57 protein-coding genes and 1 riboswitch are annotated in these 55402 nt (G+C 36.7%); of the genes, 41 read left to right on the forward strand and 16 right to left on the reverse strand.

The genetic code is table 11. The annotated features are described in order from the left end of the window. Positions 1–346: 346 nt before the first annotated feature. From MF646_RS19780 to MF646_RS19795, 4 genes are all read left to right on the forward strand, one after another. A complete protein-coding gene (locus tag MF646_RS19780; RefSeq protein WP_250098226.1) occupies positions 347–1291 on the forward strand; it encodes an AEC family transporter in 945 nt (314 codons plus the stop codon). Between the two features lie 350 nt (positions 1292–1641). Continuing rightward, positions 1642–2793 (forward strand): M20 peptidase aminoacylase family protein, encoded by a 1152-nt coding sequence (locus MF646_RS19785; protein ID WP_250098227.1) that lies wholly within the window; start codon positions 1642–1644, stop codon positions 2791–2793. A 251-nt stretch (positions 2794–3044) separates the two neighbouring features. Next, positions 3045–4100: a DmpA family aminopeptidase gene (locus tag MF646_RS19790; protein WP_250098228.1), complete on the forward strand. Its 1056-nt coding sequence runs from the start codon at positions 3045–3047 to the stop codon at positions 4098–4100. A 19-nt stretch (positions 4101–4119) separates the two neighbouring features. Next, positions 4120–5019, forward strand: coding sequence for a fumarylacetoacetate hydrolase family protein (locus MF646_RS19795; RefSeq protein WP_250098229.1), 900 nt, complete (start codon positions 4120–4122; stop codon positions 5017–5019). A 59-nt stretch (positions 5020–5078) separates the two neighbouring features. Here the strand turns inward: MF646_RS19795 and MF646_RS19800 are convergent, their stop codons facing one another. Then, positions 5079–5351 carry a DUF3006 domain-containing protein gene (locus MF646_RS19800; RefSeq protein ID WP_250098230.1) on the reverse strand — a complete coding sequence of 91 codons (273 nt, stop codon included), beginning with the start codon at positions 5349–5351 and terminating at the stop codon, positions 5079–5081. A gap of 3 nt (positions 5352–5354) precedes the next feature. Beyond that, positions 5355–6521, reverse strand: a complete 1167-nt coding sequence (locus MF646_RS19805; RefSeq protein WP_250098231.1) for an MBL fold metallo-hydrolase — start codon at positions 6519–6521, stop codon at positions 5355–5357. A gap of 232 nt (positions 6522–6753) precedes the next feature. Here MF646_RS19805 and MF646_RS19810 point away from each other — a divergent pair, with 232 nt between their 5' ends. From MF646_RS19810 to MF646_RS19820, 3 genes are all read left to right on the forward strand, one after another. Continuing rightward, positions 6754–7545 (forward strand): SDR family oxidoreductase, encoded by a 792-nt coding sequence (locus MF646_RS19810; protein ID WP_250098232.1) that lies wholly within the window; start codon positions 6754–6756, stop codon positions 7543–7545. A gap of 125 nt (positions 7546–7670) precedes the next feature. After that, positions 7671–8687: a low-specificity L-threonine aldolase gene (gene ltaE / locus MF646_RS19815; protein ID WP_250098233.1), complete on the forward strand. Its 1017-nt coding sequence runs from the start codon at positions 7671–7673 to the stop codon at positions 8685–8687. Between the two features lie 234 nt (positions 8688–8921). After that, on the forward strand, positions 8922–9641 hold the full coding sequence (locus tag MF646_RS19820; RefSeq protein WP_250098234.1) for a polysaccharide deacetylase family protein: 720 nt from the start codon (positions 8922–8924) through the stop codon (positions 9639–9641). 1193 nt (positions 9642–10834) lie between these two features. On the opposite strand, the gene MF646_RS19825 is transcribed toward MF646_RS19820, so the two are convergent. Further along, positions 10835–11602, reverse strand: a complete 768-nt coding sequence (locus tag MF646_RS19825) for a PRC-barrel domain-containing protein (RefSeq protein WP_250098235.1) — start codon at positions 11600–11602, stop codon at positions 10835–10837. A gap of 138 nt (positions 11603–11740) precedes the next feature. Between MF646_RS19825 and MF646_RS19830 the strand changes: the two genes are divergently transcribed. The 14 genes from MF646_RS19830 to MF646_RS19895 all read left to right on the forward strand — a co-directional run bounded on the left by MF646_RS19830 (position 11741) and on the right by MF646_RS19895 (position 23641). Then, positions 11741–12421, forward strand: a complete 681-nt coding sequence (locus MF646_RS19830) for an SIMPL domain-containing protein (protein WP_250098236.1) — start codon at positions 11741–11743, stop codon at positions 12419–12421. Positions 12422–12511: 90 nt separating this feature from the next. Further along, entirely contained in the window at positions 12512–13429 is a 918-nt protein-coding gene (locus MF646_RS19835) for a DMT family transporter (RefSeq protein ID WP_250098237.1), read from the forward strand. Positions 13430–13681: 252 nt separating this feature from the next. Then, a complete protein-coding gene (locus tag MF646_RS19840) occupies positions 13682–14296 on the forward strand; it encodes a hypothetical protein (RefSeq protein ID WP_250098238.1) in 615 nt (204 codons plus the stop codon). 189 nt (positions 14297–14485) lie between these two features. After that, entirely contained in the window at positions 14486–14953 is a 468-nt protein-coding gene (locus MF646_RS19845) for an SMI1/KNR4 family protein (RefSeq protein WP_250098239.1), read from the forward strand. A 348-nt stretch (positions 14954–15301) separates the two neighbouring features. Next, positions 15302–15799, forward strand: coding sequence for a hypothetical protein (locus MF646_RS19850; RefSeq protein ID WP_250098240.1), 498 nt, complete (start codon positions 15302–15304; stop codon positions 15797–15799). A 124-nt stretch (positions 15800–15923) separates the two neighbouring features. Further along, on the forward strand, positions 15924–16997 hold the full coding sequence (locus MF646_RS19855; RefSeq protein ID WP_250098241.1) for a branched-chain amino acid aminotransferase: 1074 nt from the start codon (positions 15924–15926) through the stop codon (positions 16995–16997). Positions 16998–17251: 254 nt separating this feature from the next. After that, on the forward strand, positions 17252–17503 hold the full coding sequence (locus MF646_RS19860; protein WP_250098242.1) for a sigma-G-dependent sporulation-specific acid-soluble spore protein CsgA: 252 nt from the start codon (positions 17252–17254) through the stop codon (positions 17501–17503). Positions 17504–17619: 116 nt separating this feature from the next. Further along, positions 17620–18054 carry a CBS domain-containing protein gene (locus tag MF646_RS19865; RefSeq protein ID WP_250098243.1) on the forward strand — a complete coding sequence of 145 codons (435 nt, stop codon included), beginning with the start codon at positions 17620–17622 and terminating at the stop codon, positions 18052–18054. Between the two features lie 18 nt (positions 18055–18072). Further along, positions 18073–18336 (forward strand): YciI family protein, encoded by a 264-nt coding sequence (locus MF646_RS19870; protein ID WP_250098244.1) that lies wholly within the window; start codon positions 18073–18075, stop codon positions 18334–18336. Between the two features lie 130 nt (positions 18337–18466). Beyond that, a complete protein-coding gene (locus MF646_RS19875) occupies positions 18467–20416 on the forward strand; it encodes an ATP-dependent DNA helicase (RefSeq protein ID WP_250098245.1) in 1950 nt (649 codons plus the stop codon). A 182-nt stretch (positions 20417–20598) separates the two neighbouring features. Next, entirely contained in the window at positions 20599–21387 is a 789-nt protein-coding gene (locus MF646_RS19880) for an HAD family hydrolase (protein WP_250098246.1), read from the forward strand. Between the two features lie 187 nt (positions 21388–21574). Further along, a complete protein-coding gene (locus MF646_RS19885; RefSeq protein WP_250098247.1) occupies positions 21575–22015 on the forward strand; it encodes a MarR family winged helix-turn-helix transcriptional regulator in 441 nt (146 codons plus the stop codon). 27 nt (positions 22016–22042) lie between these two features. Continuing rightward, positions 22043–23023 (forward strand): ring-cleaving dioxygenase, encoded by a 981-nt coding sequence (locus MF646_RS19890; RefSeq protein ID WP_250098248.1) that lies wholly within the window; start codon positions 22043–22045, stop codon positions 23021–23023. Between the two features lie 3 nt (positions 23024–23026). Then, on the forward strand, positions 23027–23641 hold the full coding sequence (locus tag MF646_RS19895; RefSeq protein WP_250098249.1) for an alpha/beta hydrolase: 615 nt from the start codon (positions 23027–23029) through the stop codon (positions 23639–23641). A gap of 75 nt (positions 23642–23716) precedes the next feature. On the opposite strand, the gene MF646_RS19900 is transcribed toward MF646_RS19895, so the two are convergent. Then, complete coding sequence (locus MF646_RS19900; protein ID WP_250098250.1) at positions 23717–23968, reverse strand: hypothetical protein; 252 nt, start codon at positions 23966–23968, stop codon at positions 23717–23719. A 152-nt stretch (positions 23969–24120) separates the two neighbouring features. On the opposite strand from MF646_RS19900, the gene helD reads away from it, so the two are divergent. The 5 genes from helD to MF646_RS19925 all read left to right on the forward strand — a co-directional run bounded on the left by helD (position 24121) and on the right by MF646_RS19925 (position 29942). Next, positions 24121–26412 carry an RNA polymerase recycling motor HelD gene (gene helD / locus MF646_RS19905; RefSeq protein ID WP_250098251.1) on the forward strand — a complete coding sequence of 764 codons (2292 nt, stop codon included), beginning with the start codon at positions 24121–24123 and terminating at the stop codon, positions 26410–26412. Between the two features lie 56 nt (positions 26413–26468). After that, positions 26469–27302 (forward strand): aldo/keto reductase, encoded by an 834-nt coding sequence (locus MF646_RS19910; protein ID WP_275980386.1) that lies wholly within the window; start codon positions 26469–26471, stop codon positions 27300–27302. 69 nt (positions 27303–27371) lie between these two features. Further along, complete coding sequence (locus MF646_RS19915) at positions 27372–28355, forward strand: aldo/keto reductase (RefSeq protein WP_250098253.1); 984 nt, start codon at positions 27372–27374, stop codon at positions 28353–28355. A 102-nt stretch (positions 28356–28457) separates the two neighbouring features. Then, positions 28458–29090 (forward strand): CAP domain-containing protein, encoded by a 633-nt coding sequence (locus tag MF646_RS19920; protein ID WP_250098254.1) that lies wholly within the window; start codon positions 28458–28460, stop codon positions 29088–29090. Between the two features lie 156 nt (positions 29091–29246). Then, the gene (locus MF646_RS19925; protein WP_250098255.1) at positions 29247–29942 is read left to right on the forward strand and encodes an MgtC/SapB family protein; all 696 of its coding nucleotides are present in this window, start codon (positions 29247–29249) and stop codon (positions 29940–29942) included. A 135-nt stretch (positions 29943–30077) separates the two neighbouring features. Here the strand turns inward: MF646_RS19925 and MF646_RS19930 are convergent, their stop codons facing one another. After that, complete coding sequence (locus tag MF646_RS19930) at positions 30078–30356, reverse strand: hypothetical protein (protein ID WP_250098256.1); 279 nt, start codon at positions 30354–30356, stop codon at positions 30078–30080. A 195-nt stretch (positions 30357–30551) separates the two neighbouring features. Here MF646_RS19930 and MF646_RS19935 point away from each other — a divergent pair, with 195 nt between their 5' ends. Next, positions 30552–30680 carry a YjcZ family sporulation protein gene (locus tag MF646_RS19935; RefSeq protein WP_250098257.1) on the forward strand — a complete coding sequence of 43 codons (129 nt, stop codon included), beginning with the start codon at positions 30552–30554 and terminating at the stop codon, positions 30678–30680. A gap of 82 nt (positions 30681–30762) precedes the next feature. Here MF646_RS19935 and MF646_RS19940 read toward each other — a convergent pair whose 3' ends face one another. Further along, complete coding sequence (locus MF646_RS19940) at positions 30763–31020, reverse strand: hypothetical protein (RefSeq protein ID WP_250098258.1); 258 nt, start codon at positions 31018–31020, stop codon at positions 30763–30765. A gap of 160 nt (positions 31021–31180) precedes the next feature. Between MF646_RS19940 and MF646_RS19945 the strand changes: the two genes are divergently transcribed. Next, entirely contained in the window at positions 31181–31885 is a 705-nt protein-coding gene (locus MF646_RS19945) for a class I SAM-dependent methyltransferase (protein ID WP_250098259.1), read from the forward strand. Between the two features lie 57 nt (positions 31886–31942). On the opposite strand, the gene MF646_RS19950 is transcribed toward MF646_RS19945, so the two are convergent. Beyond that, on the reverse strand, positions 31943–33370 hold the full coding sequence (locus MF646_RS19950; protein ID WP_250098260.1) for an LVIVD repeat-containing protein: 1428 nt from the start codon (positions 33368–33370) through the stop codon (positions 31943–31945). Between the two features lie 904 nt (positions 33371–34274). On the opposite strand from MF646_RS19950, the gene zwf reads away from it, so the two are divergent. Both zwf and MF646_RS19960 read left to right on the forward strand, forming a co-directional pair. Further along, entirely contained in the window at positions 34275–35759 is a 1485-nt protein-coding gene (zwf, locus tag MF646_RS19955; RefSeq protein ID WP_250098261.1) for a glucose-6-phosphate dehydrogenase, read from the forward strand. A 159-nt stretch (positions 35760–35918) separates the two neighbouring features. After that, the gene (locus MF646_RS19960) at positions 35919–36785 is read left to right on the forward strand and encodes a 5'-3' exonuclease (protein ID WP_250098262.1); all 867 of its coding nucleotides are present in this window, start codon (positions 35919–35921) and stop codon (positions 36783–36785) included. A 59-nt stretch (positions 36786–36844) separates the two neighbouring features. On the opposite strand, the gene MF646_RS19965 is transcribed toward MF646_RS19960, so the two are convergent. Then, complete coding sequence (locus MF646_RS19965; protein WP_250098263.1) at positions 36845–38080, reverse strand: MFS transporter; 1236 nt, start codon at positions 38078–38080, stop codon at positions 36845–36847. Between the two features lie 138 nt (positions 38081–38218). Further along, positions 38219–38623: a DUF4395 domain-containing protein gene (locus tag MF646_RS19970; protein WP_250098264.1), complete on the reverse strand. Its 405-nt coding sequence runs from the start codon at positions 38621–38623 to the stop codon at positions 38219–38221. A 159-nt stretch (positions 38624–38782) separates the two neighbouring features. Here MF646_RS19970 and MF646_RS23330 point away from each other — a divergent pair, with 159 nt between their 5' ends. Together MF646_RS23330 and MF646_RS19975 are read left to right on the forward strand one after the other, a co-directional pair. Continuing rightward, complete coding sequence (locus tag MF646_RS23330; protein WP_275980387.1) at positions 38783–38917, forward strand: hypothetical protein; 135 nt, start codon at positions 38783–38785, stop codon at positions 38915–38917. A gap of 159 nt (positions 38918–39076) precedes the next feature. Next, positions 39077–39277, forward strand: coding sequence for an alpha/beta-type small acid-soluble spore protein (locus MF646_RS19975; protein WP_250098265.1), 201 nt, complete (start codon positions 39077–39079; stop codon positions 39275–39277). Positions 39278–39387: 110 nt separating this feature from the next. Here MF646_RS19975 and MF646_RS19980 read toward each other — a convergent pair whose 3' ends face one another. Continuing rightward, positions 39388–39819, reverse strand: coding sequence for a CBS domain-containing protein (locus MF646_RS19980; protein WP_250098266.1), 432 nt, complete (start codon positions 39817–39819; stop codon positions 39388–39390). A gap of 114 nt (positions 39820–39933) precedes the next feature. On the opposite strand from MF646_RS19980, the gene MF646_RS19985 reads away from it, so the two are divergent. The 3 genes from MF646_RS19985 (at position 39934) to MF646_RS19995 (ending at position 43012) form a co-directional block, all read left to right on the forward strand. After that, complete coding sequence (locus MF646_RS19985) at positions 39934–41109, forward strand: alanyl-tRNA editing protein (RefSeq protein ID WP_250098267.1); 1176 nt, start codon at positions 39934–39936, stop codon at positions 41107–41109. 112 nt (positions 41110–41221) lie between these two features. Further along, positions 41222–41884, forward strand: coding sequence for a potassium channel family protein (locus MF646_RS19990; RefSeq protein WP_250098268.1), 663 nt, complete (start codon positions 41222–41224; stop codon positions 41882–41884). A 102-nt stretch (positions 41885–41986) separates the two neighbouring features. Next, positions 41987–43012 (forward strand): ion channel, encoded by a 1026-nt coding sequence (locus tag MF646_RS19995; protein ID WP_250098269.1) that lies wholly within the window; start codon positions 41987–41989, stop codon positions 43010–43012. Positions 43013–43093: 81 nt separating this feature from the next. On the opposite strand, the gene MF646_RS20000 is transcribed toward MF646_RS19995, so the two are convergent. Continuing rightward, positions 43094–44521: a hypothetical protein gene (locus MF646_RS20000; protein ID WP_250098270.1), complete on the reverse strand. Its 1428-nt coding sequence runs from the start codon at positions 44519–44521 to the stop codon at positions 43094–43096. A 181-nt stretch (positions 44522–44702) separates the two neighbouring features. Between MF646_RS20000 and MF646_RS20005 the strand changes: the two genes are divergently transcribed. Further along, positions 44703–45758, forward strand: a complete 1056-nt coding sequence (locus MF646_RS20005) for a DUF3900 domain-containing protein (RefSeq protein WP_250098271.1) — start codon at positions 44703–44705, stop codon at positions 45756–45758. A gap of 99 nt (positions 45759–45857) precedes the next feature. Here MF646_RS20005 and MF646_RS20010 read toward each other — a convergent pair whose 3' ends face one another. From MF646_RS20010 to proC, 3 genes are read right to left on the reverse strand one after another with little or no spacing between them, the layout of a single operon-like run. Further along, a complete protein-coding gene (locus MF646_RS20010; RefSeq protein ID WP_275980388.1) occupies positions 45858–47123 on the reverse strand; it encodes a glutamate-5-semialdehyde dehydrogenase in 1266 nt (421 codons plus the stop codon). Positions 47124–47144: 21 nt separating this feature from the next. Then, positions 47145–48284: a glutamate 5-kinase gene (gene proB / locus MF646_RS20015; RefSeq protein ID WP_250098272.1), complete on the reverse strand. Its 1140-nt coding sequence runs from the start codon at positions 48282–48284 to the stop codon at positions 47145–47147. 28 nt (positions 48285–48312) lie between these two features. After that, positions 48313–49161 carry a pyrroline-5-carboxylate reductase gene (gene proC, locus MF646_RS20020; RefSeq protein WP_338035519.1) on the reverse strand — a complete coding sequence of 283 codons (849 nt, stop codon included), beginning with the start codon at positions 49159–49161 and terminating at the stop codon, positions 48313–48315. Between the two features lie 656 nt (positions 49162–49817). Between proC and ssuE the strand changes: the two genes are divergently transcribed. Continuing rightward, positions 49818–50351, forward strand: a complete 534-nt coding sequence (gene ssuE / locus MF646_RS20025; RefSeq protein ID WP_250098273.1) for an NADPH-dependent FMN reductase — start codon at positions 49818–49820, stop codon at positions 50349–50351. Positions 50352–50484: 133 nt separating this feature from the next. Beyond that, complete coding sequence (locus MF646_RS20030) at positions 50485–50799, forward strand: hypothetical protein (RefSeq protein ID WP_250098274.1); 315 nt, start codon at positions 50485–50487, stop codon at positions 50797–50799. A gap of 74 nt (positions 50800–50873) precedes the next feature. Here MF646_RS20030 and MF646_RS20035 read toward each other — a convergent pair whose 3' ends face one another. Continuing rightward, complete coding sequence (locus MF646_RS20035; protein WP_250098275.1) at positions 50874–51854, reverse strand: 2-hydroxyacid dehydrogenase; 981 nt, start codon at positions 51852–51854, stop codon at positions 50874–50876. Between the two features lie 159 nt (positions 51855–52013). Next, a riboswitch (TPP riboswitch) is annotated at positions 52014–52128 on the forward strand. Between the two features lie 130 nt (positions 52129–52258). Between MF646_RS20035 and thiC the strand changes: the two genes are divergently transcribed. The 3 genes from thiC (at position 52259) to MF646_RS20050 (ending at position 54865) form a co-directional block, all read left to right on the forward strand. After that, the gene (gene thiC, locus MF646_RS20040; RefSeq protein ID WP_250098276.1) at positions 52259–54043 is read left to right on the forward strand and encodes a phosphomethylpyrimidine synthase ThiC; all 1785 of its coding nucleotides are present in this window, start codon (positions 52259–52261) and stop codon (positions 54041–54043) included. A 304-nt stretch (positions 54044–54347) separates the two neighbouring features. After that, the gene (locus MF646_RS20045; RefSeq protein ID WP_250098277.1) at positions 54348–54719 is read left to right on the forward strand and encodes a hypothetical protein; all 372 of its coding nucleotides are present in this window, start codon (positions 54348–54350) and stop codon (positions 54717–54719) included. A 5-nt stretch (positions 54720–54724) separates the two neighbouring features. Then, positions 54725–54865 carry a hypothetical protein gene (locus MF646_RS20050; RefSeq protein ID WP_250098278.1) on the forward strand — a complete coding sequence of 47 codons (141 nt, stop codon included), beginning with the start codon at positions 54725–54727 and terminating at the stop codon, positions 54863–54865. A gap of 72 nt (positions 54866–54937) precedes the next feature. Here the strand turns inward: MF646_RS20050 and MF646_RS20055 are convergent, their stop codons facing one another. Beyond that, a complete protein-coding gene (locus MF646_RS20055; protein WP_250098279.1) occupies positions 54938–55306 on the reverse strand; it encodes a DUF779 domain-containing protein in 369 nt (122 codons plus the stop codon). Positions 55307–55402 lie beyond the last annotated feature (96 nt).

Genomic DNA, 55402 nt, shown 5'->3' on the forward strand with positions numbered 1-55402 from the left:
ATATGCATAACAGAATGCTCAAGGAGCTGAAGAGCTCTGTTTAGGAGGAGCGATATCTTCCTGGAGTAGTTCGTGATTACTAAGCGAGTAACTTCTTGAAAGATCTCGTCCCTTAATGTCGTTTCGACAGAGAGATAGAGAATTTGGAGAGCAAATTTTTCACTTCGGACACTCTATCCAGGTAGTTGAACAATATTAACCATAAATTATATCTTCAAATTGGAGACTCCAGGTAAGAGGAAGTCTAAAAACATATTAGTAAATCAATCTAGTTTTCTTCCTATACATATTGCTGTTTTCCTGGTTATCGTTTACTATAGTTTGGTTGACTACATAGGAGGGCATTATGAATCTACAATCAGTAATTGCATCAGTTAGTGTTATGGCTATCATAATGATTATTGGATTTTTACTTGAGCGTAAAACAAAATCGGCCATTGAAGCTAAGCAACTAATTATTCAAATATTAGTTATTTTGGCTGTGCCAAGCGTGATATTAAATGCAATTTTTCAAACGGAGATAACAGATAAGGTTCTTTCTCAAATGGGTTTGATCTTTTTATTTTCTGTAACTATTAATTGTCTAGGTATTCTAATAGGGTTAGTAGTTGCTAAAATTGTTGGATTTACTTCATTAAAAGCAAGGCAGATTGCTGTCTTAGCTGGGTTAGGAAATACAGGCTTTATTGGCATCCCACTATGCGCAAGTATATTTGGACCAATGGGGGGATTGCTAGCTTCAATTTTTGATGCCGGAATGAGCTTGACTGCTTTCACGGTCGCTGTTTTATTATTACAAGAAAAAATGAAGTTTTCTTTAGCTAACTTTAAACCATTATTAAATCCACCTGTTATCGCTATTTCCTTTGGATTGCTTTTTGCGATTAGTGGGTTCGAAGCACCGAGTTTAATCAAACAGGTTTCAGCTACTTTAGCTGGAATAGCTGCACCATTGGCGATGTTATACGTAGGTCTTTTAATTCCATCTATTTTTCAAAAAAATAAAGATGTTGAGAAGTTACAGATAAAAAATGTTGCTCTACCTATTTTTCTAAAACTTCTATTGATGCCTGTTGTAACATTACTCATAATGAAAGGTATACCAATTGATTCTTTTATGAAAGAGTTAATTATTATCCAATCTGCGATGCCTACATTAACACTCGCAACGGTCTTATTTGTGCGTTATTCAAATGGCGATCGTTCTGGCTTGATTACTGTTGTGACATCTACAGCTCTTTCATTGCTAACCATTCCTGTCATAGCTTTCTTGATACAAAAGTTCTTGTAATTCCTGATCCGATTCAAACATAATTGATTTAAGGCTAAAGAATCGCACTGATATGCGATTCTTTTTAAATTTACCGTAAAATTGGAGTTTAACTTACTTTTCTAGCTGATTTATCCTTGCGCTCGATCGTTGTATTTTAAATTGAAGTCTTGGCAATTTAAGCTGTTTATTTACAATTAGAATTCCTACTATGACCAACATGAGTGATAAAAAACGATAGGAGCAACAGCAGACGATAGTTAGTTGAGCCCTTTTTTATTTCTATAGCTAGAAGCAATAGATTGTTATGGTTCAATTGAATACACTATAGTAGAGAGTCAAAAAAATGACCAATATGTCTAGAAAGAAAGGTGATTACAATTTTTGCTTATCGTGAGTGGCTGAAGAAGAATAAAGAACAATTCATAGAAACGTATCAACATCTCCACTCAATTGCAGAAATTAGTTGGGAAGAAAAAATGACAACTGAATTTATATGCCAGCAATTAAAGGAATTAGGAATCCCGTTCTCAACTTTTTCTGATCATACGGGAGTTGTGGCTACATGGACAGGCGATGAAGGTGGACCTGTAGTTGGAATAAGAGCAGATATTGATGCCTTATGGCAAAATGTAGATGGAACCTGGAAGGCTAATCATTCTTGTGGGCATGATGCTCATTCAACAATGGTGCTTTATGCAATCAAAATGTTAAAAGAACTTGGGTTTAGTCCTCCCGGAACAATTAAGATTATTTTTCAACCAGCTGAGGAAACAGGAAAAGGGGCTAAGGCATTAATTGAAAAAGGTGTCGTCGATGACATTACTTATCTTATTGGAATTCATGTTAGACCCATTCAAGAATTACGTGTAAGACAAGCGTCACCAGCGATTTATCACGGGGCTACGATGGTGTTTAAAGGAAAAGTAAAAGGAATACAATCACATGCGGCTAGACCGCACCTTGGAATTAATGTACTCGATTCGGTTGCAGCTATAATATACGCAATTAATTCCATTAAACTAGATCCGACAATCTCTAGTTCAGCTAAAGTTACAATGGTTCAGACAGAAGGAAAGAACATGAATATTATCCCTGATGAGGCGCTATTTGGTATTGATTTACGCGCCGAGACGAATGAAGCTATGAATGTGTTAGCTGAGAAAGTAAAGAAGGCTGTTAGTGCTGCTGCTAGTATTAATGGATCTGAGGTAGAACTGGAAACCATAGCATCTACTGTTGCGGCTGTTCCTAATCGTTTTATGGAAGATGTAGTAGCTGAGGCGATTGAAGAAGGGCTGGGGTGTGATGGTGTGACTTTGCCACTAGTGACACCAGGTGGAGAAGATTTTCACTTTTATGCAGTTTGTAGGCCTATACAGGCAACAATGGTTGGTCTTGGAGCAAATTTAGAACCAGGACTTCATCATCCTAAGATGTCGTTTGACTTATCAGCTTTAGAAGATGGGGTCGTTATCTTAGCAAAATCAATAGAAAAAGTCTTTGAGAAAGTCCGTTCGTAAATAACATACGAAAAAGAGCGTCATCAAAATGACGCTCTTTTCTAGAAAGGAGAGGAAAATGAATCAGCGTGATGCTTGTCTAGGTGATGCGAGCAAAACAACACCAAACCAATGCTGATCGAAAAAGCTTGCCTCATTGCTGAGGTTAGTACATCATATGTAAGCATGAGAGAAAAGGAATAAATATATGCGGAACTGTAGAAAGAACAAACGAATGTACTAATGCATTTGTGTAGGAGGAAAAACGAACTATGGAACATAGACGAAGACTTCGCGATATAGGAATCAAGATTGGTAGGTTTGAGACAGGTAATTTAAACTCAATAACGGACATTGAAGGTGTCAAAGTGGGCCATAAGACCATTATAGAAGACTTACATAACGGAAACTCAATAAGGACGGGTGTGACAGCCATATTGCCTCATTCGGACAATTTATTTAAAGAAAAAGTGATCGGTAGTTCCTATGTGATTAATGGCTTCGGAAAAACAACAGGGACGATACAGATTGAAGAATTAGGAGTAATTGAAAGTCCCATTATGCTTACAAATACCCTTTCTGTCCCTGCTGTAACAGAGGGAACAATTCGTTATTTATTAGACCATAATGATGATATTGGTAGTGTTACAGGAACCGTAAATGTTGTTGTCGGGGAATGTAATGATGGTTTTCTAAACGACATCCGTGGGATGCATGTGAGACCTAAGCATGCTATAGAAGCAATTATATCTGCAAGTAAGGGGGTGGTTGAAGGCTCTGTTGGCGCTGGAACGGGCATGTCTTGTCTTGGTTTTAAAGGGGGAATTGGAACAAGCTCGAGAGTGATAACTGTTGACGGAACAAAATATACCCTTGGCGTACTTGTTTTAAGTAATTATGGGAAAAAAGAGGATATTCTTATGCCAGAGTCTAATAAACGTGTATATAAGAGTTCTGAAGGAGTAGACCTTCCCGACGGATCCATTATGATCATCATTGGCACAGACGCTCCTTTTAATGAGCGCCAATTACAGCGGATTTCAAAAAGAGCTGCTTTCGGTCTTTCAAGAACAGGGTCTTCTGCTGCTCATGGAAGTGGGGATATTGTTATTTCCTTTTCAACGGCTCATCGAATACGGCACTACCCTAGTAAACTTAGGCAAACATACTCGTTTTTTGTAGAGGATGGTCCAATTATTTCTGATTTTTTCGAGATGGCTGTTGAGGCTGTTGAAGAGGCGATTTGGAATTCATTGTGTAAGGCAACGACGATAGTTGGTCAGAAAGGAAATAGACGAGATGAATTTCCTTATCATTTATTTAAATGAAGAAAGGGTGGAATGAAAAATGCGGTTTGTGACGTACGAAGCAGATGGTAACAAGTTATTTGGAGTGAAATTAGAAGATACAGTTTTTGATTTATATGAACTTTCAAAGGAGTTCCATAATGGAGTTGCTCCTGACTTCTTGAAGGATATGAAATCATTCATTCAAGCTGGGACTGATGCTTTCCATTATGTAACGGAGTTAGTAACTAAACTTGAAGAAGATGGTAATATGAATGCTCGCTTTTTAAGAAAAATAGAAGATATAAAATTGCTCCCCCCAATTGAGAACCCAGGGAAAGTTGTTTGTGTTGGTAACAATTATATGGATCATTGTCGTGAGCAAAATGTCGATCCTCCGAAACAACCACTTATATTTTCAAAATGGCCGACATGTATTATTGCAACTGGTGAGGAAATTGAATTACCAGAAGAATCAAAGCAAGTGGACTTTGAAGCAGAACTAGCTGTTGTAATCGGTAAAGGTGGCAAACATATATCTGAAGAAGAGGCAGAAGACTACATATTTGGCTATACGATTATGAATGATGTGAGTGCTAGAGATGTTCAATTTGGTGATGGACAGTGGGTAAGAGGAAAATCTTTTGATACTTTTGCTCCGCTGGGCCCTGTTCTTGTTAGCAAAGATGAGATAGCAAATCCTCAAGAATTACATATTAAGCTAGATGTGAATGGGCAAGTGTTGCAAGATTCGAATACAAAGCATATGATCTTTTCCATTCCCTACATCATTTCGTATTTATCAAAAGGTTTCACGTTTGAACCTGGTGATATAATTGCGACAGGAACACCTCATGGGGTAGGAGTGTTTCGAAATCCTCAGGTTTTCTTAAAGGGTGGAGATGTGTGCACAATTGAGATTGATCAAATTGGTACGCTCCAAAATAAAGTGACAGAATAAGGATTGTAAGCTCTGACGGTTAACATAATGCTATAAAAAAGGAGGGAAAGATGACCAGTTCATCTTTCCCTCCTTTTAAATCGACTGTTTGTTTTGGTAGCTCGTAACTGCTGCATTTTTTTAGCAATGCTTTGCTTTGATTTTGCTGTTTGTTCATGATCAATTTTAATGTCTTGGACTGTACTACCATCTAAATTAATTGTAAACCAAGTTCCTTCATTACTTGCTTTGGGCAATTGAGCAAGGTCAATGATAAATTCTTCACCTATACTTTCCACTAAAATCACTGCTTTCTGTCCATCAACAATACGATCTAACACACCTTTTACCATTTTTTATCCTCCCATACATGCTAGATTCTCTGTTTTAATTTCAGTTATTCTAGCTGGACCAATCCCGTTTATTCTTGCTAAATCTGAAATGTCTTCAAACGGCCGCAAGTCAATTAATTGAGAAGCTCGTTCCGTGCCAATATGGATAATATCTTCTAATTCAGATGCAGATGCACTGTTAATATCGATGCAATTTGATTCGCTGGCTATTTCTGTATCCTTTAGTGATTCGGTTGATTCAGAAAAGGAGTCCACTGATTGTTCGGTTTCATCGGTTGTTACGTTATAGTTTTTACCATCAGTTGAGACGATAATCGTTCCATGAACAAAGGTGGTGTATAAATCAATTTTGGCATTTTCAACTCTTGAGACGACCTCATCGTGAGGATGTCCATACTGATTGTCTATCCCTGCTGAAATAATGGCTACTTCAGGATTCACTGCCTCTAAGAACGCAGGAGTCGTTGATGTACTAGAACCGTGATGCCCAAGTTGTAGAACGGTAGAATCTAACTGATGGCCTCGATCAATCATAGCTTGCTCTGTTTGTTCCTCAGCGTCTCCGGTAAAAAGAAAGGAAACTTCACCATACGTTGCACGAAGAGAAATGGATCCTTCATGTATATCACCTGTTAATTGATCAGGGTTAATGACTTCAATAGCAAGTGGACCAATGTCATACACTTCACCAGCTCGTGGCTCGTGATAATCAACACCACTCTCAATAACGGCATTAAGTACTCTTTCAAAGGTTTGTGAGGTCGTTTCATCTCCAGACATCCAAACCTCTGTCACGTCAAATAGGTCTAGTATTTGATCCATTTGTCCTATGTGATCAGCATGAGGATGAGTACCTATTAAAATATCAATATGTGAGATTTCTTCTTTTTGCAAATAGGAAACGACATCACCCGAATTCCAATTCCCAGCATCAATTAAAATATAGTAGGATTCGGTTTCGTCTGAAAACTCAAGTAGCGTTGCATCGGCTTGACCAACATTTATATAATGAACAAGCAATTCGTTATTGAACTGGGCTTCTTCATTATTGATTGAACTTACCTCAGGTGCGGTATTAACTGTGCTTTGTTCCGTTGATGGTTGGGTTCCACAAGCAGTTACAAGTAATACAGTAATAAAACATAAAATGAATAATATCTTTCTCGGCATACGAAACCTCCTAGATGACTGACTCTTTCGCCCTTCTAAGTATATCGAACATTTCCTTATTATGCACTATCTCAGGCCGGTATTTTCCCGAGGGCACTGAAAAAAGCTGGTTTGTACCTTTTTCAATGCCCTCCATTTTCCCAGTAAATGAGATTAGATTCCTGCTATAAAGAATAACATTTGTCTTGTTGGATAAAGTAGGAATAATGCAAAAGGTAAGGAGTTTTACATTATGAGCGAACATAAACCATTGAAGGATAAAGTTGCTATTGTTACAGGTGGATCTTCAGGAATCGGAAGAGCAAGTGCCATTCAACTATCGAAAATGGGGGCGAAGATTGCGCTGGTTGACCTAAAGGAAAGGAATGCTAGAAAAGTGAAGGAGGAAATAGAGAGCTTTGGTGGGGAAGCCATTGTTACAGATACAGATGTCTCTGATGTATTGAGGATGGAAGAGAGTTATAATCAAGTTTTAAAGAAATGGGGACGATTAGATATCGTCTTTTCTAATGCTGGAATTAATGGAAAAGTAGAACCTATTGAAGATTTAAGTGCTGAAGATTGGGACCAAACGTTAACGACCAATTTAAAGAGTACGTTTCTCTCTGTTAAACTGGCTATTCCTTATATGAAAGAAAATGGTGGCAGTGTGATTATTACTAGTTCAATTAACGGAACGCGAACATTTAAAAATTTTGGAATGTCTGCTTACAGTACATCAAAAGCGGGACAAGTAGCATTTGGGAAAATGGCAGCATTGGAGTTAGCTAAGTATCGGATTCGTGTCAACATCATTTGTCCAGGTGCAATTGAGACAAATATTGGAAAAAATACATTTCCAGATAATGAAGAATTAAAAAAGATTAAAATTCCTATCGAATACCCTGAAGGTTCGCAACCATTGGAACATCACGCTGGGAAACCAGAACAGGTAGCGGACTTAGTCTATTTCTTAGCTTCTGATGCGTCTAGCCATATTACTGGAAGTCAAATTTTCATTGATGGAGCAGAATCTTTATTGTAAATGGTATATGTAAAATAGAATCATCGATTGAAATTTTCGGTGGTTCTTTTTGTTATTCATTTTTTCTATCAGACTATAATGATGTATAATGATGATAGATTAAACAGTAAGGAGTTTTACAAAAGATGATTGATTTACGAAGCGATACAGTAACAAAACCAACAGAAGCTATGAGAAAAGCGATGTACGAAGCAGAAGTTGGTGATGATGTATATAGGGAAGATCCAACAATAAGTAAACTAGAAGAGTTAGCCGCTGACTTGTTAGGGAAAGAGGATGCTTTGTTTGTCACAAGTGGAACCCAAGGAAATCAGATTTCAGTGCTGACTCATTGCGTTTCTGGGAACGAGGTGTTACTAGAAAAAGATTCTCATATTTTTTATTATGAAGGTGGGGCTATTTCTGCGTTTGCAGGAGTTCAAACAAGAACGCTTTCTAGTGATAAAGGGGCAATGGACCCTACGGATATTCAAGCTGCTATTCGAGGAAATGATATACATGAGCCAGAAACAGGCTTAATCTGTTTAGAGAATACACATAATCGTTGGGGGGGAGCGATTGTACCTTTAGCAAATATGAAAGCTATTTTTGAAGTGGCTTCACATGCCTATGTTCCAATTCATCTTGATGGAGCACGTCTCTTTAATGCGGCAGTAGCAGAACGTAAATCGGTTAGAGAATTTACGCAGTATACAAATACGGTTCAAATTTGTTTATCAAAAGGCCTTGGAGCGCCAGTTGGTTCAATCATTGCAGGAAGCAATGAGTTTATTGGAAGGGCAAGAAAATGGAGAAAACGATTAGGAGGAGGTCTCCGCCAAGCAGGGGTATTAGCTGCTCCAGGCATCATTGCATTAACAGAAATGGTTGATCGTTTGGCAATCGACAACGAGAATGCCAAACATTTAGGAGAAGGCATAAAAAACATACCAGGATTATCAGTTGCAAATTCTGTTGATACAAATATTGTTTTAGTTGATACATCAGAAAAAGGAATTCCTTCGAAAACATATGTAGAAAAATTGAAGGAGGCAGGAGTGTTAGCTGTTTCCTTTGGGCCGACAACGGTTAGAATGACTACACATTATGATGTAACAAAAGAGCAGATCGACGAAGCATTAGGAACGATACAAAAGATTTAGAAGAGACCACTGAAACAGGTAACAGGTTCAGTTTTGGGAGAGAAGATAGCGTACCAATTTGCAATTTGGTACGCTTGTTTTCGTTTGATATATTAACGAACTAAAATCAGCAGAGTTTTTAGCATAGCTTTTAGCGAGAGTTCATAAATTTTGGGGATTAATGTTAAAATGAGTGTAAGAAAGGCGTATTCAATATAGTATTATATTAGGAAAGATTATTTAATTGGGGGACAGATGAAAAAAATAATAAAAAAAGGTAGTATTGTAATCATATTAGTGATTACTATATGCTATTTATTAAACGAATTATCTCAATCAAGAACGTTTCAATTCTTTGGGGGTTTGGTTAATAGTGTAGAAACAAATGAAAAAGTAGTAGCCTTAACCTTTGATGATGGTCCTGGGATAAATACACATGAAATATTAGATATTCTAAGAGAACATGATGTAAAAGGTACTTTCTACTTAACAGGATTTGAAATTGAAAAATCTTTTGATTATGGGGTTAAAATCGTGCAAGAAGGACACGAAATTGGAAATCACTCCTATTCACATCAAAGAATGATTTTTAAATCTCTATCTTTTATTAAAGATGAAATAAATAAAACTGATGAGTTAATACGCCAAATCGGTTATGAAGGAGAAATTACGTTTCGTCCTCCTTTTGGACGAAGGTTGGTGTTGTTGCCATATTATTTATCCAAGCAAGATACGAATACGATTTATATGAATATAGAGCCTGATTCTTATCCAGAAATTGCTGTTGATTCAGATAAAATTGTAAATCATGTTGTAGAGAATATAAAACCTGGTTCAATCATTTTATTGCATGTTATGTATGAAAGTAGAAGAGAATCACTCAATTCAGTAGAAGGTATAATTACTTCGTTAAAAGAGGAAGGGTATACATTTGTAACAATTTCGGAGCTATTAGAATATGGAAATCAAGAATGATATTGTATAAGTCAACTAATAGATGCTTTAAAGAAAATATCAGTAAAAAAACACACAGGTAATTCAATCATAACGGGTTCGGTTGAAAGGGAGAAACTGCAATTCAACATGACAAATAAGCTATAAATTAACATAGGCTTTAGTGGAAAAACCAACAATACAAATATCAAAACAAAAGGATCAGATTTTAGAATCTGATCCTTTTTGGTCTAAAAACCTAACCTTGTTAGACTAACGCTCCCGGTAGTTTAACAAACCAGAGTAAAATGTCTTTTACAAAAGTTCCATAATGTACTGTTCAACAATCAATGTTTAATTTTTTAACTAATTTTAGAATAATGCCGATCGCTTAAGAAGATTGAATTCTTCAATTTTCCTTATATTTGTTATGGTTCTCCTAACGTTACCTAACTGAGGTTCTCTTTGATTTATAAGATACTAAATCAAAGCACCCATCTCACCTCCATTAAATAAGAAAGCTGTAAATAATTGGCTATAGTAAAATAAGCGGAGATTTTCCGATTAAATGCAGAATAGAGGTCATTCCGGGGAGATATAAGGGGAGGTTTTCCGATTAAGTAAAGAAAATTTCACATTTTCAGTTTTTTTGAGTCAATAGCCGGAATCTCTCCGTCTATTTAAGCTATTTTAAGTGCTAACTATTAAGAGAAATTTCTCCGTTTATTTATCAAATCGGGTGCTTAACCTGATCCCCAAGCTGATAAGAGCGGACCCTTACGACCACAGATGAGGGAATCAGCATCTTTTTCTTGACTAGATTTAATAAAATATCTACTTCAACTAACGCCCCGTTTGTTGAAGAACCATTCACGTATATAAATAGATTCTTCACTTCTCGTCTTTTAACATTTGATTAAAAAATTCTTTTGCTTCTAAACATTGATATAACAACGAAAAATGGAGATGCGAATTAGCGTGCTAATTACATCTCCAAAAGCTATGTGATTTACTGTTTTCTCCCTCTAAAGCGAACCCGTTAAATTCAATCATCTGTGTGTTTTTTATGCTAATTAAAGTGCTAACTTGTGTAGGATTAAAATGTTAAATATACGCTATTTCTTCTTGTGAATTCACTTTTCCCTCCCCAAACTGAACCTGTTATGAAAAAGTACTGCTTTCACCTTTTTTTAGCGGTCATTAAACTAACCTTTTCTGTGCATTGTGTTACATTTTTATTTACAACATTCCGATGAGGGGGGTTGTCCTGCTTCGACATGAAAGCGGAGTTCGTTCTCTGTAAATAAAGATCTGCCATGAGAGTGTTCATCCATATCTATTTTCTCCTTATTCATAAAAACCTTCCCTTCATCCCAATTTATTTCCGTAATCCATGAAGTTGAAAGTGGAGCAAATTGTTTAGAAAGTAACCCACCCATTTCAATTTCGAGTAAGTTGATGGTCCGTGTTTTATAATCAACGATGAGATCAGAAACAACTCCGACCTTGTCATTTTGAGCGTAGGCATCAAAACCTTTTAGGGTCTTTAAACTTCTTAACTTAGTAGATAGAACCTTGTTTTTGCTCGCTAAAGGAACTCCATCTTTCATTTCTACCCCTATTCCTGTTATAGGAGTACCACTTAGATCTCCTCCGTTTAGAGAAGAAATGCCATAGTCTTTCCCGCTTTCGTTCCAACCGTAATAGGTAGATAAATTATTCTCGAATGCAAAAGAGATCGGTGAATGTTTGTTTGGTTTTGGACTATTTTTTATTTGTTCTTTCGTAACATTTAGATTAATGATTCGTTCTTCCATATTTATGTTTGCAATTGCAGCCGGATTTAACAGCACTTTCCCTCCCGAAAACCATCTTCTCGTTTCAAAAATGATATAGCGAATGGAGAAATGGAGAGGGTCGAAATAAATATCGTCAATGGATCCTAGGTCGCCATCTTTTGTGATGAGTGTAAAAGTAGTGAGGTTATTAGACTTGAGATACATTGGAATCTCTCCTTTTAAGAAGTTGTTTACTTATTCCCAAGAAAGAAGATTTTTAAACACTGAAAAATTCAAAGTATGTTAAAGAATTTTAAAAATACATATATATAAAGCTTGAAAATAGAGAGGCGGGATCATTTCATGTATAGGAATTCCTACAATGCTCCGATGTCTTATGGACAAGAAAGAAATGTCAATCATCAACAACCACTCCTTAAAGTAATTGGAGAAGGGAGTATAACAGCCGCTCCTGACCGAGTTCAGATTTTGTTGGGAGCCATTACGGAAGAGGCGACAGTTCAACGTGCACAACAGGAAAATACCGCTATCATCTCAGCTGTTATCGAGGCAATCACTGGGTTAGGAGTGCCGCAGGAGGCCATTCAAACATCAACGTATCGAATTGATCCACAATATGATTTCATAGAAGGCGAACAGGTTTTTCGGGGATATCGGGTTGCGCACATACTTCAAATTACATTAGATCAAGTTGAGCAGTCAGGGACGATCATTGACGCGGCTGTACAACAAGGAGCCAATACAGTTCCGTCTATCACCTTTACTTTTCAGGATCCATCCACCTTCTATCAAGAAGCACTTGTCGAAGCGATAGAAAATGCCAACCAAAAAGCAACAGTTATAAGCAATACAATAGGGGTTTCACTGAACCCAATTCCATTACGAGTTACTGAAATTAATAAGCAAGCTGCAGTTCCTTATCCAACCGTTTTGTCAGCTCAAGCTGCTGTAACTCCGATACAAGAGGGAGAGTTGACGATAACAGCTGCAGTCGAAGTAGAGTTTACGTACTTTCCTAGATGAAGTGAGATTGAAAAATTAAAGGTTGTCAATCAATGGGAACTACTGGTATCTTTATAATCAGACTAAAAAGATACCAGTGGGTGATGTTTTGTGAATCAACTTAGAGTATGGGTGTTACTAATATTAGCTACATTATTTTGGGCTGGTAACTATGTGTTTGGGAAGTATGTTGTTGCTGAGCTCACGCCCGTGTGGATTACATTTTCTAGATGGGTACTATCGTTATGTATTTTATTGCCGATCGCTATTTTCGTAGAGAAGCCAAACTGGAAGAAAGTCAGGGAGTCATGGATCGCCCTATTGCTTTTAGGACTTCTTGGAATTATAGGATATAATATTATTTTATACACAGCATTAGGTTATACATCTCCAACCAATGCGGCATTAATTAGTGCCGTTAATCCAGGATTCATCGTCTTGTTTTCTGTTTTCATGTTAAAAGAATCATTGTCGAAAATTCAAGTCGTTGGCTTATTTATTTCATTGATTGGTGCACTGATTATTATTACGCAAGGAAACTTGTTAGGGATCTTTCAAATGGAGTACAACCGTGGGGACTTATTGATGATTGGAGCCGTTATCGTATGGACATTTTATTCGATAATTGGGAAACGAATATCCGTTCCACCTATTACAGCTACGGCTGTGTCTGCTCTTTTAGCAATGTTGGTTCTTGCGCCATTTGCTTTTTGGGAGGGACTTGAATTAACTAAAGTAAGTTCGATTTCAATCTACGGAATTCTCTATATGTTCATCTTTTCTTCTGTCTGTTCCTTTGTATTTTGGAATATGTCTGTACGAAAAATTGGAGCCAGTCAGGCTGGAATCTTTTTGAATCTTATTCCTGTTTTTACAGCACTGATTAGTTTGGCATTAGGGGAATCTATTTTAGCTGAACAAATACTTGGCGGCTTGCTAGTCTTTATTGGTGTCTATTTAACATCTGGGATGCTTGGGAATCGTGCTGCTCATATCAAAAAGAAAAATGAATACTCTAAGGGCGCGTAACTGCAACAACAGTTACAAGCATAGTAGCTAAAATTATACATTGTCGTTACTAGAATCGTAAAAGAAAAAAGCATTCTACAAATCATTGTAGGAATGCTTTTTTTGTTTGTTCTTAGTAGATCTTCTCGAAATAAATAATGAAAAATTGACATATAAAAACGAGTTTCTTCTAGTTTTGTCATGTGCTTGATTGTGTAGTTCATTTCATAGTAGTCTTTTCATAAACTGATATGTTAGAGGAGATGACTTACTATGAATCGAATTCTTATTTCCATCTTAGGTGTAATCGTAGTAGGGGTAAGTTTATATTACATAGCTTTTAGTAATGGAGATGAAGGTGCAACAGCAGAACTTGAAGTAGAAGAGCTTGACCTAGAGGAGAATAGCGAAGAGACTGCGAAATCGACTAAGGTTGAACTATTGAATGAAGAAGAGTTAGATTCGATCGTCGAACAACCAGTTGCATATCAAGAAAATCAGGAAAAGACTGTAAAAGAAATCATCGCGAAACAACACCATTATTTAAATAAATTGGCCGGATGGGGAAATGCAGACACTCTTGATTACGAAGCGTTACAAAATGATCAAGAGTGGCAGAAGCTTAAAAAAGATATCGAATGGTTGCAAGAAAGTGGATTTGCTGAATCAGTTGTTTTAATCGACATGGACAATGCAAAAGAATTTATGCATGTAGCAAGTTCAGGTGATAGCAAATCATTGCTTTACTTACATCGTATTTTTCATGATTTAGATGCAGAAATCAACGATCAAGAGGTAGATAAAATTTGGAATGTTACACATGCTTTTGGGAATCAATCAGAACAAGATCAGTTACTTTCATACTTATCTAATGAGCGAAACGAGTAACGCTCTAATCCTTTTAAAAGCCATTTTTGGCTAGAAACAATTCCCTTAATGCTTTATGCTAGAATGGATCTTAATGAGAGCTAATTGTTTAGTGACTTATCAAGGGCTTTCGATTAATAGAATGATATCATATTATAATGATTTGAAGTAATAACCATGATGGTTATGATAACTATGGAGGAACGTAATATGAGTTTACAATTTTATAATGGTACGAATTTTTGGAAGTCGCCATCGGGGTACAAGCCAGGTGAGCAAGTGACCAATGCTCAAGTTGCTGAAGTTGAGCAGCTGTTAGGGATTTCGTTACCAAGGAAATATGTAGAGTTGATGCAAGAGCAAAATGGAGGAGAGTTAGCATACCGCTATGTGCTCTTTGAAGATGGTGATGCGGCGGTTGTTCCGTATTTTCATGAGTTGGAAATGGATCGCGGCGTCGGATTATCATTAATCTTCGTTGAAGAATGCGGCTTGCCTGATCATTTAGTTTTATTAACTGGAGATTTTCATTCATGGATCGCACTAGATTACCGGAATGGAAGGTCAGAGCCTGCGGTGTTGTATATAACGGAAGATGAGTCAGGGAATGGGTTGTGGCAAGAACATATTATTGCTGAGAATTTTGATCAATTTCTAGGTCGACTTTTTCAAAAATAAAACAGCTCGTACGTCAAAAATCACCTTTTCTACTCTATGTAGGGAAGGTGATTTTTGATTAGACGCTAACCTATTTTTCAGGAAGTCATTAAAAAGTAAAACTAGAGATCGCTGAAAAATCGGTAGAGTTTTCAGCTTTTTTTAGCCTTTAACAATTTACGACACCTTTTTTAAGTGAATGCCATTATACTATTAAAAGAGTCACTATCTAAGTCGTTTCTACAAAAAAGTAGAATAATACACAATTTTATCTTGATTTTTGGTAATATAGTAAATGGAGATAATCTGTCAGTGGCATTCTTAATTTACTAGACATCTTAAGATATTAATAAGTAAGGGGTTTTGAATTTGTTAAAACGAACATATGACATCAAGAATGGAGAATTAAAGCAGGCTATCGAAAAGAGTGGATTAGAACTACGTGAGTTTGCGACGATGAGCCTTGAAAAAATGAATGTGAAGTCTAAAAAGAAGCGTATTCGACAAAAAGCATTAAAGAGAGCGTTCACTCAAAATGAAGTTGCGAAAGAAATCTTATTGATGGTGCAAGGAGGTCAGAAAGAAAGTAAGCAAGAAGAACAAGCCGTTCAGTCTGTAGTAAAAACTGAGTCTCATGTATCCGTACGTGGTCTTCCGGTAACATTTCTTTTGAAACTAGGAAAAAAATACTTAAAAGATGAAGATGTTGTTAGGTTCTACTATAATGCAGAAAAAGAAGAGTTCTATAAGAACAAGAAATTATTGGAGCAAGTAATTGAAAACAGTTCGACTAACCTCGATTCAAATGAATTATCTGCTTATCAAAGTGACGTAAAGGCAGAACTAGAAAAAAGAGCGAAAAAATAAAGCTGTAGCGGGAGTGGACAAGTATCACTCTCGTTTTTTCTATAAAATGGTAATGTATTCTTGTATTCTTTAAGGGAACTATTTACAATAATTACATATGAGATTACAAAGGAGTGTAATGATTTTGGCGAATGTAACTGTAAATTTTATTGAATGCAAAGACAAAAAGCCTAAGCCAAATGCAGATAAGATTGCTTTTGGCAAGCATTTTTCTGATCATATGTTTGTCATGGATTATCAAGCTGATAAAGGATGGTTCGATCCAAGAATCGTCCCATATGAACCGATCACATTAGATCCGGCGGCTATGATCTTTCATTATGGACAAACCGTTTTTGAGGGGTTAAAAGCGTACCGTACACCTCGGGATCGGATTCTTTTGTTTCGCCCTGAGAAAAATTTTAGAAGATTAAATTTATCAAGTGATCGATTAAGTATTCCAGCAATAGATGAAGAGTTAGCCCTAAATTGTTTAAAACAGCTACTTAAAGTAGAAAAAGAGTGGGTACCAAAGGCAGAAGGGAATTCATTATACATTCGTCCATTTATTATTGCGACAGAACCGAATTTAAGTCTTGCACCTTCACAAACGTATCAATTCATTATCATTTTATCTCCTGTTGGTTCTTATTACAAAGAGGGGATTCAGCCTGTTCGGATTTATGTCGAAGATGAATATACGAGGGCAGTTCGTGGTGGAACAGGGACGGCGAAGACAGCTGGAAACTATGCTGCTGCTTATAAGGCTCAAGAACGAGCGACAAAAGAGGGATATTCTCAAGTTCTTTGGTTAGATGGAGTTGAAAAGAAGTATATCGAAGAAGTTGGTAGTATGAATGTGTTTTTCAAGGTGAATGGTGAAATCATCACACCAGAGCTAAATGGAAGCATTCTTGAAGGGATTACGCGAATGTCGATCATTGAGGTATTAAAAGATTGGGGAATTCCTATAACAGAAAGAAAGCTTTCGTTAGAAGAACTATATGAAGCATACGAGCAAGGTCAATTAGAAGAGGCATTTGGGACAGGTACGGCAGCAGTTATTTCTCCTGTTGGAGAGTTAAATTGGGGCGAAAGGAAAATCCAAATTAACAAGGGAGAAATTGGTGAATTATCACAGCGCCTTTACGATACATTAACAGGTATACAAACAGGGAAGATAGCAGATACATATAGCTGGACAATAGAGGTAAAATAACTTAAACAGGCGTCTGACATTAGCGAGACGCCTTTTTGTTTCGTTGTTAGAGTATACAAATAGAAAGAGTCTAAAGAATGTGTAAAGGTAATAATAATGTAAATCGAAAATAAAGCAGCAAAATGGCAGTACCTTAAATTGTGAATGAACCATCAAAGTTTTGGCTGAAAAATAATTCACCACCATATGAATTATTTTCAAGTGATTCCACATTCTAATATAGTAAGTATGTTGAAACAGAAAGGATGACGACATTGGACTCTAACTTAGGGTATTTACGTGAATCATTATCCAATCATCTTGATAACCATCAAATTTGCCAAAGGATTTATCATAAGTTAGAAACGAAACAATACAAAGATGAAGATGAATTTGTAAGGGATCTCGAAGATAACGAAGCGACAATCTTGAATTTAGTTCTGCAATATGAATTGGATTATGCTAAGAATGAACAAGATGAAGAGCGGGTCGAGCAATTGAATGGGGTATATGAATTATTAATTTGAAGCGACGCTATTCGCGTTGCTTTTTTACATGGGTTGCATGTTAATCTAGCTTTTGGTAAATTGTTCTGAAATCGAGTATAATAGAGTAGACAAAGTTGTGAAAGGGAAGAACGTCTATGAATATCTCATTTTTCTTAGTGCCAAAAGCAGAAGTAGCCTATTTAGATTTAGACTCAACGATGAGACAAGCGTTAGAGAAAATGGAATATCACAAGTACTCTGCTGTCCCTATTATTGATCGTCACGGAAAGTACATTGGTACTTTAACAGAAGGTGATCTCCTGTGGCAAGTAAAGGATATCCAATCGTTTACGTTAGAGCTTGCTGAACAAATTCAGTTGAAAGATATTCCTAGAAAAATGAAAAACAAACCTGTTCGAATTGAATCAAAAATGAAAGACTTATTAACACTAGCCATATCACAAAATTTTATCCCTGTGGTTGATGACCATGGAATTTTTATTGGAATTATTAGAAGAAGAGAAATTATCGAATATTACGCAAACTCAATTGAACAAGGGAATGCTGGTAACGATAATATAATAAATTAAAAGAGAGGGAGGATGTTCATGTCTTATTTTGCTGCCATTTTATTAATGGAAAAGCCAGAATTGAATGCTACATATCGTGCCGAACATTTAGAGTTTCTTGAAAAGCTCGAAGGAGAGGGGAAAATCTTTGCGAAAGGTCCTTTTGCAGATGGGGCTGGCGGACTTGTCATATATAAGGCCGATTCATTGGAAGAGGCAAAGCAATTAGCTGAAAAAGATCCTTATGTAATAAAAGGTGTGAGGAGCTTACATTTACATGAATGGGGAATGGTTCAAGTTTAAATTGATTTACGTAAAAGGGTAACCAATTAAAAAGTTGGTTGCCTTTTTTATATAAGTAGCCTTTGACAAATTACGTTTTTTTTAAGATAATAATCTATTGACTTTTTTATGAAGATACGGAGGACTTTTTTTGAAAACAAATACACAGTTGCCATTTTCATACGATAGAAGCCAGCCATTTTTTGAGAGATTAAATGAATGGATTGGAGATGTATTTTACGATATTTTGCCAGAAGCTGGACTAGAGCTTAGGGATGAACAGATTTTTATGGCATTTCAAATGGAGAAAGCATTTATTGATAAGAAAATCATGTTTGCTGAAGCAGGAGTGGGGACAGGAAAAACAATTGCCTATCTTTTGTATGCGATTTGTTATGCTAGATATATGAGAAAACCAGCGATTATTGCTTGTGCTGATGAGTCACTCATTGAGCAGTTAGTCAAAAAGGATGGGGACATTGATAAACTTTCTAACATTTTAGGGTTAACGATTGATGTGAGATTAGCAAAATCAAAAGATCAATATCTTTGCTTGCAAAAGCTAGACTTTGAACGCTCAAAAGACGAGTATGCTGAAATATATGATGACATTCATGTAGACCTCCCTGCTTTCGTCCATTCAAACCAAACGTTACAATCATTTCACCATTATGGCGATCGGAAAGAATACGCACATTTAAATAATGAAGAATGGAAAAAAGTTGGGTGGGACTCGTTTCAAGACTGCTTTGTTTGTGATAAACGTCATCGCTGTGGACTGACGCTTTCACGAGAGCACTATCGCAAATCTACAGATTTGTTAATTTGTTCTCATGATTTTTATATGGAGCATGTTTGGACATATGATTCTAGAATTCGTGAAGGTCAGCTTCCTCTTTTACCTGAACCGAGTACGGTTATTTTTGATGAGGGTCATTTGCTTGAAGTTGCGGCTCAAAAAGCACTTACATACAAGATGCGACATGATATCATTGAAGAACTATTAACACGCTTATTAGAAAATGATGTAAGAGAAGAATTCGCTGTGCTTGTGGATGAGCTAATTTCACAAAGCTTTCACTTTTCGTATGTGCTTCGAGACCATTCTAAAAAAGTAGAAGGATCCGATCGGAAAGAAATCAGTTTTTCAAAAGAGCTTCTAGGGGAAGCAACTCGGATGATCGAATTGATTGCAAAGTTAGAAGATGAGATTGTCTTTGAAAGTGAAATGTATACGATCGACGCCTACCAGCTGAAGATTGTTGAAGAGCATCTTGATATGATTCATCATGCATTAAAGATTTTTGTAAGTGTTGAAAATGTAATCTCCTGGGTTGAAGAAGGAGAATTAGGTGTCACTCTAGTCATTATGCCAAGACTAGTGGAAGAGGTATTAAAAGAAAAGGTATTTTTAAAAAAATTACCATTTCTATTTACGTCAGCCACGCTGTCTACGAATGGTTCATTTGATTATTTGGCAAGCAGCATAGGGGTTAACGATTATTTATCATTCTCTGTTGAGTCTCCATTTGAATACAGTGAACAAATGGAATTGTTCGCGCCTGTTATTCAATCAGTAAAAGATAAAGTTTATTATGCGAAAACGTTACTCGAAGAAACGGACGGGAAAGCGTTACTTCTTTTTAGAAGTGAAGAGGAGCTTCAACAGTTTAAACAATTGACGATTGAAGATCGCGACTTTTCCAAGTGGGACCTGTTGTTTGAGGGTGATCAGGAAATTAGTCAACTAATATCGAATTTCCAACAAGAAACAAATTCTGTACTTTGTGCTCTTAGTTTATGGGAAGGGCTCGATATACCAGGTGAATCATTATCAAATGTCATAATATGGTCTCTACCATTCCCACCGAATGACCCAGTCTTTTCGGCGAAAAGAAATGCAGCGTTAGATTCCTTTAAGGAAGTGGATATTCCATATATGTTACTTCGTTTGCGTCAAGGATTAGGACGATTAATTCGAACACATCAAGATAAGGGCATCGCGACTATTTTTGATGAACAGTTATATGAAGATCATAACTTATTAGCTCTCGTTAAAGAAATTTTACCAGAAAGCGTAAAACTTCAGACGAAACGATAGGAAGTTACTGAAAAGGTAAAAACAGACTTTTTTGGACTCTATTAAAGTAGCAATGGCTCGAGGCAATTGAAAAAGAGAAAATCACTATTTTCAATTCCCACAGTTAACGGATTCTATTTACTTATGTGGCCTAGTTCGGTAATCTAGTAAGTGAATATATTGTGGTAGGAGAGGATTCGGAAATGATAAAAGCAATTTTCTTTGATCTTGATGATACATTGCTTTGGGATCAACGCAGTGTCAAAAAAGCATTTGAAGCAACATGTCAAGTAGCAGCTGACAAATACAATCTTGATGTTGATGCATTAGAAGAGGCAGTTCGCAAGGAAGCAAGTGAGTTGTATGCTAGCTATGAGACGTATGATTTCACAAAAATGATTGGGATTAATCCATTTGAAGGTTTATGGGGTAACTTTTTAGATGATGACGAGAACTTCCGAAAGATGAAAGAAATTGTACCAACTTATCGTAAAGAAGCATGGACAAGAGGATTAAAGGAACTCGGAATTGATGATCCAGAATTTGGTTACGAGTTAGCGGAGCGTTTCCCGGCTGAAAGACGCAAGCATCCTTTTGTTTATGATGAATCATTCCAAGTATTAGACGAATTAAAAGGTAAATACAAGTTATTGCTTTTAACAAATGGTTCCCCAGACTTACAAAATACTAAGTTAGAGATCACACCAGAACTTGTTCCTTATTTTGATCAAATTATCATCTCTGGTGCGTTTGGAAGAGGAAAGCCAGATCCGACCATCTTTGAACACGCACTAGAGAAAATGGAACTTACGAAAGATGAGGCGATTATGGTAGGTGACAACTTGATGACAGATATTTTAGGTGCATCACGTGTTGGAATGAAATCTGTTTGGATTAACCGCCATAACAAAGAAAGAAATGAAGTCATTCCAGATTTTGAAATTACACATTTAGAAGAATTGTATGACATTTTAGATACGATTAATAACTAAATGAGTGTATAGAAAAGAGGTTGTCTCACTTTGAGGCAGCCTCTTTTTTGCTATCGAAAAGATAATTATAAGAAGGATAAAAATAGCTAATTATTATACACTTTAAAAAAGTTAGTTATAAACTCTTTACAAGTTATCAGTTTAGTTATAAACTGATAACAAGAATCACTGAAGGAGTGAGAATTTCTTGTCTAAGGAAGCCTTCGGAAAAACAAAAGATATTAGATTAGGGTTATTATTATGGTTCCGCTTAGCGCGTTTTTATAACCAAAGTAATCGCTTGTCGAATCAGCATTTGAAAAAATGGGGATTGACAATAGCCCAATTTGATTTGTTAGCACAGGTGGGGGCACTCCAACCGATATCACAACAAGAATTAGCCGATAAATTGTTAGTGAGCAAAGGAAATATTACACAAATGCTTGCTAAAATGGAGAAGCTTGAGCTCATTTTGCGAAAGCAAGAATGGAGAACGAAACGGATATCATTAACCACTAAAGGCCAGCGGCTTTATGAAGAAGTGATTCCGTTACAAGAATCATTCCAAGCAGCCCAATTTGAAAAGTTAGACCGAACAGAAAAAAAACAATTATTGTCTATTTTAAAAAAGTTACATGACAAATCGTAAAAAAATAAATGAATAGGAGTGAAGAAAATGGAATTAAAACCGTTATTAGGTCAACATCATGTTTCAGCTATTACAGCAAACGCAAAAGAAAATTATCGCTTTTATACAAAAGTCCTTGGGCTGCGTTTAGTCAAAAAGTCAATAAACCAAGATGATACGTCTGTCTATCATTTATTTTATGCTGATGAGCGAGGGAATCCTGGAACTGATTTAACGTTTTTTGAGATTCCACATGCTGGAACGACGTATTATGGCAACAATAGTATCTCTTTAACATCACTACGTGTAGCTAGTGATGAATCGATCCAATATTGGAAAAAACGCTTCGTAGAATTTGATGTCGAGCATGATGACATATTTACAAGATATGGTCGTAAAGTCCTTGCATTTTGTGATTTCGAAGGACAGCGACTCGAACTTGTGTCAGATGAGACAAATCAAGGAGTAGCGGGAGGAAAACCGTGGGATCAAAGTCCTGTACCCGTGAAATATGGTATTGTTGGGTTAGGGCCAGTGCAGTTGACAGTTCCAAAGGCCGAAATGACGGCTAAAATACTAACAGAGGTATTGGGCTACCGTGAGAAATCCTCTTATCCATCATTAGTAGAAGGTCAGCCGCCTGTTCGTATTTTTGAAACAGGTGAAGGAGGTACAGGAGCAGAAGTATATCTTGAAGAGCGTTCTGATCTATCGAGGGAGCGTCCTGGTAGAGGAAGTGTTCATCATGTAGCTTTTCGAGTAGAGAGTGAAGAAGAGCTGAAAAGATGGGTCGATTATTTAAAACAGCTTCGCTTACCAAATTCAGGCTTTGTTGAAAGGTATTATTTCCGTTCACTTTATTTCCGTGAGCCAAATGGAATATTATTTGAACTTGCTACAGATGGGCCAGGTTTTGAAGGGGATGAATCATTTGAGCATCTAGGAGAAAACCTTTCTTTACCACCGTACTTTGAAAACCAGCGTGCTGAAATTGAAGAAAAATTAAAACCGTTAAATACAAAGGAGTAATGCATGATGAAACATATCTTTACTAAAGGGACAAATAAAAATGCACCAACTTTATTGCTGTTACACGGTACAGGTGGAAATGAACAGGATCTATTGCCTTTAGCCAATATGATTGCTCCAGATGCAAACATTCTTAGTGTACGAGGCAATATATTGGAAAATGGAATGCCACGCTTTTTTAGAAGATTAGCAGAAGGCGTCTTTGATGAAGAAGATTTGGTTTTCCGAACAAAGGAATTGACTGAATTTGTCAATGAAAGTGCAAAAACTTATAAATTTGATCGTCACAACGTGGTTGCCATCGGATATTCAAATGGAGCGAATATCGCAGCGAGTATGATGTATCATCATAAACAAGCATTAAATGGAGCAATTCTATTTCACGCTATGGTTCCACGTAGGGGTGTAGATATTCCTGAACTATCTGGGACATCTGTATTTATCGGAGCTGGAAAACGTGATCCGCTTATTCCATTAGAAGAAACGAAAGAATTAGCACGCGATTTAGAGAAAGCTAATGCAGAAGTAACGGAGTATTGGGTTGATGGAGGTCATCAACTTGTTAGAGAAGAAGTAGAGAAAGCAAAAGAATGGTTTGATCTTACTTACCGTTCTTAATTGTAGTTTCATAAGTAAAGGTTGCCGAAAAGCTGAAATAAGCTTCTCGGTAAACCTTTTTCAAAAGAAGTTCTTTTATATCCCTTTCTCCATAATTTCACGTACCTCATTTAATCGTTTCTGTGCCTCCTCTAAGCGAGGGTCTTGATCTTCGGTTACAAGTTGATCGAATTCACCTTGTAAATCACCTAGCTCTTTTTGAATGAATGCGTATTCTGTCGGATCGTTTTCGCGAATCATTTTTACTTCCATCAATTCTGTTAGTGCGCGATCAATTAAATTTTGTACCCGATATAAACACTCTTCAATATAATCCTCAGATGCCATAATTTTCTCCTTTTTCCTGTATGATTTATGTAACTATTATTTACGTCAATGTTACCCTTTTATACGGAAAGAAAAGAGGATACATGCATATCCTTATTGAAATATGTATATACCAGCTAGTAAGCAATAATATGTGGTTGAGGAGTGGGCAAATGAGTCGCAACGAATGGCAAGAGGAACAACAACGAGTCAATTTTGTTGTTGAAGAAGTAAAAAAAAGAGAAATAGAGCTAAAAGAAAAATTAGGGGATGTTAAAGCAGACGTCCTTGACATCCGTAAGAGATTTTGGGATGACGTTACTGTTAACTTTGATACTGCTGATGATGCAGCAGAGACACATGCTAGCATTAAACAACAGGCAGAACTTATGTCTGAAAGAGAAAGAAGTCATCAGCATGATATAAAACAATTGAAAAGTTTACATAAGCTAAAGGAGTCTCCTTATTTCGGGAGAATTGATTTTTTAGAAGAAGGGGAAACAGAGGCGGAATCTGTGTATATCGGCACGGCATCCTTCGTCGATAAAAACGGTGTGGATTTTTACGTCTATGATTGGCGTGCTCCCATTTCTAGTTTGTATTATGATTATGGACCTGGACCGGGTTCGTATGAAACTCCAACTGGACTCATCTCGGGAGAAATAAATGTAAAAAAACAGTATATTATTCGTCAAGGGTGTATTGAGCATATGTTTAATACGGGAATTACTATTGGAGATGAGATGCTTCAGGAAGTTTTAGGCGGCCGATCGGATTCCCAAATGAAGAACATTGTTGCTACCATTCAGAAAGAACAGAATCAGATCATTCGTAATGATAGAGGAAAGCTGTTAATTGTGCAAGGTGTTGCTGGTAGTGGGAAAACATCGGCAGCGTTGCAACGTGTTGCTTACTTGCTTTATCGCTTCAGAAATACACTTGACGCTGATCAAATTGTGTTGTTTTCACCCAATCCTTTATTCAACAGCTATATTTCAACCGTGTTGCCGGAACTTGGGGAAGAAAATATGCAACAAACGACATTTCAAGATTATTTAGATTTTCGATTAGGTGATGAATGGAAGCTTGAAGATCCTTTTAATCAGATTGAATATGTCTTATCAGCGAGAAATGACCAGGAATATCAAGAAAAAATTGAGAGTATAAAATTGAAATCTTCATTAAACTATATGCAAATAATGGATGACTTCATCGTTTCGCTTGAAAAAGGTGGGCTTGTGTTTAAAGATGTTATTTTTAAAGGGCAAACATTGATTTCAAAAGAAAAGATTAATCACTATTTTTACGAGTTAGATGATACAGTGTCGATTCCTAATCGTTTTCAAATGGTTGTTGAGATTCTTTTGAAGGAGGTTAGAAAAGTTGAGCTCAAAGAGCGGGAACAGGAATGGGTTGAACAAGAAATTGATCTTCTCGATAATGAAGTTTTAATGAAGGTTCATCATAAAGTTGAGAAAGAAAAAAAGAAGGATTCGGATTCGTTTTATGAATACGAACGAGAACAAGAAATATTACGAGCACTTGTCGTTAAGAGAAGATTTAAAAAAGTGAAAGAAGATATAAGCAAACTTCGGTTTATTGATGTTCCTTCAATCTATTTGAATTTATTGAAAAAAAGTTTACCTGTGAAGCAGCAAGATCAATCAATGGATAAAATTAGGCAAGCTATTTTCCCGTATGAGGATGCAACACCTTATTTATATTTGAAAGGAAAGCTTGAAGGATTTCAAGTAAATACAAATATACGTCATGTATTTATTGACGAAGCTCAAGATTATTCACCCTTTCAGTTTGCTTTTATTAAAAATATGTTTCCACGAGCAAAGCTTACTGTATTAGGTGATAAAAACCAATCCATTTATGCGCATTCAAAAATTAGTAGCTTTTCGGCTTTGGAATCACTATATGATGAAGCGGAAATCGAAAGATATGAGTTAACACAGAGCTATAGATCTACAAAACAAATTATTAATTTCGCAAAACAAATAATTGATGCAGATATTGAGCCATTTAATCGAGAAGGCGAGAAGCCGAAATGTTGGAAAACGGATTCTTATGACCACATGAATGAAACGCTAATTGACCGAATTGAGGAGCTAAAAAAATCATATTCAACTATAGCGATTATTTGTAAAACAGCGTTGGAAAGTGAAACTTTATATGATGAGATCAGAGAAAAACTCGACGTCCGTTTAATGAAGAAAGATTCAACTGGCTATGAATCAACAGTTCTAATTATTCCATCTTATTTAGCTAAAGGGGTAGAATTTGATGCTGTTGTTGTCTATAATGCTTCTCAGTCTTCATATAACAAAGAGACGGAGCGCAAACTGTTGTATACGGTTTGTACTCGAGCTATGCATTCATTAGATTTACTGTATGTTAAAGAGATAAGTACTCTTTTATCAGCTATTTCGAATGAAACATATGTTCAGTGTCCCTGAGTCAATTTATTTTAATTTTTGCGAGAAATGGTAGATAATGAAAATAGGAGGGGATCATGATGGTGACAAGTTTACAGTCTACAGTAACATTACATAATGGTGTACAGATGCCTTGGTTTGGATTAGGTGTTTTTCAAGTGAGTGATGGTCAAGAGGTTGTTGATTCGGTTTTAGCTGCGATTAAAGCAGGTTATCGCAGTATCGATACTGCTGCTATTTATGGGAATGAAGAGGGGGTTGGCCAAGCAATCAAGGAATCTGGTGTTGATCGCAGTGACCTTTTCATTACATCAAAAGTGTGGAATGCTGATCAAGGATATGAAACAACATTAAAAGCATTTGACACAAGTTTGCAGAAGCTCGGTCTTGATTATTTAGACCTATATTTGATTCATTGGCCAACAGCTGGCAAATACAAGGACACATGGAAAGCTCTAGAGAAGCTTTATAGTGAAGGCCGTGTAAAAGCAATTGGTGTAAGTAATTTTCATGTTCATCACCTAGAAGACTTACTGAAGGATGCTGCTATCAAACCAATGGTTAATCAAGTTGAGTATCATCCACATTTAGCTCAAATAGAGTTACGAGCTTTTTGTAAAGAACAAGGGATTCAATTAGAGGCATGGTCACCACTAAAGCAAGGGGAGCTTTTAACTAACGATACGATCAATGCTATTGCAACAAAATATGGGAAATCAGCTGCACAAGTAATTTTACGATGGGATTTGCAAAATGAGGTAGTTACCATTCCAAAATCCGCGAAAGAACAACGGATTATCGATAATGCAAATATTTTTGATTTTGCGTTAGCAGAAGAAGACATGGAAGCAATAAATCGATTAAATAAGGATGAACGTGTAGGACCAGACCCTGATAACTTTAATTTTTAATAGGCCAAATAGAGAAAAAAGGGTTTTCCTGGCCCTTTTTTCTCTAATATTGATAAGGAGGAGAGATTTATGAAATATCGTCAATTAGGGGATACAGATTTAAAAGTGAGTGAGTTAAGTTTTGGTACGTGGGCGATTGGTGGTTCATGGGGAAAATCGAACGACCAAGAAGCTGTACTAGGTTTAGAACATGCGATGGATGCTGGAGTGAACTTCTTTGATACAGCAGATGTCTATGGGGATGGCCACGCAGAAGAATTGCTAGGTAGAGCAACAAAAGGCAAGGAAAATCAAATCTATATTGCTACGAAGTTTTGTAGAGCAGGGGACATTCATGATTTAGAAACTTACTCGGAAAAAAGTGTTAGAGCTTATTGTGAAGCGAGCTTGAAGCGCTTACAAAGGGAGAGAATTGATTTATTCCAAATTCATTGCCCTCCATTTGAAATTATCAAACATGGAGGAGTATTTGAAGTGTTAGATCAGCTTCAACAAGAAGGGAAGATTCGTCACTACGGAGTGAGCGTAGAAACTGTTGAAGAAGGGCTATACTGCTTGGATATTCCTAATGTGAAAGCATTACAAGTCATTTTCAATATGTTAAGACAAAAGCCATTATATGAGCTCTTTCCAAAAGCTTCAAAAAAAGGAGTCGGAATTTTAGCTCGTGTTCCATTAGCAAGTGGACTATTAACTGGGAAGTTTACGAAAGGTGCTAGCTTTGCAGAAGATGATCATCGAAATTTTAATCGAGATGGGGCAGCCTTTAATGTCGGGGAGACGTTTGGTGGACTTGAATTTAACAAAGGTGTTGAGTTAAGCAATGAACTAAAATGGACCGAAGAAGGCCGCGGGAATATGACAAGAGCTGCATTACGTTATATTCTTGATCAAGATTCTATTACTTGTGCAATTCCGGGATTTAAAACTGTCAAACAAGTAGAAGATAGCTTGCAAGCTGTGAACGTTCCATCATTTAGTAATGAAGAGTTAGCAAAATTAGAAGATTTTTATCAAAGTGAGGTTCATTCCCACATTCGTGGTGTATATTAGTGAACGGCATCAAAGTTTTCATACCTAAATGACAAATTCATGTATCGTTTTATCAAACCTAGAGACAATAAAATTGTAAAACATAATTCTCGGAGGTTAGAAATGAAACGATTACATGTATTAATGGTAGCTGTTGTTCTTATGTCGATGTTTTCTATTCAACCTGCTGCAAATGCTGAGGTAAAAATGTTTAATGAGCCACCTTTTTCTCACTATAAGGTGTCACGCGGGGATACGTTTTGGTTTATTGCCAAACGATATGGATTAGATTATCGTGAACTAATGAGATTAAATCCGGATGTGGTACCTACAAACATGCATGTTGGGGAAGTCATTCGCTTGAAGCCGGAAGCTTCTCATCATAGCGCATTTGAAGATCAAGTCGTGTCTTTAGTGAATCAAGAAAGAAGACAGCGTGGCTTAAATCCAGTGCAGCACAGAGCGGATGTCAAAAATGTAGCACATAAAAAAGCTCAGGATATGATTAATTCAAATTACTTCTCTCATAATAGTCCAAATTATGGTTCACCATTTGATATGTTGCGTACGTTTGGAATCAGTTACCAAGCAGCGGGTGAAAATATTGCTAAAGGGCAAACAACCCCTGAACAAGTGATGAGGGATTGGATGAACTCCCCTGGTCATAGACAAAATATTTTAAACCCACAATACGATACAATTGGTGTTGGATTTTATCATGGTGCGTGGGTACAAATGTTTATTAAAGCTAGGTAGTTCTTTTTTAGAAACTAAAAATGTAAAAAGGCAAGGTGTCTTAAGAGAATGCTTATTCTATAAGACACCTTCTTTTGGTGTGATCTTGATTGAAAAGAGGAGATTATTAAAGAAATAGCGAAATAAGAGAAGAAATGATTATAACGGAGGGATGCTATGTTTGTAGCGATTGAGCCTAATAGCTTTCTTTTTAACTTAGCTATTGCAACGATATTATGTACTGTTATTGGGATAGAAAGAGAATTAAAAAGGAAGCCTTTAGGGCTAAAAACATGTTTAGTCATTGGAATTATGAGTTGTTTGCTCACTTTTGTTTCAATTGCTGGTGCCGAAAACTATGCTGCTGCCCATAGCAAACCAATGGATCCGTTACGACTTGCAGCACAAATTGTTTCTGGAATTGGCTTTCTAGGAGCTGGTGTCATACTGAGAAGAAATAATGACATGATTTCAGGTCTGACAACAGCGGCGATGATTTGGGGAGCTGGCGGCATTGGTATTGCATGCGGAGCAGGTTTTTGGATAGAAGCGATTGTTGCAACAGTTCTTTTGCTCATAAGTGTTGAGTTTTTGCCATTTCTTTTTAAATTTATCGGACCAAAAGCGCTAAGGCAAAAGGAAATAAAAGTGAAAATAACGGTTAGCTCTGCAGAGAAACTTACATTTATTCTAAAAGAATTGAAAGAGAACCAAATGAAAGCTAGGAAAGTCAGGGTAAAAGATTTGGGCGATTCAGATTTACAACAAATGGAATTACTATTGTTAGTCGATGAGAAGATTTATACGACTGATATTTATTTTGCATTAAAGAAAATGCAGTATGTTAATGGGGTGGAGCTTGAATCGAGGTAAGATGCCGATTACAACGTGCACCTTTTTTCTAATTACTGAAATCGCCTTCTTAGGGCATAAGAGGAGCTAATCGGTTTCTAGTTAAAAAAGAGGAAAATAAACATAAAAAGCTCCTTAGCTTTTGCCCAATTCGATTTACATGAAAAAGATCCTGAAAATACTGATAACAACTGCAATGACACTAATTCCAGTTCCTGCTGACCATTTTATTAGCTGCAATTGCTGTTGCTGCATTTTGTTTTCCATTTCTTGTGCCAAAGCAAACTCTTTCTCAGACAAAATGCTATCGACAATTTCTGGGATGTCTTTTTGATTTAGTTGTTGTTCATTTGTTACACGAAGTGCCTCTATTTTTGCTTCTAATTCTTTTATTTTTAACTCTAATTCTTTCTGTTTTTTCTCCATATCATCCATTGGATGACCTCCTCATAACCACTCTATTTATAGTTTATTCCTTCTGATTCTTTGTGCATGTATCAATACCTATAAAAGAATAAATAATTCGTGAAGAAATGATATACGAGGTCATTAGCCCAATCAAAACAAACTATTTAACATAGGAATAGGATTGTGAAGTTTAGCTTTACGACATTGAAAGGAGTGTTAGAGATGACAGAGGGATTTTCTCTAATCGTTGTATTATTTATTTTACTAGTAATTGTGGGAGCGAGCTGGTTTGTTCCAGAATATACAACAGCTGCGCCAACATACGGATATGGATATGATTGTGGGTGCTAATGAATTATTAAATTGAGAAGCGTATAGGCTTTAAAATTTTAACAAATAGATGAGGAGGGCACTTAAGCCCATCCTCATCTTATTAGATCCACCATAATGCTGCACCTAAAACAAAGCCTGTAATTGCAGCTAGTGCAATTGGAAATCCAAATCTTCGTCTGCCATATCCATATCCCCATCCATAACCGTAGCCAAAGCCCCTAAAATGAGAACTAGTCGGTTGAAGGTATACATGAGTGTCTGTAACATGAGTAATTCTTCCTGAGTATTTCTTTCCGTCTATACAAGTAATCGTTACATCTCTTCCTGTATAACGGCAACAAAGTTCATAATATCCCATTTGTTACTCTCCTTTCATAAAAATAACTTGTTCACTTTATTCTATTTTTCTAGAAGTGAGTTGTTTATTAATCGGCCTAGCATAAAGGAAAATACGCACCTATCCTAAAGCACAAGTCAATATCCAATTCATACAATACAAAAAAGAGGAGGAAGGAAAAATGGATGATTATAGCTATGTAGATTTTCTTTGTGAAATCGGGATCGGAAGTGCTCATCCAGGTGGAGTGGATCGTACAAAGTACATTTTTCAGAAAGAGCTAGTTAAGAAAGAGATGAAAGTATTAGATGTTGGATGCGGGACAGGTGATACAGCACTATTTTTAAGAGAAGCTTTTCATTGCAAGGTTGACACAATTGAAAATCATTCTAGGATGATTGAAACAATCCAAAAAAAGTGTAAAGAAGTAGGGACAACAATAAACGTGGTCGAAGGGTCAGTGGAACAGATGCCTTTTTCTAATAACACATATGATTACATTATTTGTGAATCAGTACTAGCCTTTGTCGATGCAAATCAAGCATTAGAGGAATGTTACAGAGTTCTAAAAGACAAAGGAATTCTAATTTTAAACGAAATGTCGCTTGTACAATCATTAAATGAAAATGAGCTCAATCGCTTTAAAGGATTTTATCAACTACAAGAATGTAATACAGAAAATCAATGGAAAGAAAAGCTTGAGCAAACAGGATTCACGAAAATAGATTCATTATTGAATTCTACTACTATAGAAAGCCAACCGATTGAAATTTCACTTTCTCCGAATATTGATCCAAAATTATTAGACATGTTAGATGAGCATCAACGATTGCAACAAGAATTAGATGGGAAGGTAGGGAGTATTGTATTAAGGTGTCAAAAATAACAGGATAACTCTAACTGGTCGAATCGACTAGTTAGAGTTATCCCTATCCAGTACTAGTTAACGCCCCTTTCCGTTGTTAACTACTTTGTTACCTCTTGCTAATACTTTTAATCCTTGTCCCATATCTGATGCTAATACATAGTTACGGTCTACAAAGACTCCCCAAACATTGGCAGATTCAGGCGTATAGCGACCGATTTCAGTTGGATTATTAGGGTTAGTAATATCAACCATAATTACTCCACCAGAATAATATGATAAGTATAGTGTATTTCCGTGTACCTTTGGATCGTGAACAGTTTTAGCAAAAGTTGTTCTACCTTGTGATGTTTCAGGAATATCATACGTTAACTCAGTCGTAAATTCACTAAGAAGGACAGGATTTGTTTTATCTTTAATATCAAGGATACGTGTATATCCATATGCATCTTCATAACCATCCCCAACCGGATTGGATACTTCCCGTGTTTCAATTAATATGTTGCCGCCCCTAGCTAAAGCAGCCGAATGAGCAGCCCCTTTTTGGTCATCTCGATACTCTGTTCTTCCAAGGTAAACAGGATTTTCTGGATCTTGAATGTCAAAGATCACTGTTCCTAAATCCCACATGGATACATACGCATATTGCCCATTATTATCGGTAATGACACTGTGGTTAAAAACAGGTCTTGTATGTCCATCAGGTGCGTCCCAGTGATATCCGTTAAACTTTTCTGAAATTTCTTCTAGCTCTCTTGGATCCGACCCCCATAATTTTTCAGGGTTTGAAGGGTCTGAAACATCGATAATTTGAAAATCTTCATTTTCCCCGTGTGTATAATAATCAGCATAAGGACTAGATGCCAATACAAGGGCGCGATTTCCTTGAGTCGTTAAATACAGCTCATGCGTCCCAGTAATTCGTCTATCTAATTGATAAAAGCCTAATTTTTGTGGATCAGTTGGATCGGTTACATCGTATAAAAGCACACCTCCAACGCTGTCTGGTCTGCTCGAATTGTTTCGAGATGTTTGCTGCACGCTTACAGCTGCAAGGTCACCTTTAAAGTGTGGTGTATTCACAGATTTAACAATGACCTTTTCTTGCCATGTATATGGAACATCGTGAGCAAATACAGCAATTTCAACTGGATTTGATGGATCTTTTAAATCAAATACGCGAACTCCGCCATTTCCACCATTTGCTGTATGAGTGCCTAAATAAGCATATCCGTTATGGGCATAAACATCAGCAGTGTTATTCTGAACACCTTCTAACTCTTGTATTTGTACAGCAGCAGCTTCATAGAAATTTCCAACATTTTTCCTCCCCTTTAACAGGCTGCTTTCTAACGTCTTTAAATCTTCATTTGAGAAAACGATACGTTCTTCCCCTTTATTAACATCTGAACCGAGTGCGTCATGCGCAAGGGAAGTGGGGATAGTTGCACCAAATGCCATTGTTCCAACTAGTGCAGTAGTTAGTAGTAGCTTTTTCTTTTTCAAATAAACCCCTCCAAATTTTGTCATTTGTGTCACACAAATCGCATTATAAACAGATAATTGTAATTTGACCACTCGGTTGATATTTTGATATAACTTTTTTCTCGGAGGGATATACTAAAAAAGACCTAAAAAATAGGTTAGTATGTGAACGAACTAAATGTTTAGGGGCACTAATGAACTTGAAATTTTGAAATTAGAATAGTCTATTAGTTTTATTTTTTTTCTTTTATTAAATAGTTCTCATAGCACGTAAAGCTGTCTATTTCGTAACTCGAAAGGAAGTGCTAGGCAAATAAAATTTGACTTGTTTTGAAGTTGTGTATTTCATACGAAAGGTATAGTTCTTGTATCAAATTGGTTTGATAAAATATTTTTTGTCGATAATTTTAAAAATGAGTCGTATGATCAATTCTAACGACTTAAAAAAAGATTAACTATACATTTTTAGTCTATTTTTCTAGGAGTAATAACACAGATAGGGGTTAGGTCTTTATTTAATGTTAGATGAGTTTAGAAGAAGTTATAAAATACGGTTCTCGATGATTTAATGGATTCTTTTACTTTAATCCACACATTAAATTCAATAAAAAGACATATTTTTTTACCTAATTGAAAAAATGAACTGGACTAGATTTACCATTTCGTATAATATTATAAAAAGTCGAAAAAAATGAAATATTGAGTCAGAAAATATCAGAATAAAGAAATTCTTTTTGCTTTTTTCTGTTTATCCTTTCCGTAACAACGTATTATCAATAGAATTAATAAAAAATCTAATGCGGTTATTTTATCTTTTTGATGGCAAAAATGAAGATAATGAGTTTCGGAAGTTGACTTAATGAGTAAGTTTGCGTTACTTTTTTATATAGGAGAAGAGAGAACTACGTAAAGAGAGGCTGGACGAATGAAAAACATAGAGAACCCTAAAACAGCTTTTGTTATTTTTGGAGTAACAGGAGATTTAGCAAAAAGAAAATTATTTCCGTCCATTTATAAGTTATATAAAGCGGGAAAATTGTCAGAAAACTTTGCCGTTATCGGTGTAGCAAGAAGAGATTGGTCAGATGAAACGTTACGTGAGAATGTTACGAATTCAATACCTCAAGGAGAGGACCCTGAATTGGTTCAAAGATTTTGTTCCCATTTCTACTACCTTCCTTTTGATGTGACCAATAAAGAGTCGTACCATGAATTAGATTCAAAGTTGAAACAATTTGATGAGGAATACGAAATCCCTGGAAATCGTATTTTCTATATGGCAATGTCGCCAGAGTATTTTGGAACAATTGCTTCAAATCTGAAATCGGAAAAAGTAACGGAGACAAGTGGCTGGACAAGGCTTATTATTGAAAAGCCTTTTGGCAGGGACCTACCATCCGCTGAAAAGTTAAACAACGAGATACGCCAAGCTTTTTCAGAAGATGAAATTTACCGTATTGATCACTATTTAGGAAAAGATATGGTACAAAATATTGAGGTTATCCGATTCGCTAATGCGATCTTTGAACCATTATGGAACAATCAATACATATCCAACATTCAGATCACTTCAAGTGAAACATTAGGTGTCGAAGATCGCGGTGGATATTATGAGACATCTGGAGCCCTTCGTGATATGGTACAAAATCATATGCTTCAAATGGTTTCATTGCTTGCTATGGATCCGCCTATACGTCTCACAACAGACGAAATTAGAAGTGAGAAAATTAAAGTTCTTCGTGCTCTTAGAAATTTCTCTATTGAGGAAACGCCAAATTATTTCGTTAGAGGTCAATACGAAACGGGTGTAATCCAAGGGGAGGAAGTTAAAGGGTATAGAGAAGAAAATAATGTAGATCCTAATTCAATTACTGAGACTTATGTTGCTGGTAAAATTTTGATAGATAATCATCGCTGGGCGGGAGTTCCATTCTATATTCGAACTGGAAAACGAATGACTCAGAAATCAACTAAGATTGTGATTCAATTTAAGGACAGACCGATGAATCTATATTATAATGAAGACTCGCAAAGATATTCTAATTTATTGGAAATTTCCATTCAGCCAGATGAAGGAATTACTTTACAGCTCAATGGAAAAAAAGTTGGGACCTCAGGTGAAACAACACCAGTTCAACTTGACTATTGCCATGATTGTGTAGATACATCTAATACACCTGAAGCTTATGAACGTTTAATTTATGATTGTATTCTAGGAGATGCGACGAACTTTGCTCATTGGGATGAAGTGGACTTATCTTGGACATTTATTGATACCATTTCTAAAGCGTGGGAAAGCAGGGACATCGAAGTAGCTACGTATGAGGCTGGTTCTATGGGTCCTAAGCAAGCAGATAAATTACTTGCAGATGATGGATTCCATTGGTGGCCTATTACAACTAGAGGTTAAGCCAAAACGTGTATAATAATGTACAAGGGTTTGTCTAAAAAAAGACTGTAACAAAGGTTGCAATGGCGCTACGCTCGTTGCTTCAGGGTTATGCTAGAAGGTCAAAATCGGACCTTTTGGCATAACCCCTTTTATGTTGTTTATTAAGGAGTTTAGCATATGGATAAAAAGAAGATTTTACTTGTAGATGGAATGGCATTATTGTTTCGTTCATTTTATGCGACGGCAATGAGCGGGTATTTTATGGTCAATAGCAAAGGTGTTCCGACTAATGCTATTCATGGGTTTGTGAAACATTTATTTACAGCTATAAATGAACACCAGCCGACACATGTCATTTGTTGCTGGGATATGGGAAGTAAAACATATAGAACTGAGTTATATCCAGAATATAAGGCAAACAGAGGAGAACCACCAGTAGAGTTGATTCCTCAATTTGATTTAGTGAAGGAAGTTGTCCGGGATCTAGACATTCCAAATATTGGCTTGGAAGGGTTTGAAGCTGATGACTGTATTGGAACATTGGCAAAGGAGATGGGTCAACATTCAGAGGTTGCAATATTAACTGGCGATCAAGACATTTTACAATTGTTAGATAAAAATGTGTCTGTTATTCTCTTAAAAAAAGGATACGGAAATTATGATGTGTTTAATGAAGAAAGGTTTCATACCGAAAAAGGGATACGTGCCGCACAAATGATTGATCTAAAAGCATTAATGGGTGATAGTAGTGATAATTATCCTGGTGTAAAAGGGATCGGTGAAAAAACGGCATTACGACTACTGCAATCTCATGATTCAATTGAAGGCATTTTAGAAAATATTGAATTGCTTACAAAAGGCCAGCGGAAAAAAATAGAAGAAGAAATTGATATGCTGCATTTATGTAGAAAACTCGCAACGATTCATTGTGAGGTTGATATTCAATGTACGCTTGAAGAGTCCATCTTTAACATCAATAAGGATAAAATGTTAAAGAAATTCGATGAGTTAGAGCTTAAAAACTTGGACCAAATCTTACAGTAAGTATTTCTTCAAAAAGAGCTTGAACAAACCATTAAGAATTTGTTCAAGCTCTATTTTTTTCATGAGTTGTTTTCCTCAATCCATTTATCAGAAGGTAAAAAGAAAGTTAAAATACCGATTAATGGAAGGGTTACTGTAAACAATATCGTGTTTGTTAAACCGATCACATCGGCCATAAGCCCAAGGCCGACAGAACCTAGAGCCCCCATCCCAAACGCAAGGCCGACAATGAGTCCAGATACCATTCCAATCCTACCTGGGACTAGTTCTTGCGCATAGACGACAGATACAGAGAAGCTTGATAAAATAATAAATCCAATAATCGCAATTAATGGATATATAACAATAGTTCCAACATGTGGAAGTAAAAGGGTGAGTGGTGCTGAACCGAGCATTGACAGCATGATGATATTGCGCTTTCCAAAGCGATCTGCCAAAGGGCCACCAGCAAATGTTCCGATTGCCCCAAAAGCTAGAAAGATAAATAAGTAAACTTGTGCTTGCCCAATAGACATTTTATATTGTTCAATCAAATAAAAAGCATAAAAGTTTGTCATACCAGCTTGAAACCAAGAACGGGCAAAGACTAAGAAGACAAGCAAACAAATGGCCATAATAATTGTTTTCTTCTTTTTACTAGTATTCTCTACTTTGTTTTGCGCTTTTTTCGGTGCGGTAAATATCGTGTTCGTATTAATTTGAACGGAATACCATCGTGCAATATAAATAAGAAGACCAATAGCTATTGCGGCTAAAATTGTAAACCAGATTGAGCCAAATTGCCCTAAAGGCACTAGAATAAGAGCTGTAATTAAAGGTGCAAGTGCTTGACCTGCATTTCCACCAACTTGATAAATTGATTGAGCAAGGCCGCGCCTGCTGCCCGCTGCCATATAAGCAACACGAGAACCTTCAGGGTGAAAGGTTGCTGAACCGAGTCCAATAAAAATGACTGAAAGGACGACAAATAAAAACGAAGGAGCAAAAGCAATTCCAAGCACACCTATAAAAGTAAAACAAAGGCCAATGGGTAAAGCGTAAGGAGATGGCTTTCTATCCGTAAATGTCCCGACAACTGGTTGGATAAGTGATGAGGTGAGGTTTAGCGAAAAGGCAATTAGCCCGAGCTGTGTAAAAGTCAATCCCATCGATTGTTGCAAAATAGGAAACATTGCAGGAACGAGAGATTGAATCGTGTCGTTTAAGAGATGTACAAATCCAATAATGAGTAAAATACGATATGCCGTTTTTTGTTCAGGGACTTGAGTATCGATTTGTTTTTGTTGAGCTTGCATTCTGTTCGTCCTTCTTTCTATACACTAAATATTTACATAAATTATATCATGTTAGTTCTTAGTTAGAACTTTAAATCATGTAAAATTAAAGAGGGTATTGAAAAAGGTAGTCTTCCTTTTTTCAATACCCTCTTTTGTTTAATTGATTCGCTTATGCTTCCACATCATGTAACGGTAGCGAATGGTGCAGCCGATACAAAATCCAAGTAGAGCAATGCCTGCTGCTAACAGGACCATAATGCTAAATACATAACCAAGTTTCACAAATCCTACATTGAAAAACAACAAAGATAAACCAAGACAAATAGTTGCGATCCATTGATTGAAAATTTGTTGATCAGGATCTTCGAGAATGTACTTATCTTTTGGCTTCTTTAATAACTTTCTGCCTACTACCATAATTATATTACGCTTCGTTACAAGTGTAATAACTCCAATGATAAATGGGATAAGTAATATCCAATTAGAAAGAAGCAAGCTCAAAAGTACAGTAATAACGATAAACGCTTGATTTGTTTGTACGAGTGGTTTTGGAATTCCCATTAAAACAACCTCCTTACCTATGTATATTATATAACGCTGATTTCAGATGTGCATGTATTTGGATTACGAATGAGGAAATGTTCTAAAAAAAGACATTAATTATTGGAATGCTTTTTTTAACGTAAGGCAATAATATACTTGGCTAAGGAGGTGATACCAATGGCAAAGCGTAACAAAAACAAAAATAACAACAATGTTGAGGTAGAAAATGCAAATGTTGAATTTGCAGAAGAAAATGATGCACAAGAATTAAACAACCGTAACAACCGTAAGAATCGTAAGAACAATAAATAACATAGCTGTTTTGGTTTTACACATAGTACGAATGAAGGCCCTAGTGAATAACTAGGGTCTTCTTCAATGAAATGAAAACATTACCAGTTAGGAAAATACATAAGTAAAACTAGATTACACACGATAGTTAGTACAAAGTAAAAAGCGAGGTGATATCAAATGGCAAACAACAGCAGCAATAAACTTGTCGTACCAGGAGTAGAACAAGCTTTAGATCAAATGAAATACGAGATCGCACAAGAGTTTGGTGTTCAACTTGGCTCGGATTCAACCTCTCGTTCAAATGGATCTGTTGGTGGCGAGATCACTAAGCGACTTGTCCAACAAGCTGAACAACAGTTTGGTGGTTATCAAAAATAATAAAATAGATGGCATGCAGCTTAAACAAAATGTTTAAGCTGCTTTTTTAGTAGCTTACATGTTGAGAATGTTTGAAACAAAAAAAGAGGGCTTTTGTGCCCTCTTCCTTTTTACGATAGGCCGTGATCTTTTTCTGAGATCTCAGAAAGTGCTTCTCCGGCTTCATTTTCATAAATGTTTTGAGTAGCCAAATCTCCAATCGCTACCATCCCAACAATTTTTCCGTTTTCTACAACTGGCAATCGGCGAATTTGGTGCTCTGCCATCATGTTTGCGGCTTCGTGAGGATCGGTTGTTGGAGATGCTACAGTTAGATTTGTTGACATGCATTCCTCCACAGAAGCATGTGTATCGTCTCCATCTGCTGTAGCACGAATCGTAATGTCTCTGTCTGTAATAATCCCTACTAGTTCGCCATTTTTTACAACAGGGATCGATCCGATATCCTTTGACTTCATCATTGAGGCGGCTTCTTGAATAGACTGAGAAGCTTCGATCGTGATTACATCTGTTGACATGATTTCATTTAAGTTTTGTGCCATTATAAACACTCCTTTCAAGAGAAGTATCTGTTAAGAAGAGTTATTTATGCATGTATGATGAAGTGGTATGATAACAATATTGAGAGAATTTTGTGTAAGGAGAGTATATTGTATATGCATAAATTATATTATTTAGATGCCTATTTAAAACAATTTCAAGCCAGAGTTATCAAACAGGAACTCGATAATGATGGAAAATGGTACATCGTCCTAAATGAGACGGTTTTCTACCCAACAGGAGGGGGGCAGCCTCATGATATAGGGGAACTTGAAAAGGAGCCTGTAATAGGAGTTGAGGAGGTGGACGGTGAAATCCGTCATTACGTATCCAAGCCTCTTGATAGTGATGACCTTGTACATGGAAGCATTGATTGGGAAAGGCGATTTGACCATATGCAGCAACATGCTGGTCAACATCTCTTATCAGCATCATTTGCAGACCTATTTAATCTAGAAACGGTCAGTTTTCATTTAGGAAAAGAAGTATCAACGATTGACCTGCATACCCCGGATTTGTCAGAAGCTCAAGTAAAAGAAGCTGTTCAATTAGCAAACAACATTATACTTGAAAATCGACCTATTAAAACGAAATGGGTGGACAATGATGAACTGAGACATTATCGATTAAGAAAAACAACATCTGTAACAAAAGATATTCGCCTTGTCATAATACCGGATTTTGATTATAACGCCTGTGGTGGAACGCATCCTAAATCAACTGGAGAAGTTCGAGTGATTAAAGTACTGAATTGGGAAAGGCAAAAGAAAAACATACGAATAAAGTTCGTTTGCGGAAACCGTGTGTTAAATCAGTTTGATAAAAAACAATCTGTCTTACTTGCTTTAACTGATTTAATGAGTGCACCAGAACTAGATCTTGTGCATGTTATAAAGCAAAGACTTGTCAAAGAAAAAGAATTGGAAAAATCACTTGAAAAGCTCAAGGAAGAATTGCTTTCTTATGAGGCGAAAGAATTACTTAGTTCAGACGAGTTGGTTATTGGGCGTACATACGAAGATAGATCGATAAAAGAATTACAGAAGTTAGCTCAAATAATAACAGGTCAAGCTCCTAAGTGTACTGTGTTCTTCGTTTCAAAAAATGAGAATCGCTTACAAGTTGTCGCAGCTAGAGGGAAAGAATCAATCCTCAACTGTAAGGAGCCTGTATTGGCTGCATTACCTATTATTTCTGGAAAAGGCGGGGGAAGTGAATCGCTTATTCAAGGTGGAGGAGATGCCTTGACTTCATCTTCGGAATTTTTAGAGCATATTCTTGAACGAGTGTGACTTTTTAGAGGAACCATAGGATAAAGTATCGCTAGTCGTAAAGTGATAAAACGGATTGACAAAGCTCAAAAAAGAGGAGTTTTTAAAATGCACTAAAAGGGAGTGGGGGTAAATGGCAGTAAAAAAGCAATTTGCTGTAATTGGCTTGGGGCGATTTGGTGGAAGTATTTGTAAAGAACTATACAAAATGGGACATCAAGTTTTAGCTATTGACAATCGAGATCACAAAGTGAATGAATTTGCAACGTTTGCTACGCATGCAGTTATTGCCAATTCAACAGATGAAAAAGCTTTAAAATCTCTAGGTATAAGAAACTTTGAATATGTCATTGTTGCAATTGGGGATGATATACAAACAAGTATTTTGACAACACTTCTATTAAAAGAAATGAACGTTAAAAATGTATGGGTAAAAGCTCAAAATGCCTATCACCATAAAGTATTAGAGAAAATAGGGGCAGATCGTATCATACATCCAGAGCATGATATGGGAATTAGAATTGCTCAACATTTAAATTCTGAAAAAATCGTAGACTATATTGAATTATCAGAGGAATATAGCATTGTGGAATTGTTAGCGACAAGGAAAATTCACAATAAATCATTAGTTGATCTAAATGTTCGAGCAAAGTACGGTTGTACAATTTTAGCGATAAAAAGAGCCGAAAGAATTAATGTTTCTCCTTTGCCAGATGAGATCATTCATGAAGGTGATATGTTAGTCGTTATTGGTCATAAAAATGACCTGAAACGGTTTGAAGATGAAGGCATGTAATACGTATCGAAAAGCTTCTCAGTGTTGTGCTGAGGAGCTTTTCATAATCTTGTAAGAAATAGGAAATAATAATTGAGGTTAGTCCAAGAAGGAGGGGTAAATATGCTGTTTATTTTTGAAATTATGAGGATGACAGTGAAAATAAAAAAATTAACATTGCTTTTGCTTACATTTATTTTTTTAATCTGTAGTGCCTTCCTCATTCATTGGTTAGAGCCCGAAATGTTTCCTGACCCTTTTATTGGATTTTGGTATGTAATGACAACCGTCACAACAACAGGCTATGGTGATTTCGTGCCAGAGACAACATTAGGTCGTCTGTTTGGCTTATTTCTCTATTTTGTTGGTATTGGACTAATTGGTATTGTCATTGGGAAGATCGTAGAAGGATTTGGGATATACAGAAAGCTAAAGGAGGAAGGGAAATTGAGTTACAAAGGGCAAGGTCACTATGTGATCGTAGGGTGGTCAAGTAAAGCTAAACATACAATGAATGAAATTCTAGAGATAGATGATAAGGCAAAGATTTTAGTAATAGATTCAAGGGCAAAGACTCCTTTTGAACATGAGAAAATGAGTTATATTCAAGGAGACCCAACCGATAAAGAAATATTAGAAAAAGCGAATATAATACAGGCAAAGGCTGTATTAATTTTCACACAGGACAATGAATTTAATCCCACAGCAGCTGATGGCCAATCTTTGCTAACCGTGTCCGCAATTGAAGGCTATGCAGTTGAAATGAAACAGGAAATCTATACAATTGTTGAAATTCTTAAGGAGAAACATATCTCCAATTTTAAGCATGCGAATGTCGATGAATTTGTTATTGCAGATGAGGCACTTTCTGATTTAATGGCCAAATCAGCCGTTGATAAAGGCTCAAGTAAATTAATTATGAAATTACTAAGTAGAAAAAGTGGGGTTGATATTAGGAAAATAAAAAAGCAGCCAGTTTGGCAAACATATAATGATGCATTTGAAGAATTAAAGCAACTCGGGGCTACACTTATATCTGACCGTAATGATTTTAATTTGTTAACAAAATTAGAGGAACCGATACCAAATGAAGCGGAACTGTATGTGATTTGTAGCAAGGAAGCGTATGAGAAAATGGCTACATCTTAAGGAGTCTATAAACAAAGGCTGTTAATACTCCTTTTAACTAAGTAGGGTTACCACATTAGGATAACCCTATTTTGACATCAACTATAAAAAAAGCAATCCAAAAATCGTTGTAATTGTTAAACCAATGATCACGGGTATGAAACTTTTTCGAACGAGATCTAAAACTGATATTTTGGCAAATCCGGCTATGGCAATAATAGGTGACCATGCAACCAATGTCCCGCCGCCAACCCAAATCGCTCCCATCTGACCAATTGCTGCTAACGTTGCAGGGTCTACGCCGACAGTTGTGGCAAATGCATCAGAGAGGGAACCAATTAACGGCAGACCTGAGAATCCGGATCCGTCTAGACCTGAAATCATTCCAAGTATAAGGATTCCAAAACCTGTAATAAAAGCATTATCTGGGATAGCGTGTTGACTTGACTCTACTAAATCAAATAAAAAGGCAGGTGCATGATCTGGATCGTTTACTCCTAAAATACTTGCAGAAAACTCTCCACTTCCCATAAAGAAAAAACCTGCTATTGGAATGACTAAACCCATGACTTTAAAAGCAAAAACGAACCCTTTGACAATATGATCACTGACTTCTTTTAACGATTTTCGATAATCACGGAATAAAGATATAGTGATTAATAATAAAACCGCAATACCACCAATTATCGAAGCGCCTGCTCCGTCTGCAATGGCTGGAATAGCATCAGAAAACGTAGCTAGAACAACATATACAACAATTGCTAAAAAGGTAGAAGGAACGAGAAAGGCAAAGAACTTGCTATAATTTCCTTTTTTTACATCCAAATCATCTGATTGTAACGTGACATCACTATCTCCGCTTTTTTCCCACTCGGTCAGATTTTTCTTAGCAGGAGGAACGATCGATTTTCGAATCATAAAATAGGCAATTGATAATGCGATCGTACCTGCGACGATGGATAAGATTAGAGCTCGGTCGGCAACTGCTGCTGCTTCAATGCCTGAAGTCGAGGCAGTTAATCCTGGAGCGACTTGAAGTACAAAGTCGGATGATAAAGCCATCCCGTGACCAGCTAACGAAATCGCTAATGCTGCACCAATTGGTGGCAAACCAGCTTTGATCGCAACAGGAATTAGCAATGCTCCGATTAGTGGTACGGCCGGGGCGGGCCAGAAAAATAACGAAATTGAATAAGTTACTAAAACAAGAATCCAAAAAGAAAGATGTCCGTTTTTCATGACTTTTTGAAAAGGTATAACCATTTGTTCGTCAGATCCAATCGATTTTAACGACTGTAGTAAAGCGGTCATGATAGCGATAATTAAAAAAATATGAAATAGCTCTCCGGCTGCAGTTAAACTTGCATTAAAGATCGCTTGAATCCCGCTTAAAAAGGACCCGTTGTATACCCATCCAATTAGAAAACTCATTAATATGGCTGGAACAACTACATTTTGCCTAAATAACATTGTTACAATAATTAAGCATGTTCCGGCTAAATATAACCAGTGTGCCATTGTTAATTCCATTGTTCTAATCTCCTTTATACGGATTTTAGAAGAAACGATACCATCCTATGCAGAAGCCCAACTTAATGTGAAAGAGGCCGTTTACGTATACTTGAATAAAAGACATTACTGAAAAACAATGATATAATTTGTACGTTAATTTTATAGTGCTTATTATTAGGTTGAGGAACTAGGTGATTATATGGATTTTACGATTAATTATTTATCATTCTTTGTCGTTCAAGTCGACGGACAAGGAGAGCAAGCAGATAAGCGTTTTAAGCATTACCAAACTTTAGATGAAGTGATGTACATAGATAGTGCGTTAAAAGATTTTCTTGATGGGGAATTAATGAAAGTTGCAAAGCGGAAGGTAGAACGGAACCCAAAGTCAGATTCAGTTCCAACGAAAATCGGTCGGTTTATTGTGGAACCAGGATATGATTTAGAAACAAACCCTAATTATAATATGTTTCATCGAATTCGTTCAGCAGGTTCAATAGATGATTTTAAGAATAGTAGTGAAGAGTTGGTTCAAGCTTATATGGATACAAGTGCGATAAGGGGAGGAGCATTACTGGTTCTGCGAGCTAAATTTAATAAATACTTTGATGAACCATTTGTCTTTGTTTTAAAATGTGACTTTGAACAAAAAGTAGCAACCATTACAGATGAAAAAACGATGATTCGTAATGTTGAACGAGCGATTACAACAAAGAATATGAAATCTATCCAGTATCCATATATGCCGGAAGAAGGTATGCTTGAAGAGTGGGAGCTTAAGATTCATCAATCCTCACATGCTAGATACTTTGAAGACTTCTTAAAGTTTGTCGAGTACCATCAATCGTTACCAGAGATTGTTAAAACACAGGTTGTGCAAATGGCACAGCAACATATTGCTGAAACGTATCGGGAGGAGAGTCCTGAACGAATCCAGGAAGAAGAGTACATTGAAGCTTGGTCGAATACTCCAGTTCGTGAAATGCAGGAAAAGTGGACGCCAGAGCAAGTTGTAGAAGCATCAGCTCCAATCATTGAACATCAGCCGGAGATTCCGTTAAAGCTGAAGCTTGACCATATTGATGTAAAGGCAATGTTATCGGATTTTGGTGAAAGTCTCCATATTGCGAAGGTGAATGGAAAGTATGTGATTGTCATTGAAGGAGATTCGTTTACGTTTGAGAAGGGGGTTTCACCGGTGGAGTTTTTGAAGCCGGAGCCTTTGGATGAGGTGTTGAGGAAGGTTGGGAGGTAGGTAAAGGGGTATTGCCTAAATAAGGAATGGATGAGGGTTTCTCTATCCATTTCTTATTTAGTGGGGATAATATTGTAGCTTTAAGGGTTTACCCTGCAACTACCTAATTTGTCCATTTCCTGAAATTTGTAATTTTGTTGTAGTTAAGGCTGGCAGCCCCATTGGTCCACGAGCATGAAGTTTTTGGGTCGAAATTCCAATTTCTGCTCCGTAACCTAAAGCGCTCCCATCCGTAAATCGTGTTGAGGCATTATGATAAACGGCAGCAGCGTCAACTTCCTGTAAAAATTGTTCTGCGATGTTTTGATTTTCTGTAATAATTGCCTCAGAATGTTTCGTTCCATATTTTTCTATATGGGTAATAGCTTCTTGAATGTCATTGACAAGTTTAACGGCAAGATCTAAACTCAAATATTCCTCAGCCCAATCTTTTTCAACAGCCTCAACAGAGCCAGGAATCATTTTCACAGCTTCCTTATCACCATGTACGCTAATGTTATATTCGTTGAGCTTAGAAATTAGCAAATCCTTATGATTCATAAACCAATCTTTTTGAATAAGTACCGTTTCTAAGGCATTACAAACAGCAGGTCGATCAGTCTTAGCATTAATAATAATATTTAACGCTTTTTCTACATCAGCTTCTTTGTCTATATAAATATGGACGTTACCAACACCGGTCTCAAGGACGGGGATGGTTGCTTTTGTTACGACGGTTTCAATTAATGAACCACCACCTCTAGGGATGAGAACATCGATATATTGTTTTAAGGTAAACAGTTGTTCAGTCGCTTTTCTATCTGTACTAGCGATAAATTGAACTGCGTCTACTGGTATTTTTGTTTTATTGAGAGCTTCATGAATGACAGAAACGATTGCTTTATTTGAAGACAAAGCAGAAGAACCGCCTTTTAAGATGATCGCGTTTCCTGATTTTAAAGCAAGTCCCGTCGCATCGACCGTTACGTTCGGTCTAGCTTCATAAATCATTCCTATTACTCCGAGAGGAACACGCACATTTTTTACTTTCAGTCCATTTTCCAATGTCCATTCAGAAACAATTTCACTTGTAGGGTCTTTCAATTTAACAACCTCTCTTAGACCATTGGCAAAGTCATTTACACGTTCTTTCGTTAGAAGGAGACGGTCCATAAAGGCACTATCGAAGTTTTTTTCTTTTCCTTTATCAAGGTCCTTTTGATTCTCATTTAATAAAAATGAGTAATTCTTTTCTAATTCATCCGCAATGATAAGTAAAGCTTCATTTTTATCGTTTGTAGACAAAATACTTAATGCCTTGCCAGCTATTTGGGCCTTCTTTGCTTGCTCTTTCACATTTATTTGACTACTAGCTATTTTACTCAAGCAGATTCTCTCCTTTAATTGTTAGTTTGGTGTATTTATATTTGTATAGCAAACGAAGTCATTTTGACTAATGGCTTCACTTTTTGTTACTTTTATATGGTCTGGAATTTCCTTTAGTTTGAGTCTTTTGATTTCCCTTAGCTGCTCAGCAGAGTAATTAATGACACCACGCCCGACTTCGTCTCCATTCATATGACGTATAACAACAACATCACCACAATCAAACGTTCCATTCACTTCCCGAACTCCTTGTGGAAGTAAGTGACTTTGCTCTTCTGTAATAGCGATACGTGCTCCTTCATCAATAATGACTTCGCCTTTTGTACCTGAATTAAACGCGATCCAATGCTGTCTTACATCTAGATCATCTTGCTCTGCATTCGGTTTAAAATAGGTCCCTTTTGCTCTATGGTTCACAGCATCCAATAAAATATTTGGTTTATTCGCATCTCCAATAAATGTTTCAATTCCTGCAGCTAGTGAGATTTTTACGGCTTCAATTTTAGAACCCATTCCTCCTGTTCCAACTTCACTATCTGAATCACCAGCAGCATCTTCAATCTCTGGAGTAATTTCTTGAACTACCTCTATAAGTTTAGCGTTAGGGTTTGTTCTAGGGTTGTCGTTATATAGCCCATCAATATCTGATAAAATAACGAGTTGATCTGCTTCAACCAAACCAGCGACCTTAGCTGATAAGGTGTCGTTATCGCCAAATTTTAATTGCTTAATGGTAATGGTATCGTTCTCGTTAACAATTGGAACAGCTCCTCGTTCTAAAAGGACTTGTATCGTGTTTCGGGCATTCATATACCGTTTTTGATCTAAAAAATCACTTCGAGTAATTAATATTTGTGAAGCTACATATCCATGAGATCCAAATCTCTCTGAATATGCTTCCATCAAAAGGCATTGTCCGATGGAAGCTGCAGCCTGTTTTTCAGCCAAGTTATGAGGGCGTTCTATAAAGCCAAGTTTTCGATATCCCGCCGCAACAGCCCCTGAAGATACTAAAACAAGTTCATGACCATCATCTAAAATAAGCGCAATTTCATCCACTAAGCGGACTAATTTCCTTATACTAATTTCACCGTTTCGACTCGTTAATGAACTACTGCCAATTTTGACAACAATTCGTTTCTTTTGTTGACTTTCTCCCAATTTTATTCACCTCTATTTTTGCAAAATATTACCTTAGTGTATTTTCTGGTATCGTAGACATCTCTTTAGTAATTTCTCTTGAACGTTCAGCTGCTTGTTTAATACACTCAATTATAATTTCCTGGAATCGTTTGTTTTCTAATACATTTAGTCCAGCTTCAGTGGTTCCTCCTGGGCTTTTCACATTGAGATATAGCTCTTTTGGTGTTTGGTTTGAGGATTTTAACAAGTCGATAGCTCCCTGTATCGTTTGCAAGATTAATTCTCTCCCCAATTCTTGCTCCAAATGAAGTTCTTCTAACGAATGAAACATGCCTTCAACTAAATAATACATATAGGCAGGACCGCTTCCAGCGATAGCCGTGATACTGTCCACATCTTTTTCTAGTACTTGTTTCACGGTACCAACTGCTTTAAACAACGATTCTGTGACTGCCAGATGTTTATCGCTGACGTATATGCCTGGAGAGATAACAGTTGCTGATGAGCCGACTGCTGCTGATGTATTAGGCATCACTCGAATAACTGGGGCTTTATGACCTAGTAAGTATGAAATATAATCAGTAGTGATTCCAGCGAGCACTGAAAGGATTAGTTGGTTTTCTGAAGTGTACGATCGAATAGTTTTAATAGCTTCTTGAACTCCAGCTGGTTTCATTGCGAGTATGACAATATCAGCTTCTGCTAAGACTTGTTCATTGCTTGAGCTTACTTGTACACCGTATTTTTCTTTCAATTCAAGAAGGCGTGCTTCGTTTTGACGGTTTGTTACATATATATTTTTAGGGAGCATTTTCTTTTGTTGAATTAAACCTGAGATAATTGCTTCAGCCATAGATCCTGCACCAATAAAAGCTAACTTATGATGTTGTGTCACTAAATATCATCTCCAATTGGTAATTACTTTTAACACCTTTGTTCAGTAGTCATAAATTAGTCTGCCCAGTCAAAAGGAATTGGATAAGAGTCTAGTTCGATAAATATGAGTGGATATATTACTAATTAGGTTTACGTTGGAAAGACATTGATATGGAGAGCCAAACGTTAGAGGTATTATTTTGTAAATTTCTTAAATGATTTTCCGTAAAAAATATAATGAAAATTAGATAAATGATAAAATAAATGGGCAAGGAGTAAAGGTGTTTCAAACCAGTTGGCTGATATAGTTCAATCCAAATAAAAAATGGTTCAATAATGTAGGACGTTGCAAGTGCAGAGATTAGACCTTTAAGGTAGTGATTAAGCTTAGGCTTCAGCTGAAGTAAGGTCATAATGATAATAGGCTTAGAGTTGTATCCTAAGGAAGGAATGCAGGAATTAATGGTAAAACAGAATGTTTATAATACCAAAAACCCAATTGAACGCCAAGAGAATCTAGAAAAGTTGAAAGAAACATAACAAACATAATTAAGGGATTTTGTAGAAGACGTATTATTTGACAATTAAAATGTAATTAACATACAGTTGAAAGTAAGTTATTTCCTTTGTGAAATTCAAAGAAGTTGGCATGATAAAGATAGGAGTGTGATTGGAATGGCAAAGATCGTTATAATTTCAGGTGGACCATCAAAAACAACTAGGTTAAAAGGTATTATCGATTATGCACAAAGTGTGCTAAGTGAACAAGGAATGGATGTAGAGGAACTACATGTAATTGACATTCCAGCGGAAGACTTAATTTTAGCTAAATATAACAGTGAAGCTATTTTAGCAGCGAATAAAAAAGTAGAAGAAGCCGACGCAGTTATTGTAGCAAGCCAAGTTTATAAAGCTTCTTTCACGGGAATCTTAAAAACATACTTAGACTTACTTCCACAAAAAGGGCTAGAAAACAAAATTGTTTTACCACTTATGCTAGGTGGTACGATTTCACATTTATTAGCAATTGATTATAGTTTGAAACCAGTTCTAGCTTCTTTAGGAGCAGAAAATATTGTTAAAGGTGTTTTTACACTTGATACGTGTGTAACTAGAGGAGAAGATGGAAGTACAACAATTGAGCAAGAAGCGAAAGAACGGTTAGAGGCTTCCTTCCATAAATTGGTGAAAGAACTAAAAAAACAATAATACTTTATAAAAGAACGAGCTTAAAAAGGAAGTTCGTTCTTTTTTGTGTCGTGCAGAAATGTAAGTACAGTGTATTGTACATACTAAATGTAGAAAGACCATTAAAATGAAAGTAAAGGAGTTGAAGAAGAAAATGCCGATGTTTTTCGGACAGACGGGTGCTAGTACAGGTAGTTACCAGTTACCTTTTTTAGGATTATTTGATGCTGATTTCGATGGAGATATAAAAGGTGAGCATGATGCTTACGATATATATGTAAATGAAGAATTTGTTGGAAAAAAACTACTCCTTACAGAATCTGAAAATGTAGTTGACGTTGTCAGTTTTTTAAAACAACAAGGAGTGCAGCAGGTTTCGGCTCAATTAGATGGTGACCATTATATTATTCGTTCAGAGGAATCAGAACGAATAAAACAAATTCTTGATGCATATTTGCAAAACCGCTAAAAAAAACCAGCCCCCCATTGGTGAGTACTATAATGTGCTTGGGGGGGCTGAAAAGTTTGAGACAACCTTATTGTCTATTTAATCAGCCAAGACGTTTCATTTAGCAAGCTTGGTGGTTTTTCCCCATTTAAAGCAGCTCGTAAATTTTTTGCTGCTAGTTTTGACATGTTATATTCACACTCTGTTGTTGAAGAGCCAATATGTGGCAATGTAACAAGATTTTTCAAAGTTAAAAGTGGATTATCAGGATTGGTTGGTTCATTTGTGAACACGTCGATACCAGCTGCATGGATTTCTTTATTGACTAAAGCATGATAAAGAGCCTCTTCATCAACATTTTTGCCACGGGAACCATTTATGAAAATAGCACTTTTTTTCATTTTCTGAAACTCTTTTGCTCCTATCATTTTTTCCGTTTCTTTCGTAGCTGGGACCATCAAACAAACAAAGTCTGATTGCGTAAGAAGATCATCGAATTCACAATAAGATGCTTGATACAACTCTTCAGCCTCTTTGTTTTTTGAGCGGTTATGGTAAAGAATATCCATTCCAAAGCCGAAATGAGCTCTTCTCGCTATAGCTCGGCCAATATTCCCCATTCCGATAATTCCTAGAGTTTTATGGTGTACATCTACGCCATATTGATCTGGTTGGAGAGAAATATCCCACTGTCCTGACTTTACAAACTGATCTAACTCGGGAATTCTTCTAGCAGTTGATAGCAATAAACCAAAGATTGCATCTGCTGTTGTATCGTCCAAGACTCCCGGTGTATTTGTAGCCAGTATTTTCCGTTTTGATAATTCTTCAAGGTCTAAGTTATCATAGCCAACGGATACGTTACAAACCACTTTAAGATTGGGAGCGTTGTCTAATAGTTCTTTTGTTACTTTCAATGAAAGTCCAATAATGCCATCAGCTTTTTTTAATGCAAGGTCAAAATCAGGATTTCCTATGTATTCATGGTTATGGAAACTTGTTACCTCGTACTCTTTTTCCAATTCTTTAATGACTCGTTTATCAACTCTCATATAGACAAGAACGTTTGGTTTCATAAAGACTCCTTTCAATCATAGTACGTAAAAACTTTAGCACAAAATAACTTTTTTAACCAATGTTCTATAGGCAATGAATGGAGGTACATGAAAAAATTCTAAAAAAGTGTTTGAATTTATTGTAGATTCCTATATAATGACAATGTAAATTAATTTAATAGAATTAACTAGGGGAGTCCAATGAGTTGGGCTGAGAAACATGAACGTTAAAGATTGTTGACCCTTTGGACCTGATCTGGCTCATACCAGCGTGGGGAAGTTTAAGAAAGATTTTTATTGACTATACTTCTATCAATTAGCCGGGTCCAAACCAATTTTTTGGTTCCGGCTTTTTTATGTATCTTCAGCTTCCTTCCTTTTTATGTCTAGATTTTGTCCTTTCTATTTCAAAAGGAGAGAGTTCAATGTCCACACCTTCATTAAATGAAAAAAACATTTCCATTATGTCTAGCTTTTCAGGCAGTAAAAAAGTGTATGTCCGAGGTTCAAGGTCTGACATTCAAGTGCCTATGCGAGAAATTGAATTAAGTCCGACATCAGGAACGGTTGGGGAAGAGGAAAATCCTCCAGTTCGCGTATATGACACAAGTGGTCCATACACGGACCATCATTACAAAGTTGATATAACAAAAGGGCTTCCTGCTCTTCGCAGCAAGTGGATTAAAGAACGAAATGATGTGGAAGAGTACGAAGGGCGTAAGATTAAGCCAGAGGATAACGGGTACATTTCGGCAGAAGACCCACGTGCTAATTCTCATGTCTTCCCTGGGTTAGAACGAAAGCCGTTACGTGCGAAAAACGGTAAAAATGTAACACAGCTTCATTATGCAAAAAAAGGCATCATTACACCTGAAATGGAGTTTATCGCAATAAGAGAAAATCTTGATCCTGAATTCGTGCGTCTGGAGGTTGCAAGTGGTAGGGCGATTATACCAGCAAACATCAACCATCCGGAAACAGAACCGATGATTATTGGACGGAATTTTCATGTGAAAATTAATGCGAATATTGGGAATTCTGCGGTTTCTTCATCAATTGAAGAAGAAGTTGAAAAAATGACTTGGGCAACGCGTTGGGGTGCTGATACGATGATGGATTTATCAACAGGTAAAAACATTCATACAACACGCGAATGGATCATTCGGAATTCTGCTGTTCCTGTTGGCACGGTTCCGTTGTACCAAGCACTTGAGAAGGTAAATGGGATTGCGGAGGATTTAACGTGGGAAGTATATCGTGATACGTTGATTGAACAAGCAGAACAAGGGGTTGATTACTTTACAATCCATGCAGGTGTTCTTATGCGTTACGTTCCACTAACGGTAAAACGTCTAACAGGTATTGTTTCTAGAGGTGGGTCTATTATGGCACAGTGGTGTTTATATCACCATCAAGAGAACTTCTTATATACTCATTTTGAAGAAATTTGCGAGATTATGAAAACATATGATATCTCGTTTTCTTTAGGAGATGGGTTACGACCAGGATCCATTGCTGATGCAAATGATGAAGCCCAATTTGCGGAATTAGAAACTCTCGGCGAACTAACAAAGCTAGCTTGGCAGCATGATGTTCAAGTCATGGTAGAAGGACCGGGACATGTACCAATGCACTTAATTAAAGAAAACATGGATAAACAGTTGGAAATGTGCCACGAAGCACCATTTTATACACTAGGTCCATTAACGACTGACATTGCTCCTGGATATGATCATATCACATCAGCTATTGGTGCCGCGATGATTGGTTGGTTTGGTACAGCAATGCTTTGCTACGTAACACCAAAAGAACATCTCGGATTACCTAATCGTGAAGATGTACGTGAAGGGGTTATTACGTACAAAATTGCCGCACATGCTGCTGATTTAGCAAAAGGACATCCAGGTGCACGAGTTCGTGACGACGCTTTGTCAAAAGCTCGATTTGAATTCCGCTGGAGAGACCAATTTAATCTAGCGCTTGATCCGGAACGGGCACTAGAATACCATGATGAAACGCTACCTGCTGAGGGGGCGAAAACGGCTCATTTTTGCTCGATGTGTGGTCCGAAGTTCTGTAGTATGAGAATTTCACATGACATTCGTCAATATGCGAAAGAAAATCAACTAGAAACTAGCGAAGCGATTGAAAAAGGCATGAAGGAAAAAGCTGAGCAGTTTAAGAAGTCTGGCGGGAAAATTTATCAGTAAACATCTAAGGAGGATTGACGTGGTGAAGGTGCCTGATATTCAAAGGAAAATTGATAAATTAAGGGAGGATCTGCTTTATTGGGAAACTCACTTAAAGGACGTACAAAATAAGTGTCACCATTCATTTGAAAGCACTCCGCTTTATAAAAGGTGTTTGCATTGTCAAAAGATCGAAGCTATATATTACTAGGTAGGCCATAAGGCATGGAATTAGTTTTAAGACCTTTTTAATAAATCATATTCCAATTTGGTCTCACCGAAGTACCCTCTGAACATAAACTAGTTTCAGGGGGTGTTTTTCTTTATGTATGGAAGGTATGGAAGACCACCAGGGCCACCTGTAGGCCAGCCTTATCAACCTTATCAACCTTATCAACAAAATGACAAAACTCCTAAATCTAAGAAGCCAAAGGTATCATCATACAATGTTCAGGACTTATTTACAGGGAAGAATTTAGATATTATTGCAGCCGCTTTATTATTATCTGGTAAATTAAAGGTTGATGCTGTGGAGTTATACCGATCATCACCTGTAGTTACAGTAACTTTATTAGGAGAGTTCCTTACTCCTGGAAATGATAAATCGAATGCTTTAGCAGACTTCTTAAAAGAAAATGGGGATATGACACTTGATGATGTTTTTGAAGCTTTTCAACAGAGAATTGAGGAGGATTAATTAAAATGGGAAAGAAACGATCGGGTAACTATGAAGGCGGATTTGATGGGAAAGGTTTTACAGGTGCTATTTTAGTTGGAGTATTGCTTTCTTTATTAGTATTTGGATCAAAAGATATTGAAGATTTAACGGATGCACCAGATTAAATATTTATAAATAAGAGGGCAGGCTGTGGAGAAGAATTTCTCAACAACCTGTTTTTGTTTAAAAAGAGAAGGTTACTCATTTTCCTTTTTATTTAAAAGCGCCCGTTCTTCAGCTGAAAAGACTCTTGAACGTGTTAAAAATCGTTTGCCTTCGGGGCCTTCAAGAGAAAACATTCCTCCTCGCCCTTTGACCACGTCAATAATGAGCTGAGTATGTTTCCAATATTCGTACTGTGCTGAGCTAATATAAAAAGGGCAATTACCGATTTCTCCGAGTAGTGTATCACTTTCGCCGATCATAAATTCATTTTCAGCATAACACATCGGGGAACTACCATCGCAGCAACCATCAGACTGGTGGAACATGAGAGGTCCATGCTTCTTTTTTAATAAGTCGATAAGAACGAGTGCTTCCTTGGTAGCTGTAACCTTTATTATCATATCCCCCTCCTTATCGCGGATTTGGTTATCGCATCGATTTAAATAAAAAGGAAATCGCCATTGAATGAAAAGAGAGCGAACAAGGTTGCGATGGCT

It is taken from the genome of Halalkalibacter alkaliphilus (assembly GCF_023555415.1).
Lineage (GTDB): Bacteria > Bacillota > Bacilli > Bacillales > Bacillaceae_D > Halalkalibacter > Halalkalibacter alkaliphilus.

Excerpts from the sequence above, each read along its gene's own strand:
- helD (WP_250098251.1), top strand. The coding sequence starts at position 24,121 with ATGAGTCGCAACGAATGGCAAGAGGAACAACAACGAGTCAATTTTGTT.
- MF646_RS19965 (WP_250098263.1), bottom strand. The coding sequence starts at position 38,080 with ATGCAAGCTCAACAAAAACAAATCGATACTCAAGTCCCTGAACAAAAA.
- MF646_RS20045 (WP_250098277.1), top strand. The coding sequence starts at position 54,348 with ATGTATGGAAGGTATGGAAGACCACCAGGGCCACCTGTAGGCCAGCCT.
- MF646_RS19780 (WP_250098226.1), top strand. The coding sequence starts at position 347 with ATGAATCTACAATCAGTAATTGCATCAGTTAGTGTTATGGCTATCATA.
- MF646_RS19925 (WP_250098255.1), top strand. The coding sequence starts at position 29,247 with ATGTTTGTAGCGATTGAGCCTAATAGCTTTCTTTTTAACTTAGCTATT.
- MF646_RS23330 (WP_275980387.1), top strand. The coding sequence starts at position 38,783 with ATGGCAAAGCGTAACAAAAACAAAAATAACAACAATGTTGAGGTAGAA.
- MF646_RS19915 (WP_250098253.1), top strand. The coding sequence starts at position 27,372 with ATGAAATATCGTCAATTAGGGGATACAGATTTAAAAGTGAGTGAGTTA.
- MF646_RS19985 (WP_250098267.1), top strand. The coding sequence starts at position 39,934 with ATGCATAAATTATATTATTTAGATGCCTATTTAAAACAATTTCAAGCC.
- MF646_RS19820 (WP_250098234.1), top strand. The coding sequence starts at position 8,922 with ATGAAAAAAATAATAAAAAAAGGTAGTATTGTAATCATATTAGTGATT.
- MF646_RS19840 (WP_250098238.1), top strand. The coding sequence starts at position 13,682 with ATGAATCGAATTCTTATTTCCATCTTAGGTGTAATCGTAGTAGGGGTA.
- MF646_RS19810 (WP_250098232.1), top strand. The coding sequence starts at position 6,754 with ATGAGCGAACATAAACCATTGAAGGATAAAGTTGCTATTGTTACAGGT.
- MF646_RS19930 (WP_250098256.1), bottom strand. The coding sequence starts at position 30,356 with ATGGATGATATGGAGAAAAAACAGAAAGAATTAGAGTTAAAAATAAAA.
- ssuE (WP_250098273.1), top strand. The coding sequence starts at position 49,818 with ATGGCAAAGATCGTTATAATTTCAGGTGGACCATCAAAAACAACTAGG.
- MF646_RS20035 (WP_250098275.1), bottom strand. The coding sequence starts at position 51,854 with ATGAAACCAAACGTTCTTGTCTATATGAGAGTTGATAAACGAGTCATT.
- MF646_RS19790 (WP_250098228.1), top strand. The coding sequence starts at position 3,045 with ATGGAACATAGACGAAGACTTCGCGATATAGGAATCAAGATTGGTAGG.
- MF646_RS19825 (WP_250098235.1), bottom strand. The coding sequence starts at position 11,602 with ATGTATCTCAAGTCTAATAACCTCACTACTTTTACACTCATCACAAAA.
- zwf (WP_250098261.1), top strand. The coding sequence starts at position 34,275 with ATGAAAAACATAGAGAACCCTAAAACAGCTTTTGTTATTTTTGGAGTA.
- MF646_RS19945 (WP_250098259.1), top strand. The coding sequence starts at position 31,181 with ATGGATGATTATAGCTATGTAGATTTTCTTTGTGAAATCGGGATCGGA.
- MF646_RS19910 (WP_275980386.1), top strand. The coding sequence starts at position 26,469 with ATGATGGTGACAAGTTTACAGTCTACAGTAACATTACATAATGGTGTA.
- MF646_RS19980 (WP_250098266.1), bottom strand. The coding sequence starts at position 39,819 with ATGGCACAAAACTTAAATGAAATCATGTCAACAGATGTAATCACGATC.
- MF646_RS19795 (WP_250098229.1), top strand. The coding sequence starts at position 4,120 with ATGCGGTTTGTGACGTACGAAGCAGATGGTAACAAGTTATTTGGAGTG.
- ltaE (WP_250098233.1), top strand. The coding sequence starts at position 7,671 with ATGATTGATTTACGAAGCGATACAGTAACAAAACCAACAGAAGCTATG.
- MF646_RS19890 (WP_250098248.1), top strand. The coding sequence starts at position 22,043 with ATGGAATTAAAACCGTTATTAGGTCAACATCATGTTTCAGCTATTACA.
- MF646_RS19865 (WP_250098243.1), top strand. The coding sequence starts at position 17,620 with ATGAATATCTCATTTTTCTTAGTGCCAAAAGCAGAAGTAGCCTATTTA.
- MF646_RS20055 (WP_250098279.1), bottom strand. The coding sequence starts at position 55,306 with ATGATAATAAAGGTTACAGCTACCAAGGAAGCACTCGTTCTTATCGAC.
- MF646_RS20000 (WP_250098270.1), bottom strand. The coding sequence starts at position 44,521 with ATGGAATTAACAATGGCACACTGGTTATATTTAGCCGGAACATGCTTA.
- MF646_RS19920 (WP_250098254.1), top strand. The coding sequence starts at position 28,458 with ATGAAACGATTACATGTATTAATGGTAGCTGTTGTTCTTATGTCGATG.
- MF646_RS20030 (WP_250098274.1), top strand. The coding sequence starts at position 50,485 with ATGCCGATGTTTTTCGGACAGACGGGTGCTAGTACAGGTAGTTACCAG.
- MF646_RS19805 (WP_250098231.1), bottom strand. The coding sequence starts at position 6,521 with ATGCCGAGAAAGATATTATTCATTTTATGTTTTATTACTGTATTACTT.
- MF646_RS19975 (WP_250098265.1), top strand. The coding sequence starts at position 39,077 with ATGGCAAACAACAGCAGCAATAAACTTGTCGTACCAGGAGTAGAACAA.
- MF646_RS19870 (WP_250098244.1), top strand. The coding sequence starts at position 18,073 with ATGTCTTATTTTGCTGCCATTTTATTAATGGAAAAGCCAGAATTGAAT.
- MF646_RS19895 (WP_250098249.1), top strand. The coding sequence starts at position 23,027 with ATGATGAAACATATCTTTACTAAAGGGACAAATAAAAATGCACCAACT.
- MF646_RS19845 (WP_250098239.1), top strand. The coding sequence starts at position 14,486 with ATGAGTTTACAATTTTATAATGGTACGAATTTTTGGAAGTCGCCATCG.
- MF646_RS19830 (WP_250098236.1), top strand. The coding sequence starts at position 11,741 with ATGTATAGGAATTCCTACAATGCTCCGATGTCTTATGGACAAGAAAGA.
- MF646_RS19935 (WP_250098257.1), top strand. The coding sequence starts at position 30,552 with ATGACAGAGGGATTTTCTCTAATCGTTGTATTATTTATTTTACTAGTA.
- MF646_RS19990 (WP_250098268.1), top strand. The coding sequence starts at position 41,222 with ATGGCAGTAAAAAAGCAATTTGCTGTAATTGGCTTGGGGCGATTTGGT.
- MF646_RS19940 (WP_250098258.1), bottom strand. The coding sequence starts at position 31,020 with ATGGGATATTATGAACTTTGTTGCCGTTATACAGGAAGAGATGTAACG.
- MF646_RS19880 (WP_250098246.1), top strand. The coding sequence starts at position 20,599 with ATGATAAAAGCAATTTTCTTTGATCTTGATGATACATTGCTTTGGGAT.
- MF646_RS19970 (WP_250098264.1), bottom strand. The coding sequence starts at position 38,623 with ATGGGAATTCCAAAACCACTCGTACAAACAAATCAAGCGTTTATCGTT.
- MF646_RS19995 (WP_250098269.1), top strand. The coding sequence starts at position 41,987 with ATGCTGTTTATTTTTGAAATTATGAGGATGACAGTGAAAATAAAAAAA.
- MF646_RS19800 (WP_250098230.1), bottom strand. The coding sequence starts at position 5,351 with ATGGTAAAAGGTGTGTTAGATCGTATTGTTGATGGACAGAAAGCAGTG.
- thiC (WP_250098276.1), top strand. The coding sequence starts at position 52,259 with ATGTCCACACCTTCATTAAATGAAAAAAACATTTCCATTATGTCTAGC.
- MF646_RS19900 (WP_250098250.1), bottom strand. The coding sequence starts at position 23,968 with ATGGCATCTGAGGATTATATTGAAGAGTGTTTATATCGGGTACAAAAT.
- MF646_RS19960 (WP_250098262.1), top strand. The coding sequence starts at position 35,919 with ATGGATAAAAAGAAGATTTTACTTGTAGATGGAATGGCATTATTGTTT.
- MF646_RS20050 (WP_250098278.1), top strand. The coding sequence starts at position 54,725 with ATGGGAAAGAAACGATCGGGTAACTATGAAGGCGGATTTGATGGGAAA.
- MF646_RS20005 (WP_250098271.1), top strand. The coding sequence starts at position 44,703 with ATGGATTTTACGATTAATTATTTATCATTCTTTGTCGTTCAAGTCGAC.